At 62.5% G+C, this 56503-nt stretch carries 52 protein-coding genes (2 of these 52 running past the window's edge); 33 read left to right on the forward strand and 19 right to left on the reverse strand.

Annotated elements, in window-relative coordinates; genetic code table 11:
• The 6 genes from AC1D1J_RS10025 to tal all read right to left on the reverse strand — a co-directional run.
• A protein-coding gene (locus AC1D1J_RS10025; RefSeq protein ID WP_431095103.1) for a carbohydrate ABC transporter permease crosses the window boundary here: on the reverse strand, positions 1-29 show its beginning. 796 nt of this gene lie to the left of the window's left edge; 29 of the gene's 825 nt are visible here — the first part of the coding sequence; its start codon is at positions 27-29; the stop codon falls past the left edge of the window.
• 10 nt (positions 30-39) lie between these two features.
• A complete protein-coding gene (locus AC1D1J_RS10030; RefSeq protein ID WP_457282606.1) occupies positions 40-897 on the reverse strand; it encodes a carbohydrate ABC transporter permease in 858 nt (285 codons plus the stop codon).
• Between the two features lie 82 nt (positions 898-979).
• A complete protein-coding gene (locus tag AC1D1J_RS10035) occupies positions 980-2287 on the reverse strand; it encodes an ABC transporter substrate-binding protein (RefSeq protein ID WP_477694587.1) in 1308 nt (435 codons plus the stop codon).
• A 277-nt stretch (positions 2288-2564) separates the two neighbouring features.
• Positions 2565-3425: a DUF3047 domain-containing protein gene (locus AC1D1J_RS10040; RefSeq protein ID WP_477686120.1), complete on the reverse strand. Its 861-nt coding sequence runs from the start codon at positions 3423-3425 to the stop codon at positions 2565-2567.
• A 90-nt stretch (positions 3426-3515) separates the two neighbouring features.
• Positions 3516-5093 (reverse strand): glucose-6-phosphate isomerase, encoded by a 1578-nt coding sequence (gene pgi, locus AC1D1J_RS10045; protein ID WP_477686121.1) that lies wholly within the window; start codon positions 5091-5093, stop codon positions 3516-3518.
• A 19-nt stretch (positions 5094-5112) separates the two neighbouring features.
• Positions 5113-6060, reverse strand: coding sequence for a transaldolase (gene tal / locus AC1D1J_RS10050; protein WP_477686122.1), 948 nt, complete (start codon positions 6058-6060; stop codon positions 5113-5115).
• Between the two features lie 141 nt (positions 6061-6201).
• Here tal and zwf point away from each other — a divergent pair, with 141 nt between their 5' ends.
• On the forward strand, positions 6202-7674 hold the full coding sequence (gene zwf / locus AC1D1J_RS10055; protein WP_457282601.1) for a glucose-6-phosphate dehydrogenase: 1473 nt from the start codon (positions 6202-6204) through the stop codon (positions 7672-7674).
• 138 nt (positions 7675-7812) lie between these two features.
• Positions 7813-8658, forward strand: a complete 846-nt coding sequence (locus AC1D1J_RS10060; RefSeq protein WP_477686124.1) for a MurR/RpiR family transcriptional regulator — start codon at positions 7813-7815, stop codon at positions 8656-8658.
• A 135-nt stretch (positions 8659-8793) separates the two neighbouring features.
• Here AC1D1J_RS10060 and AC1D1J_RS10065 read toward each other — a convergent pair whose 3' ends face one another.
• From AC1D1J_RS10065 to AC1D1J_RS10080, 4 genes are all read right to left on the reverse strand, one after another.
• On the reverse strand, positions 8794-10131 hold the full coding sequence (locus AC1D1J_RS10065; protein WP_477686125.1) for a M20 aminoacylase family protein: 1338 nt from the start codon (positions 10129-10131) through the stop codon (positions 8794-8796).
• Positions 10132-10164: 33 nt separating this feature from the next.
• Positions 10165-10983 (reverse strand): DUF3047 domain-containing protein, encoded by an 819-nt coding sequence (locus tag AC1D1J_RS10070; protein WP_477686126.1) that lies wholly within the window; start codon positions 10981-10983, stop codon positions 10165-10167.
• 276 nt (positions 10984-11259) lie between these two features.
• The gene (locus tag AC1D1J_RS10075) at positions 11260-12393 is read right to left on the reverse strand and encodes a porin (RefSeq protein WP_477694588.1); all 1134 of its coding nucleotides are present in this window, start codon (positions 12391-12393) and stop codon (positions 11260-11262) included.
• A 356-nt stretch (positions 12394-12749) separates the two neighbouring features.
• Positions 12750-13814, reverse strand: coding sequence for a porin (locus AC1D1J_RS10080; RefSeq protein ID WP_477694589.1), 1065 nt, complete (start codon positions 13812-13814; stop codon positions 12750-12752).
• Between the two features lie 763 nt (positions 13815-14577).
• On the opposite strand from AC1D1J_RS10080, the gene AC1D1J_RS10085 reads away from it, so the two are divergent.
• The gene (locus AC1D1J_RS10085; protein ID WP_477686129.1) at positions 14578-15876 is read left to right on the forward strand and encodes a porin; all 1299 of its coding nucleotides are present in this window, start codon (positions 14578-14580) and stop codon (positions 15874-15876) included.
• Positions 15877-16024: 148 nt separating this feature from the next.
• Positions 16025-16654, forward strand: coding sequence for a 2-polyprenyl-3-methyl-6-methoxy-1,4-benzoquinone monooxygenase (coq7, locus tag AC1D1J_RS10090; protein WP_477669922.1), 630 nt, complete (start codon positions 16025-16027; stop codon positions 16652-16654).
• 96 nt (positions 16655-16750) lie between these two features.
• On the opposite strand, the gene AC1D1J_RS10095 is transcribed toward coq7, so the two are convergent.
• The gene (locus AC1D1J_RS10095) at positions 16751-17209 is read right to left on the reverse strand and encodes an OsmC family protein (protein WP_477686130.1); all 459 of its coding nucleotides are present in this window, start codon (positions 17207-17209) and stop codon (positions 16751-16753) included.
• Positions 17210-17461: 252 nt separating this feature from the next.
• On the opposite strand from AC1D1J_RS10095, the gene ilvA reads away from it, so the two are divergent.
• The 9 genes from ilvA (at position 17462) to AC1D1J_RS10140 (ending at position 26898) form a co-directional block, all read left to right on the forward strand.
• Entirely contained in the window at positions 17462-19096 is a 1635-nt protein-coding gene (gene ilvA / locus AC1D1J_RS10100) for a threonine ammonia-lyase, biosynthetic (RefSeq protein WP_477694590.1), read from the forward strand.
• Between the two features lie 38 nt (positions 19097-19134).
• Entirely contained in the window at positions 19135-19398 is a 264-nt protein-coding gene (locus AC1D1J_RS10105; protein WP_477694591.1) for a cysteine-rich CWC family protein, read from the forward strand.
• Positions 19355-20416 carry a nicotinate-nucleotide--dimethylbenzimidazole phosphoribosyltransferase gene (cobT, locus tag AC1D1J_RS10110; protein WP_477694592.1) on the forward strand — a complete coding sequence of 354 codons (1062 nt, stop codon included), beginning with the start codon at positions 19355-19357 and terminating at the stop codon, positions 20414-20416. Before AC1D1J_RS10105 ends, cobT begins: the two co-directional genes overlap by 44 nt.
• A gap of 16 nt (positions 20417-20432) precedes the next feature.
• Positions 20433-21287, forward strand: coding sequence for an adenosylcobinamide-GDP ribazoletransferase (locus AC1D1J_RS10115; protein WP_477694593.1), 855 nt, complete (start codon positions 20433-20435; stop codon positions 21285-21287).
• A 130-nt stretch (positions 21288-21417) separates the two neighbouring features.
• Entirely contained in the window at positions 21418-21966 is a 549-nt protein-coding gene (locus tag AC1D1J_RS10120) for a histidine phosphatase family protein (RefSeq protein WP_477694594.1), read from the forward strand.
• Between the two features lie 172 nt (positions 21967-22138).
• Complete coding sequence (locus AC1D1J_RS10125) at positions 22139-23107, forward strand: 5'-nucleotidase (RefSeq protein WP_477686136.1); 969 nt, start codon at positions 22139-22141, stop codon at positions 23105-23107.
• Between the two features lie 17 nt (positions 23108-23124).
• Positions 23125-24915, forward strand: a complete 1791-nt coding sequence (locus tag AC1D1J_RS10130) for an ABC transporter ATP-binding protein/permease (RefSeq protein WP_477694595.1) — start codon at positions 23125-23127, stop codon at positions 24913-24915.
• A complete protein-coding gene (locus tag AC1D1J_RS10135) occupies positions 24916-26535 on the forward strand; it encodes an MFS transporter (protein WP_477694596.1) in 1620 nt (539 codons plus the stop codon). It begins immediately after the preceding gene.
• A gap of 36 nt (positions 26536-26571) precedes the next feature.
• Positions 26572-26898 (forward strand): antibiotic biosynthesis monooxygenase family protein, encoded by a 327-nt coding sequence (locus AC1D1J_RS10140; RefSeq protein ID WP_477686139.1) that lies wholly within the window; start codon positions 26572-26574, stop codon positions 26896-26898.
• Here AC1D1J_RS10140 and queC read toward each other — a convergent pair.
• Together queC and AC1D1J_RS10150 are read right to left on the reverse strand one after the other, a co-directional pair.
• Complete coding sequence (queC, locus tag AC1D1J_RS10145; protein ID WP_477686140.1) at positions 26871-27602, reverse strand: 7-cyano-7-deazaguanine synthase QueC; 732 nt, start codon at positions 27600-27602, stop codon at positions 26871-26873. The genes AC1D1J_RS10140 and queC overlap by 28 nt on opposite strands.
• Before the next feature lie 15 nt (positions 27603-27617).
• Positions 27618-28796 (reverse strand): fumarylacetoacetate hydrolase family protein, encoded by a 1179-nt coding sequence (locus AC1D1J_RS10150; RefSeq protein WP_477694597.1) that lies wholly within the window; start codon positions 28794-28796, stop codon positions 27618-27620.
• Positions 28797-29029: 233 nt separating this feature from the next.
• On the opposite strand from AC1D1J_RS10150, the gene AC1D1J_RS10155 reads away from it, so the two are divergent.
• The 5 genes from AC1D1J_RS10155 (at position 29030) to AC1D1J_RS10175 (ending at position 33726) form a co-directional block, all read left to right on the forward strand.
• Complete coding sequence (locus AC1D1J_RS10155) at positions 29030-29797, forward strand: 2-keto-4-pentenoate hydratase (protein ID WP_477694598.1); 768 nt, start codon at positions 29030-29032, stop codon at positions 29795-29797.
• A gap of 109 nt (positions 29798-29906) precedes the next feature.
• On the forward strand, positions 29907-30713 hold the full coding sequence (locus AC1D1J_RS10160; RefSeq protein WP_477694599.1) for an isocitrate lyase/PEP mutase family protein: 807 nt from the start codon (positions 29907-29909) through the stop codon (positions 30711-30713).
• A gap of 179 nt (positions 30714-30892) precedes the next feature.
• The gene (locus AC1D1J_RS10165) at positions 30893-31348 is read left to right on the forward strand and encodes a carboxymuconolactone decarboxylase family protein (RefSeq protein ID WP_477694600.1); all 456 of its coding nucleotides are present in this window, start codon (positions 30893-30895) and stop codon (positions 31346-31348) included.
• A 24-nt stretch (positions 31349-31372) separates the two neighbouring features.
• A complete protein-coding gene (locus tag AC1D1J_RS10170; RefSeq protein ID WP_477694601.1) occupies positions 31373-32269 on the forward strand; it encodes a sigma-70 family RNA polymerase sigma factor in 897 nt (298 codons plus the stop codon).
• Positions 32266-33726, forward strand: coding sequence for an MFS transporter (locus tag AC1D1J_RS10175; protein ID WP_477694602.1), 1461 nt, complete (start codon positions 32266-32268; stop codon positions 33724-33726). The genes AC1D1J_RS10170 and AC1D1J_RS10175 overlap by 4 nt, the downstream gene beginning before the upstream one ends.
• Before the next feature lie 71 nt (positions 33727-33797).
• On the opposite strand, the gene AC1D1J_RS10180 is transcribed toward AC1D1J_RS10175, so the two are convergent.
• Together AC1D1J_RS10180 and AC1D1J_RS10185 are read right to left on the reverse strand one after the other, a co-directional pair.
• Positions 33798-34202 (reverse strand): DoxX family protein, encoded by a 405-nt coding sequence (locus AC1D1J_RS10180; RefSeq protein WP_477694603.1) that lies wholly within the window; start codon positions 34200-34202, stop codon positions 33798-33800.
• A 49-nt stretch (positions 34203-34251) separates the two neighbouring features.
• Entirely contained in the window at positions 34252-35202 is a 951-nt protein-coding gene (locus tag AC1D1J_RS10185; protein WP_477694604.1) for a LysR family transcriptional regulator, read from the reverse strand.
• A 220-nt stretch (positions 35203-35422) separates the two neighbouring features.
• On the opposite strand from AC1D1J_RS10185, the gene AC1D1J_RS10190 reads away from it, so the two are divergent.
• The 11 genes from AC1D1J_RS10190 to AC1D1J_RS10240 all read left to right on the forward strand — a co-directional run bounded on the left by AC1D1J_RS10190 (position 35423) and on the right by AC1D1J_RS10240 (position 48223).
• Complete coding sequence (locus AC1D1J_RS10190) at positions 35423-36322, forward strand: alpha/beta hydrolase (RefSeq protein WP_477694605.1); 900 nt, start codon at positions 35423-35425, stop codon at positions 36320-36322.
• Between the two features lie 32 nt (positions 36323-36354).
• Entirely contained in the window at positions 36355-37299 is a 945-nt protein-coding gene (locus tag AC1D1J_RS10195) for an ABC transporter permease (RefSeq protein WP_477694606.1), read from the forward strand.
• Positions 37296-38117: an ABC transporter permease gene (locus tag AC1D1J_RS10200; RefSeq protein WP_477694607.1), complete on the forward strand. Its 822-nt coding sequence runs from the start codon at positions 37296-37298 to the stop codon at positions 38115-38117. Before AC1D1J_RS10195 ends, AC1D1J_RS10200 begins: the two co-directional genes overlap by 4 nt.
• Positions 38114-39793 (forward strand): ABC transporter ATP-binding protein, encoded by a 1680-nt coding sequence (locus tag AC1D1J_RS10205; protein WP_477694608.1) that lies wholly within the window; start codon positions 38114-38116, stop codon positions 39791-39793. The genes AC1D1J_RS10200 and AC1D1J_RS10205 overlap by 4 nt, the downstream gene beginning before the upstream one ends.
• A 17-nt stretch (positions 39794-39810) precedes the next feature.
• On the forward strand, positions 39811-41367 hold the full coding sequence (locus AC1D1J_RS10210) for an ABC transporter substrate-binding protein (protein ID WP_477694609.1): 1557 nt from the start codon (positions 39811-39813) through the stop codon (positions 41365-41367).
• 116 nt (positions 41368-41483) lie between these two features.
• Entirely contained in the window at positions 41484-42614 is a 1131-nt protein-coding gene (locus AC1D1J_RS10215; protein WP_477694610.1) for a C45 family autoproteolytic acyltransferase/hydolase, read from the forward strand.
• 301 nt (positions 42615-42915) lie between these two features.
• On the forward strand, positions 42916-43566 hold the full coding sequence (gene paoA, locus AC1D1J_RS10220) for an aldehyde dehydrogenase iron-sulfur subunit PaoA (RefSeq protein ID WP_477686147.1): 651 nt from the start codon (positions 42916-42918) through the stop codon (positions 43564-43566).
• Positions 43563-44519, forward strand: a complete 957-nt coding sequence (locus AC1D1J_RS10225; RefSeq protein WP_477686148.1) for an FAD binding domain-containing protein — start codon at positions 43563-43565, stop codon at positions 44517-44519. Before paoA ends, AC1D1J_RS10225 begins: the two co-directional genes overlap by 4 nt.
• Complete coding sequence (paoC, locus tag AC1D1J_RS10230) at positions 44516-46726, forward strand: aldehyde oxidoreductase molybdenum-binding subunit PaoC (protein WP_477694611.1); 2211 nt, start codon at positions 44516-44518, stop codon at positions 46724-46726. Before AC1D1J_RS10225 ends, paoC begins: the two co-directional genes overlap by 4 nt.
• Before the next feature lie 271 nt (positions 46727-46997).
• Entirely contained in the window at positions 46998-47828 is an 831-nt protein-coding gene (locus tag AC1D1J_RS10235) for a hypothetical protein (RefSeq protein ID WP_477694612.1), read from the forward strand.
• Positions 47828-48223 (forward strand): hypothetical protein, encoded by a 396-nt coding sequence (locus tag AC1D1J_RS10240; protein WP_477694613.1) that lies wholly within the window; start codon positions 47828-47830, stop codon positions 48221-48223. The genes AC1D1J_RS10235 and AC1D1J_RS10240 overlap by 1 nt, the downstream gene beginning before the upstream one ends.
• 33 nt (positions 48224-48256) lie before the next feature.
• Here AC1D1J_RS10240 and AC1D1J_RS10245 read toward each other — a convergent pair whose 3' ends face one another.
• Complete coding sequence (locus AC1D1J_RS10245) at positions 48257-48721, reverse strand: Lrp/AsnC family transcriptional regulator (RefSeq protein WP_477694614.1); 465 nt, start codon at positions 48719-48721, stop codon at positions 48257-48259.
• A gap of 229 nt (positions 48722-48950) precedes the next feature.
• Between AC1D1J_RS10245 and AC1D1J_RS10250 the strand changes: the two genes are divergently transcribed.
• Together AC1D1J_RS10250 and AC1D1J_RS10255 are read left to right on the forward strand one after the other, a co-directional pair.
• A complete protein-coding gene (locus tag AC1D1J_RS10250) occupies positions 48951-50003 on the forward strand; it encodes a 1-aminocyclopropane-1-carboxylate deaminase (RefSeq protein WP_477694615.1) in 1053 nt (350 codons plus the stop codon).
• A gap of 2 nt (positions 50004-50005) precedes the next feature.
• Positions 50006-50251: a hypothetical protein gene (locus AC1D1J_RS10255; RefSeq protein WP_477686154.1), complete on the forward strand. Its 246-nt coding sequence runs from the start codon at positions 50006-50008 to the stop codon at positions 50249-50251.
• A gap of 219 nt (positions 50252-50470) precedes the next feature.
• Here the strand turns inward: AC1D1J_RS10255 and AC1D1J_RS10260 are convergent, their stop codons facing one another.
• The 3 genes from AC1D1J_RS10260 to AC1D1J_RS10270 form a co-directional block, all read right to left on the reverse strand.
• Positions 50471-51706 (reverse strand): ABC transporter substrate-binding protein, encoded by a 1236-nt coding sequence (locus tag AC1D1J_RS10260; RefSeq protein ID WP_477694616.1) that lies wholly within the window; start codon positions 51704-51706, stop codon positions 50471-50473.
• Positions 51707-51765: 59 nt separating this feature from the next.
• Positions 51766-53709: a hypothetical protein gene (locus tag AC1D1J_RS10265; RefSeq protein ID WP_477694617.1), complete on the reverse strand. Its 1944-nt coding sequence runs from the start codon at positions 53707-53709 to the stop codon at positions 51766-51768.
• Positions 53710-54084: 375 nt separating this feature from the next.
• Positions 54085-54864, reverse strand: coding sequence for an IclR family transcriptional regulator (locus AC1D1J_RS10270; protein WP_477686157.1), 780 nt, complete (start codon positions 54862-54864; stop codon positions 54085-54087).
• 213 nt (positions 54865-55077) lie between these two features.
• Between AC1D1J_RS10270 and AC1D1J_RS10275 the strand changes: the two genes are divergently transcribed.
• Entirely contained in the window at positions 55078-56088 is a 1011-nt protein-coding gene (locus tag AC1D1J_RS10275) for a TRAP transporter substrate-binding protein (protein ID WP_477694618.1), read from the forward strand.
• A 15-nt stretch (positions 56089-56103) separates the two neighbouring features.
• On the forward strand, positions 56104-56503 hold the 5' portion of the coding sequence (locus AC1D1J_RS10280; protein ID WP_477669963.1) for a type II 3-dehydroquinate dehydratase. 47 nt of this gene lie beyond the right edge of the window; 400 of the gene's 447 nt are visible here — the first part of the coding sequence; its start codon is at positions 56104-56106; its stop codon lies off the right edge, out of view.

A 56503-nucleotide genomic window follows, 5' to 3' on the forward strand; every position in this document is an offset into this window, starting at 1 on the left:
AGTTGCGGAAGGAAGTTGCTTGGTTGCACAATCGTTCCCTTAGTCGAGGTTCTTGCCGACGATGCGGATGAGGAACACCGCCACGATGTTGGCCACCACCACCGCGAACAACGCACCGGCCGATGCCACGCCCACGTCAAAGTTCATCAGCGACTGCTTGAAGATCATGTAAGTGAGATTGGTGCTCTCGTTGCCCGGGCCGCCATTGGTGGTGATGGCGATCTCGGCGAACACGCTGAGCAGAAAGATCATTTCGATCATGATCACCACCGCCATCGGCCGGCCGAGGTGCGGAATGATGAGGTAGAAAAACCGCTGGAACGAACTTGCACCGTCCATGCGCGCCGCTTCCATCTGCTCGCGGTCGAGCGACTGCAGCGAGGTAATGAAGATCAGGCAGGCGAAGGGCAGCCACTGCCAGGCCACCATGATGATCACCGACAACAGCGGCACATCGGTGAGCCAGTCGACCGGTTGCGCGCCGAAAAAACGCCAGAGGTCGGCAAGCACGCCGTAGATCGGGTTCATCATCATGTGCTTCCACAGCAGTGCGTTCACTGCGGGCATGACGAAGAACGGCGAGATAAGCAGCACGCGCACGATGCCCCGACCCGGAAAGGGCTCGTTCACCAGCAGCGCGAGCAGCACCCCGAAAACCACCGTGATGACGATCACGCTGCCGATGAGCAGCAGCGTGTTCCAGGTCGCAGGCCAGAAGTCCGGATCGGTGATGAAGTACTGGAAGTTCTCGATGCCGATGAACGGATGCTCGCCGGGTTGCATGAGGTTGTAGCTCACGAACGAGAAATACAGGGTCATCACGAGCGGCACGATCATCCATAGGAAGAGCGTGAGCACTGCGGGCGCCATGAGTGCGCGGGGCAGGAGGCGATTCATGTTGTGGGTCCCGGGGCGTCAGGTCAGAACTGCCGCGGATCCGGCTTCACCGGTCCGCGGGCGGTCCATGCTGTCTGAGGGTTTACTTGTAGTACCCGGCCTTCTTCATCTCGCGCTCAGCCGCCGTCTGTGATATCTTCAGGGCCTGGTCCACCGTGACCTTGCCCGACAGCGCTGCGCTCATCTGCTGGCCCACCGCCACGCCGATGGCCTGGAACTCGGGAATGGCCGCGTACTGCACGCCGACGTAGGGCGACTTGGGCAGCGTGCTGTCGCTGAGGTTGGCGCTGTCGATGGCTTTCTTCTCGGCGGCAGCAAACTTCGCAACCTTCTGGAACTCGGGATTTGCGTAGGTCGACTTGCGCGTGCCGGTGGGTACCGTCCCCCAGCCATGTTCTTTGGCGACCAGATTGATGTACTCCCTGGAGGTGGCCCACTTCACGAAGGTCTGGGCAGCTGCGCCCTTGGTCGAGCTGGCCGGAATGGCCAGGTTCCAGGTCCACAGCCAGTTGGCGCCCTTGGGCGTAACGGCCACAGGGGCCTGGGCAAAGGCCACCTTGTCGGCCACCTTCGACTGCTTCGGATCGCTGATGAATGAGGCAGCGATGGTTGCATCCACCCACATGCCGCACTTGCCTTCGTTGAAGAGGGCGAGGTTCTCATTGAAGCTGTTGGCCGAGGCGCCGGGTGGGCCGTAGGCTTTCATCAGGTCCACGTAAAAGCCAATCGCGTCCTTCCAGGGCTTGGTGTCGATCTGCGGCTTCCATTGCATGTCGAACCACTGGCCGCCGTTGGTATTGACCAGCGTGGTCAGGAAGGCCATGTTGTCGCCCCAGCCCGGCTTGCCGCGCAGGCACATGCCGTACACACCGGCTTTCGGGTCATGGATCTTGCCGGCCAGTTCCTTCACCTGTGTCCAGGTGGGTTGCTCGGGCATCTTGAAGCCGACCTTGTCGGCGAGGTCCTTGCGGTACATGAGCATCGAGCTCTCGCCATAGAACGGTGCGGCGTAGAGCTTGCCTTCATGCGACAGGCCGGCGCGGATGGCGGGCAACAGGTCGTCGACGTCATAGGCGGCATCGGTAGCAATGGGCTGCAGCCAGCCCTTCTTCGACCAGATCGGCGCTTCGTACAGGCCGATGGTCATCACGTCGAACTGCCCGCCCTTGGTGGCGATGTCAGTGGTGACGCGCTGGCGCAACGTGCCTTCTTCGAGCGTGACCCACTTGAGCTTGATGTCGGGATGGGCTTTCTCGAAAACCGGCGTGAGCTTCTGCATTTCGATCATGTGGCCGTTGTTCACCGTCGCCACCACGAGTTCGGTCACGGCATGGGCCATACCGGCGCCCAAGAGTGCAAGCACCAGGCCTGCCTGGATAAAACGCTTCATAAGGTGTCTCCTTCGTTATGTCAGTCGAAACGGCCGCTTTGCCGTTCACTGCATTTTGAAGAAAGGTCCTTGCGGGTTTGATACCAGATCAGAGCACTTCAATACTTTGTTGCATTGAAGGAGTGGTAATTTCCCTAAATCCCGCATCATTAGATGCAACAAATTGTCAAGGCCGACGTGACGCGCTCTGCCAAGTCAGGCCGCTAGCCTGCGTCGTTTGCATCAACGGACAAACAAATCAGATCGGGCGGCATCAACACGCCGACCGGTCGCGGCGCTATTTGCGCGCGACAGCTGAAGCCGGCACCAGCTTGAGTGGCCCGTAGAAGGCCTGCAGCTGACCCTCGTTCTTTTCGCCTTCGGTAAAGACCGCGAAGCTCAGCAAGGCGCCCGGATCTTCGCCAAAGGCCTGGCGGTAGTCGGCACGGATATCGCGCTCGTAGCTGCGCCATTCGTTGTAGCCGTGGTCGCCCGAGTCGACAACGATCTTGCGGATACGGTCGGTGCGGTCGTTGACGACGACTTCGCCCGGCCGGTTGACACGCGACCACGAATAAACCAGCGTCGCGAACGGCATTTCTTCGCCGGTCAGCAGCCGGCTCAACTCGGACAGCAGGGAATTTTTCATCGACAGCCGCGAGCGGTCGCCTTCGAACGCGAGCACCACCCGCACCGGCACGTCCTCGAGTTGCGGCAGTGCGAGATTGGCACCCGCACCGGCGTACGGCACGTTCCAGGAAAAGCGCACGAGCCCTAGCTGGTCGGGCTCGATGCGGTGGCGATGGCGCAGGATGCTGCCGGACGCCTCGACCTTTGCGAGCACCGCGTCGCGACCTTCATGACGCACATAGCTGTAGCTGGCCGGCTGCTTGCCCGGCACGCGGAAGATTTCCCACTTGAGGTCGTCCGGTTTGAGCTCATCGGCCTTGGGCGGCGCCGACATCTCGGCCCAGGCGGTGCCGGTCACTCCTTCCGCCGGGCCCAGCGTGCCGCCGCGGCTGACCGGCTCATCGACATCGGTGTCCTCGTCGGGCGCCGGGCGTGTCGCGCAGCCGGAGACCAGAGCCAGCGTGAGAAACGCTGCGGCGAACATCGAAAAACGGGGGAAAAGGCGGCGAAGCGGAAGGGAACAGGACATGATACGAAGCCATCGAAAAATCGGCGATGTGGCAAGTTGACCACGGAAGCGCGCGCTCCCGCAATGGAAAAACGCACACTTTTGCGGGATTCAGCCAGCAATCTTGCGCAGCAGGCCGGCGGTCGAGCCATCAAGGCCGGATACGTCCCCGCTGCGCAGGCGTGGCTCGATGTCTTTGGCCAGCACCTTGCCGAGCTCGACGCCCCACTGGTCAAAACTGTTGATGCCCCAGATCGCACCGCTGACAAACACACGGTGCTCCTGCAGGGCGATCAGCGCGCCCAGGCTGGCCGGTGTGAGCCGCTCAAGCAACAGGAAGGTACTGGGACGGTTGCCGGGAAAATGCCTGTGGCCACCCGCCTCTTCTTTTCCGGTCATCAGGGCTTGCGCCTGGGCCAGGACGTTGGCCAGCAATTTGGCGTGATGCCCCGGCAAATCATGCGGTGCGTGCGCGGCTGTTTTGACCGCCACAAACTCGACTGGCACCACCGACGTCCCCTGGTGCAGCATCTGGAAATAGGCGTGCTGGCCGTTGGTGCCGGGTTCGCCCCACAGCACCGGCGACGTTTCAAACGGCAAGGCCTTGCCATCCGCGTCCACGCGTTTGCCGTTGCTCTCCATCTCCAGCTGCTGCAGGTAAGCCGGCAGGCGGCGCAGGGCGCTGCTGTAGGGCGCGATGCTGCGGCTGGTGAAACCATGAAAGTTGCGGTACCAGACGTCGAGCAGGCCCAGGCGCACCGGCAGGTTGCGTTCCAGGGGTGCGGTGCGAAAGTGCTCGTCCATGGCGTGCGCGCCGGCCAGCAGCTCGCGAAAGCCGGCTGCACCAATGGCGATGGCCACCGGCAAGCCGATGGCCGACCACAGCGAATAACGCCCGCCCACCCAGTCCCAGAAACCAAAGGTGGTGCTGATGCCGAATTCGTTGGCTGCCGCGACGTTGGTCGTCAGTGCGGCGAAATGCCGGCTGATGTCGCGTCCGCCCTGTGCCTCAAACCAGCGCCGGGCCGAGTGCGCATTGGTCATGGTCTCGGTGGTGGTGAAGGTTTTGGACGCGATCAGGAACAGCGTGCTTTGCGGCTTGAGCCCCTTGAGCACGGTAGCCAGCTCGTCCCCATCCACATTGGAGACAAAGTGAACGCGTTTGCCGTTGGCGGCGAATTCGCCGAGCGCCAGCACCGCCATTTGGGGCCCCAGGTCGGAGCCGCCTATGCCGATGTTGACGACATCGGTGATGGCGGCATCCGCGCGCACCTGCTCGGCATAAGCCAGCATCGCGTCCAGCGTGGTGTGAACCTGGGCCAACTCGGTTGCTATATCTTTAATAGCTGCCGGCGCACGTCCATCCTGGTCTACAGCCGGATTTCTCAGCAAAAAATGCATCACAGCGCGCTTTTCGGTGCCGTTGATCAGCTCCCCGGCGAACATGGCGTCGCGGTGCTGCTCCAGCCCGCACTGACGCGCAAGCTCTAACAACAATGCCTGGCTGGCCGTGTCGATCAGGTTTTTGGAAAGGTCTGCAAAAACATGGGGAGCGTCCTGGCTGAAACGGGCAAAGCGATCCGGGTCGGCGGCAAATGCCGCCTTCAGATCGAAATCTTCGCCTGAAGCCGTATACAGCGCCTGCAGCGCAGGCCACGCGGGAGTCTGGTCGCAACGCGGTCGGTTCATGACGTGTCCTGCCTGAGAGTTATGCGGCCAGCATCAGCTGCTCAAGCTTCACGGCATCGGCTGCGAAAGCGCGGATGCCTTCAGCCAGCTTCTCGGTGGCCATGGCATCTTCGTTGAGCGCGTAGCGGAATCCGGCTTCGTCAAAGTTCACTGGGGGCAAGTCCAGCGCCGCTGCGGCTTTGGCATCGAGTGCGCGCGGCAACGCGGCATCGCTGGCGGCAAGCTGGGCCAGCAGTTCCGGGCTGATGGTCAGGAGGTCACAGCCGGCGAGCGCAGTGATCTGGCCCACGTTGCGAAAGCTCGCACCCATTACCTCGGTGGCAATGCCGAAGTGCTTGTAATGGTTGTAGATCTCGCGCACAGACTTCACGCCGGGGTCGTTGGCGCCGGACATGGCGGCTTCGTCCCAGGCGGCGCCGGCAGATTTTTTGTACCAGTCGTAGATACGGCCGACAAACGGCGAGATCAACTGAACCTTGGCCTGGCCGCAGGCGATGGCCTGGCAGAACGAAAACAGCAGCGTGAGGTTGGTGTGAATGCCGCGCTGTTCCAGCTTTTCGGCCGCCTGAATGCCTTCCCAGGTGGCGGCGACCTTGATCAGCACGCGGTCAATGTGAATGCCTTCGGCCTGGTAGAGCTCGATGATGCGTTCGCCGCGCGTATACGTTGCGTTGGCGTCAAAGCTCAGGCGGGCATCAACCTCCGTCGAGACCCGGCCCGGAATGATGGAAAGGATTTCGCAGCCAAAACGCACCAGCAGACGGTCCATGACCTCGTCAAGCGCCCGGCCCTTGAAGCGGCTCACGGTGTCTTCCAGCAGGGGCTGGTAGTCGGCCTTCTGCACCGCCTTGAGGATGAGGGAAGGATTGGTGGTGGCGTCCTGCGGCTTGAACTGCCCCAGTTGCTTGAAGTCACCGGTGTCAGCGACTACGGTGGTGAACTGTTTCAGGGCGTCAAGTTGGGTCATGGCTGGGTGGCTGGTCAAAACACGGAGTGGTCCGGATGAAACACCGTGCGGTGCCTGGATGCAGGCATTTCACGGGTTCGATGTCGAGTTACCATTATGCCCATAGAATATGAAACTTTATTACCAAGACAATTTTTTACCATGAGTTTTGACCTCATCCTGTTTGGCGGCACCGGCGACCTGGTGTGGCGCAAGATCATGCCGGCCCTGTTCCAGGCCTTCCGCCACGGCTCGTTGCCGGAGGGCGGGCGCATTGTGGGCGTGGCACGCGACGATTTGTCGGACGACCAGTACCGCGCGCTGATCAAGTCCCGGTTTGACAATGTCGAGCTGGCCAAGCGGCCGAGCGAAGAGGAGTTCTCGCGCTTCGCGGCGATGTTGGGCTACCTGCGCATGGACTTGTCCAACCCGGCCGACTATGCCGCACTGGCTGCGAAACTGCAGCAGCGGCCCGCCGACGTGGTGGTGATGTACGTGGCCACCGCGCCCAGCCTCTTCACCACGGTCTGCGAGCAGATCGCCGCCGCCGGCCTGAACGGCCCGCAGACGCGCGTGGTGCTCGAAAAGCCGCTGGGCCACGACCTGGCATCCAACCGCGCCATCAACAAGACGGTACGCAGTGTTTTGAGCGAGCAGCAGATCTTTCGCATCGACCACTACCTGGGCAAGCCCTCGGTGCAAAACCTGTTTGCGCTGCGTTTCGGCAACTCGCTGTTCGAACCGCTGTGGCGCCGCGAGACGATTGCCAACATCCAGATCACCATCGCCGAAGACCTGGGCGTGGAAAAGCGCGGTGCGTTTTACGACAGCACCGGCGCGCTGCGCGACATGGTGCAAAACCATGCGCTGCAGCTGCTGTGCGCCATCGGTATGGAGCCACCCATCAACTCACACGCCGACGCCATCCGCGACGAGAAACTCAAGGTACTGCGATCGCTGAAAGCCTGGACGCCTGAAACGCTGAGCCAGCATGTGGTGCGCGGCCAATACGCGGCCGGCAACATCGACGGCGAGGCCGTGCCCGGCTACCGCGACGAAAAAGGCGTGCCCCCTGACAGCAGGACCGAAACCTTTGTCGCCCTGCGCACCGAGATCGCCAACTGGCGGTGGGCCGGTGTGCCGTTTTACATCCGCACCGGCAAGCGCCTGGCCGGCCGGGACGCGCACATCGAGGTGAACTTTCGCCCCGCGCCGCACGCGATTTTCAAGTCGGCGCTGGCCGGCTCCAATGTGGCCAACCGGCTGGTGATCAACCTGCAACCCAAGGACGGCCTGGAGCTGCACCTGCTTGCGCAGGGTGCCGACCAGCGCACGGGGGGCCGCGGCACGCCTTCGCTGGCGCCGGTGCAACTGGACCTGGATTTCGACAAACGCTTTGGCTCCGAGCGCGTGGGCGCTTATGAACGGCTGCTGCTGGATGTGATCGACGGGCGCTTGAATCTTTTCGTGCGCAGCGACGAGCAGGAAGAAGCCTGGCGCTGGGTCGAACCCATCATGGACAGCTGGAGCAACCAGGCGAGTGCGCCACGGCCTTATGCCGCCGGCACCTGGGGCCCCAGTGCCGCGAGCGCGATGATTGCCAGAGACGGCTATTGCTGGTCCGAAGAATGTTAAGTATGTGGCCCCCACGGTCGTTCACTTCGTGTAGCTCCCTGCCCCCCGAGGGGGCCGCTGCGCCTGTGGCCCGGCAAAGCCGGTTCCACGGCCCCTGCTGGTTGGGGAAGATGCCAAGTACCACTGGAGGCATACCCCGTGCTTGATCGAATTAAGGCCTCGTTGCCTTCGCTGGCGCCTGCGGAGCAGCGCGTCGGCCGGTTGGTACTGGCCGACCCGCGGGCGTTTGCCAATTTGCCGATCACCGAGTTGGCCAGCCGTTCGCATGTGAGCAAGCCCACCGTGGTGCGGTTTTGCCGCAGCATGGGATATGACGGCCTGTCGGACTTCAAGCTCAAGCTGGCGGGCAGCGTGAGTGAGGGCGTACCTTTCATCCACCGCAGCGTGGACGCGGACGACAAGACCGGCGACGTGATGGTCAAGGTGATCGACAACACGGTGGCGGCATTTTTGAAATACCGCAACGATGCGAGTTCCGTAGCCATTGAGCGGGCCGCCGATGCGCTGCTGGCCACTTACAACACAGGCAAGCGGATTGAATTCTTCGGCGTGGGCAACTCTGGCATCGTGGCGCAGGATGCTCAGCACAAGTTCTTCCGCCTGGGCATCACCAGCATCGCCTACAGCGACGGCCACATGCAGGTGATGAGTGCCTCGCTGCTGGGGCCGGGCGACTGCGTGGTGGTGATTTCCAACTCTGGCCGCACGCGCGATTTGATGGACGCCTGCGACATCGCCCGCAAGAATGGCGCGACCACGATCGTCATCACCGTCACCGGTTCGCCGTTGGCCGCAGCCGGCAACATCCACCTGGCAGCCGACCACCCCGAGGGCTACGACCGCTACAGCCCCATGGTGTCGCGCCTGATGCACCTGATGATCATCGACATCCTGGCAACCTGTGTGGCACTGCGCATCGGCAGCAAGCTGCAGCCGTTGCTCAAGGAAATGAAGAACAACCTGCGTAACAAGCGTTATGCCTGAGACGGGCACAGACAGGTGAGGCGCAGACGTGGCCTGCATCGCCCCGCCTGTGATGACGGCCTCTTGGAATATCAAGAAGAATTCGCCCGCAGCTCATAAGGGACGAGCGCAAGCAGCTATTAAATTAATAGCAAGTCAGCGCAGCGGCAGCGAGCGTTCGACAATTCCCGCGAACAGCGCCGAGCCCAGCGGCAGCACGCTGTCATTGAAGTCATAGCAGCTGTTATGCAAAAAGCGGCTGCCCACGCCGCCCATGGTTCCGCCTTTGCCATCGGGCAACTGCTCGCCCTGGCCCAGGCGCAAGTAGGCACCCGGCTTGACCCTGAGCATGAAGGAGAAGTCTTCCGAGCCCATGCTGGGCTCAAGGTTGCGCACAACGTTCTCTGCACCCACCAGTTGTTCGGCGACGCTGGTGGCCAGCTCGTATTCGACCGGTGAGTTGATGGTGGCCGGGTAGATTCGTTCGTACTTGACGGTGGCCGTGGCGCCAAAGCCCTGCGCCACTGCGGCGCACAACTCCTTGAGGCGCCGCTCGACCAGGTCCTGCACTTCCGGTTTGAAGGTGCGTACCGTGCCGACCAGTGTGGCATTGCCGGGCACCACGCTCATGGCGCCCAGATCCCCTGCCTGGACGGCACAAATGCTGATCACGGCGTTGTCCATGGCCTTGACGTTGCGCGAGACGATGCCTTGCACCGCTGTGATGATGTGAGCGGCCACCAGCACCGGATCGACCGTGAGATAGGCGTGTGCCCCATGGCCGCCCTTGCCGGTAATCTCAATGGTGATGCGGTCGGCCGCGGCCATCATGGGGCCGGGATTGATCCCGATGGTGCCAGGCTGCATCGCGGGCCAGTTGTGCATGGCGTAAATGGCCTGCACAGGAAAACGCTCGAACAAGCCGTCCTTGATCATCGCATCAGCACCGCCACGCCCCTCCTCCGCGGGCTGGAAAACCAGCACGGCATCGCCGGCAAAATTACGCGTCTCTGCGAGGTAACGGGCAGCACCCACCAGCATGGTGGTGTGCCCGTCATGTCCACATCCATGCATCAACCCGGCCTTGGCGGACTTCCAGCCAAATTCGTTGTGTTCTGTCATGGGTAGCGCGTCCATGTCAGCGCGCAATCCGATCATGGGCTTAAAACCAGGTTGACCGGAAGCCTTGACTGGCTGCTGACCTCTGATGACAGCCACAACACCTGTTTTACCGACACCGGTGTGCACCTCGTCTACGCCACACAACTTGAGCGCGTGCACTACCCGGCTGGAGGTGTAAACCTCTTCAAACCCGAGTTCCGGGTGCGCGTGCAGGTCGCGCCGAAAGGCGGTCAGTTCGGGGTGGTACTGCGCTATTTGCGCAAAGGCCCGGCCGGAGGCGCGAAGCGGAGAGGGGCGATCGGGGTTTGCAGTATCTCCCGCTGCGGCAGGCTGAATGGATGAAGCACTTGGAAGATTGGCCGGAGCGCGCATGTCAGTGGAGTCCCGAGTTCAGCAGGTTAAATACTAGTCCCGAAGGGATAGCGGTGCAAATCCAGGGGTTTGTGAAATCTGCAGCAAGTCCGGCGCCATTGCGGGCGTGGCCACGATGCTTGCAGTTTTGCTTTTGAGGCTGACGGGGCCGTACCATGCCTTGGTAATTTGGCGTGTGTTGTCGCTGTCAGTCATGATGGCGACACCGACCAAAGCGCCGGGGGGCTCGCCGAAGGCCTTTTGGTAGTCGGCACGAATGTCACGCTGGTAGTCGAGCCAGCGATCAAGGCGGCCGGGACCGGATTCGATCACCACTTTGCGGATCCGGTCGGTCCGTGTATTGATGATCACGCTTTCTGGCGCGCTGTGAGAGCCCCAGACATACATGAGCGTCGCGTAAGGCAGCGGCTCGCCTGTCAGTGCCAATGCGAGCTCTGAAAGCATGGCGTTCCTGGCAGAAAACTTCGACCTGTCACCTTCAAAGGCCAGGACCACACGCACGGGCGAATCATCGCTGTCGCGTTGCGTCATGTCCGCACCCGCAATCATCTTCGGCACCTTCCAGGAGAAGCCCAGGGTTCCAAGTTCCGCTGGCTCTATGCGCAGGTTTTGCCGCAGCATGCTGGCGGCACTATCGGACTCACCAAGAACGGCATTGCGCCCGTCCAGGCGAACGGCACGGTAACGTGTCGACTTCTTGCCCGGGAAAGTGCAGTGCTGCCATTTAATGACATCTGCATCAGTGCTTGTAGACGACGCAGAAGTCCAGTCGACATTCGTGCTGGCTATAGGGGCGGAAGTCCCGAACCCCGCGCAGCCAGCGGCAAGAAACAGGTAGCCGACGGCCAGCAAGCGCAACGTGCGAACAAGGAAACGGCGATGTGTCAGTGGCATTGAACGTGGGGGAACAGCAATGGACCTGGTATCAGTTGCGTCTTGTCTAAATGCCAAGACCTTGGTATTTAACGCGGCAGATGCGAAAAAGTTTCACAAATTCGAACGACTAATTTCAACGACTCACAACATCAAGCGGCGGTCTCGTAAATTTCTTCACGAAAAAAGCCGCCCCGGGTTGCCCCGAGACGGCTTTCAGATTCTCATCAAAAACTGGCTTAAGCCAGCTTCAGATTAGAACGTGTGGCGAACACCAGCAGCGAACAAGGTTTTCTTGTCGGTACGGGTAGAGTCGTTGTTTGGCTCACCTTTGTGGCTGATGTAACCGGTGTACAGCGTGGTGCGCTTGGACAGGTCATAGGTACCCAGCAGGCTGTAGCCAGTGCCCTTGCGGCTCGTGTTGTTGAAGTCGCTCTTGGCACGGACATAACCAGCAGCGATGGAAGCGGCGCCAAACGGAACGCTCACGCCGATTTGGTATTCCTTGTCTTTGGCATCAAAACCGAGGGTGTTCAGGCCCTTGGCGGTGTTGTAGCTACCGACGAGCTTCGCAACGCCGAAGTCATACGTAGCGCCCAGCAGGTTGTACTTGCGGGTGGTCTGCAGACCAGCGGTACCTACGTTGTTAGACGCGGAACTGATAACGGTGCTGCCGAGGCCAGACGCACCGGAGAACAATGTGGCGGTGCCGTTAGACTTTTCAGCCTGGTAGGCGTAACCAACCAACAGAGGGCCATTGGCGTACTTGATGTGGGCGCTGGTGCTGCTGGAAGCAGAAACCGTTGCCGACTTGTCTTCGCCAAAACCGTACATCACCGAACCGCTGAAACCACCGAAAACGGGGGAGTCATAACGGATGGAGTTGTTGGCACGGTTGCTGTAGTCTTGCAGGCCTACACCCCAGATGGTTCCGGTGGTAGCAAACGTGTTGGAGTCATACGTGTTGTTGGTAGCGCCGCGCAGCGAGTCATAAGCGGTGTACTGACGACCCAGACGAACTTCACCGAAGCTGCCTTTCAGGCCCACGGTAGCAACACGGCCAAACAGGATGGAGGCGGTAGAAGAAGAGCTGCCGCCGTTGTTGGCCAAAGCACCGGTGTCAATACCGAAGCCGCTTTCGAGGGTGAACACAGCTGCCAGACCGCCACCGAGGTCTTCGCTACCGCGCATGCCCCAACGCGAGCTGCTCAAGCCGCTACCGTCGATCTTGCTGTTGCTGATGCTGGTGTTGGTGGTGGACGATTGAACTTTAACGTTCTCTTGACCAATCATTGCATCGACAACGCCGTACAGGGTCACAGAGGATTGGGCATGTGCAACGCCAGCGGTTGCAGCGAGTGCAGCCAGGGCGATAAGAGTCTTTTTCATTGAGAGTTTCTCCAAGGTTAAACATAGGGCTCCGGCACGGGGACCATTTCAGACTTTCGCCTTCATGGCACCACCAGAGACCCGGGCCAACCCCCGTTTCGGGAAGTTGGGTCTATTGCACCAGACTGAGCCCCAATTCGCAAAGGAATGCCCGAAAAAACAGTCAAGCCGTTGCGCTCAAACCACAAACAGACAGGGGCAAGTGGAAAAGAAGCAACGCCCGCGAAAACCCGGGAATTCTGCTAACCAAAACTTGCCTTTTTGCCTGATTTCAGCTGCCTAAATGAAAAAAGCCGTTTCAATGAAACGGCTTTTTGAGAGAACCCGGGCAAGCCCGGGTTTAGATCCAATCTGGATTAGAACGTGTGACGAACGCCAACACCGTAGGTGCTGGTCTTGCGATCAGCCGCGCCGGAGCTGGTTTCCTTGCCGCTCTGAACACCAGCGTACAGGTTCGTGCGCTTGGACAGTGCATACAGGCCAGCCAGGCCGTAGCCCGTACGCTTCAGGTCAGGAAGACCACCCAGACGGGTGCTCTTGGAACGGGCAAAACCACCAGACAGCGTGAAGGTGCTGTTGACGGGGAAGTCCAGACCGATTTGGTACTCTTTAGCCTTGTCCTGTGCCAGAAGGGTCACTGGGCTGGTGCCATTCTTCGCGTTACCGTAAGCTGCGAGCAGCTTGACCACGCCGAAGTCGTACGAACCATTCAACTGGGTGTACTTGATGGCAGTGGTGTTAGCGGTAGCCTTTTCAGACTGGTAAGACAGCGCCGCACCGATAGGGCCGTTTGCATAAGCAACGTTGAAGCTGGTAACTTTGCCGGCGCCGACAGTGGCGGTTTTGTTTTCGCCGAAGCTGTACATTGCAGCAGCAGTGAACCCAGCCAGGTCAGGGGTCTTGTAATAGATCGCGTTACCAGGACGGTCGAGGTAGTTTGTGCTGCTGATCCACACGCTGGTGGCAGGTGCAAACAGGAGCGAGTCGAAGCCAGCAGCGCCGGAGCCCTTGACGTCGTCATAAGGGGTCCACATTTTGCCGAGCTTCAGTTCACCGAAGCCACCAGACAGGCCAACCCAGGACTGACGGCCAAAGATCGCGTTGGAGGTCGTGCCGCTATAGGGGTTGGTGTAGTTGTTCGAAGCACCGGTGCTGGGGTCAAAGCCGGCTTCCAGCAGGAAGTTGGCTTTCAGGCCGCCACCGAGGTCCTCAGAACCCTTCAGGCCGAAACGGCTGGTCTGCAGACCACCACCGCTACCGGAAGCAGGATGCGAAACGTTCACGCCGGTCTGGCTGATATTGTTGTCCTTCACGCTACCAACCCAAGCGTCCACAAGGCCGTAAACGGTCACGGTAGACTGGGCAGAAGCCATGCCGGAAACGGCCAGCACAGCCAAAGCAACTAGGCTTTTCTTCATCATTAGAAAATCTCCAAAAAGGTGGAAAACAAAACACTGCTACGAAACAAACATTTATAAGGGCTCAGTGACTACCCTTAGACCGATTTAACCAAAAAGTCACAAATCACACCAAGCCTTATCTCTACTATTAGCAACGTTCATACCCGAGTTGTTGGCCCCTAACAACGCATTGCATTTTGCGCACACTGGAGGTGCGCATGCGAACGAATGGGCCAGGCTGAGCGTACGAGGGAAATTTTCAGGCGGCCGAGGCAGGTCGCCCCAAAGCAGGGCATCCGGCCCTGGATGCCCCGCGTTGGTGAAAAACGCAAATCCCCAGTTTTTTTGTCTCCGGGAAGCGTTATGGCTCAAAAAGTCGAGCAAGAAGGGCGGCAAATTGGTGTAGCTCGACATGAACCGTTGTAGCCGCGAGTCATTCTCCTGCTGCCAACCCGCTATACGCTCCGGATTAGACGTCAAACCCTAGTCACCGATTGCCCATGACTGCGTCGTTCTCCAGCCTCACTTAAAACGATCTCCAGCATCGGAATTTGAGAGGGAAAACACAATTATTTGACAAACTCCCAAGGTTTACCGTCGGCATCAACCAGCGCAGAAAAACTTCGGGTTTTCCCCTGTCGCAAAAGTGATACCCCCCGTATTGCCTCTCTTTACGTGCCGCGGCATCCCCACTAATCTTTGCTCCATCGAGTCAAGCCGGTATGCGTGTATTTACGGCAATGACTGCGAAGGTTTTCCCTCAATTACAACTCTTGGAGACTCCATGAAAAAACTGACCCTCGTTGCAACTGCGATCATGGGACTGCTGTCCACTTCCGCTGCCATGGCACAAAGCACTGTGACCGTCTACGGCATTGTTGACGCTGGCTACAACCGTGTAAGCGGTCTGCGTCAAGGCACCGTGAACACCATCGCCAGCGGCATCATGGAAGGCTCGCGTTTCGGCCTGCGTGGCACCGAAGACATCGGCGGTGGTTACAAAGCCATCTTCACGCTGGAAAACCGCTTTGAAGCAGATACCGGTGCACTGGGCAACAGGACGAATTCGGGCACACAGTTGCCCGATCGCATGGTCAACGCCAATTTGCTGGTACCCACCTTTTCCGCCGCACAGCAAGCTGGCTTACAGACAAACTTTTTCACACCCATTGCCGCCAGTATCGGCGGCACCCTCGGCGTCAACACGACCAATAACCTGTTTGACCGCCAGGCTTTTGTCGGCCTGATCACTCCGGTTGGCGCTATTACGCTGGGCCGTCAGTACACCCCAGGCTATCTGGTTGGCGCCACCTTCGACGCCTCGCAAACCCAGTCCAGTCTGGCTGCGGGTCAGGTTGCGAGCTTCCCACCTGCCTTTGATATTCGCCTGAGCAACACCGTTCAGTACGCCATCCAGACCAGTGGTGTGACCGCCTCGCTGATGTATGGCGCCGGTGAGGCATCCACTGCCACGGTCGGTAATTCAGCCAGCCGTTTCCTGGGCGGAATGGTGATGTACAAGGCTACCGGCTGGTCTGTCGGCTTCGGTCACAACACGAAGAACAATAGCAGTGGACAGAAATCTCTGACCAACAATGTTTTGGGCGCGACTGTTGACGTCGGCCCAGGCACCATTTATGGTCAGTACGCCACGATCAAGGATGAAAACCCCGACGCTTTGGCGCTGATCGCCCCGAACTTGACCACCCCAGCAGCGACCGCCGGTCTGACGGCTTTGGGCACCAATGCAGCGACGATTCTTGCAGCTTACTCCAACGCGCTGCGCCAGGACGCCAACCTCATGCACATCGGCTACCGCATGACCACCGGCCCGCACACCATCGTGGTTGCCTACAACCGCCTGGATGACAAGCGTCCCAACAATGCTGACACCTCATCGTATGGTGCAACCTATACCTACGCGCTGTCCAAACGCACCAACCTGAACGCCGTGCTGACACGCTTCAGCAACAAGGGTTTAGGCCAGGCGGCCCCTGGTGGCAATGGCTTCCTCGGCGGCGTGACGTCTACAGCGGGCACCAACTCCACCAACCTCGCCCTGGGCATCCGCCACACGTTCTAAAGATCAAGGTTGCGTCCGGATCCCGATCCGGCCTCCTTTTAAAAAGCCCCCGCATGGGGGCTTTTTTGTGGCCGTTTCCATTCCACCGGACGAGGGATAACATGGAACCATCCCGCCTCAAGAAATCGTCCCAAAGAACCGAAGCACCATGACCACCGCACTCGATACCGCGCTCAATGCCGCCGACGGCGCCCTGCGTACGCTTTTTGCCGCCCCGCGCGCCAGCCGTACCTGTCCCACCGTACCCGGTGAGAAAACCGAACTTGCCGCGCAGGACAAGGTGCGTTCAGGCGCGCTGATGCGCGTCAACCATGTGGGTGAGGTCTGTGCGCAGGCCCTGTACGCCGCACAGGCCCTGGGTACCCGCGACCCGGCCCTGCGAGAGCACTTCCTGCAGGCCAGCCGTGAAGAGGGTGACCATCTCGCCTGGACAAAAACCCGGCTCGACGAACTCGGCGCCCGGCCTTCCCTGCTCAATCCGCTCTGGTACGCCGGCGCCTTCGGCCTGGGCCTGGTCGCGAGCCGGCTCGGTGATCGCCTGAGCCTGGGTTTTGTCGTGGAGACGGAGCGCCAGGTTGAAGCGCACCTGGCAAGCCACCTGGAGCGCCTGCCAGCAGGCGACCACGAGTCGCGCGCCATCGTGGCCCAAATGAAAGACGACGAAGCGCTGCATGCACGCGATGCCGAACAGGCCGGCGCCCTGCAGTTACCCGAGCCCGTCAAGGCCCTGATGCGATCTGCAGCACGCGTCATGACGACAACGGCGCACTACATCTGAAAGATTCCGCTGAAGCGCAAGCCGATGCAAATCCATTCGCTATATATTTGATAGCTGCTTGCGCCCGGCCATAAAGGGCTGGAAGCCAAAATCATCTCAAATTTCGATGACCTCAAAGCTGGTCGTGATCTCTGCCGTTTTCGCCAGCATGATGGTGGCCGAGCAATATTTGTCGTGGCTCATGGCGACCGCGCGTTCCACTGCGCTGGTGGCCAGGCCACGGCCTGTCACGACAAAATGCATGTGGATTTTGGTGAACACCTTGGGGTCGACAGGCGCTCTTTCAGCACTCAATTTGACCGAGCAGCCGCGAACATCCTGGCGGCCACGCTTGAGGATCAGCACCACGTCATAGGCCGTGCAGCCACCGGTGCCGGCCAGCAAGGTTTCCATGGGCCGGGGGGCCAGGTTGGCGCCGCCGTTTTCCGGTTTGTCGGCATCGGGCGCGCCGTCCATCACCAGGGTGTGGCCGCTACCGGTCTCAGCCAGAAAGCTCATTCCGGAGCGCGATCCTGTGACCGCCGTCGGGCCCGTCCAACTCACCGTGCATTCCATGAATCTCTCTCCTCATGCATAAAATTTATGATTAAACCGTGAAAAATGTCGAATTTACGCCACAAGATATTGTGCAGCGCAACATCGGCCCGCTATACTGAAATCATCGCATCAAGATCAGTTGTCCGGCAACTCAAGGTCTTTTTGCACCGGTTGTCTCCTCCACCTCCTCTAAGGGTGGATTTACAGGCCCAGACTGCAAAGTCTGGGCCTTTTTTCTTGCCCACTATGATGTCAGGCTGCGAGAAAAACATGCCAACCCACACCAAACAAGCCACCCGCTCCACTCCCAAAGCCGCCAAAACCCGGGGGAAACCTTCCGGCAAAACGTTGAAGCTGGCACTGAAACCGGCCGACTACCTGAAAAAGATCCTGACAGCCCGGGTTTATGACGTGGCAGTGGAGTCCGCTCTGGAGCCCGCCAAAAACCTGAGCCTGCGCCTGAAAAACACCGTGCTGCTCAAACGCGAAGACCAGCAGGCGGTGTTCAGCTTCAAGCTGCGGGGCGCCTACAACAAGATGGCTCACCTGAGCTCCGAACAGCTCAAAAAAGGCGTGATTTGCGCCTCGGCCGGCAACCATGCTCAAGGCGTCGCACTCAGCGCACAAAAGCTTGGCACACGCGCCGTGATTGTGATGCCCACCACCACACCGCAACTCAAGGTGGACGCCGTCAGGGCTTGGGGCGGCACTGTCGTGCTGCACGGAGAAAGCTACTCCGACGCCTACGCCCACGCCGTGGTGCTCGAGAAAAAGCAGGGCCTGACTTTCGTGCATCCGTTTGACGACCCGGACGTCATCGCCGGTCAGGGCACGATCGCCATGGAAATCCTCATGCAGCTACAAAGCCTCGGCTCCAGCCGGCTCGACGCCGTGTTTGTTGCCATCGGCGGCGGCGGGCTTATTTCCGGCGTAGCCAACTACATCAAGGCGGTGCGGCCCGAGATCAAGGTCATCGGCGTACAAATGAACGACTCCGACGCGATGCTGCAGTCAGTCAACGCCAAAAAGCGCGTGACCTTGAGCGACGTCGGCCTCTTCGCTGACGGCACGGCCGTCAAGCTCGTGGGTGAAGAAACCTTCCGTATCAGCCGCGAACTGGTCGATGAATTCATCACCGTCGACACCGACGCCGTCTGCGCCGCCATCAAGGATGTGTTCGTCGACACCCGCAGCATCGTCGAACCATCCGGCGCGATGGCCGTGGCCGCCATCAAGCAGTACGCGGCCACCCACAAGACCAAGGGCGAAACCTACGCCGCGATTTTGTGCGGTGCCAACATGAATTTCGACCGCCTGCGTTTCGTCGCCGAGCGCGCCGAAGTCGGCGAGGAGCGCGAAGCGCTGTTCGCCGTGACGATTCCCGAAGAGCGCGGCAGCTTCCGGCGCTTTTGCGAAGTGATTGGCGAGCTGCCCGGCGGGCCGCGCAGCGTAACGGAATTCAACTACCGCATCAACGACGACGCCAAAGCCCATGTCTTCGTGGGCCTGACCACCTCGGCCAAGGGGGAAAGCAGCAAGATCGCCGCGAATTTCTCGCGCCACGGCTTCAAGACACTGGACCTCACGCACGACGAGCTCGCCAAGGAACATATCCGCCACATGGTGGGCGGTCACAGTGCGCTGTCCAAAGACGAGCGCCTGCTGCGCTTCATCTTCCCCGAGCGGCCGGGCGCGCTGATGAAGTTCCTCTCCAGCATGCGGCCGGGCTGGAACATCAGCCTCTTCCACTACCGCAACCAGGGTGCCGACTATGGCCGCATCCTGGTCGGCCTGCAGGTCCCCAAGGCCGACAACAAGGCTTTTAAGGATTTTCTGGACACGCTGGGCTACCCTCACGTCGAGGAAACCGCCAACCCTGTTTACCGGCTGTTCTTGCAGAGCTGACCGCAAAACTGACCGCAGAGCCGACAAGCCCATCCGCCATGAGCCCACAGGCCGCACCCCCGCCAACACCCGCCCAGGCCGACACCTCGGTGTGCCCCCGCTGCGGCGCCGGCCTGCGCTGCGGCATGGCGGCAGGAGACGCTGAATGCTGGTGCGTGCAACTGCCGCACATCATGCCCGTGCCCTCTGAACGAACTCCCCAACCGGAAGGCAGTGCGCTGTCTTGCTTCTGCCCCACCTGCCTCAAACAAATCACCGATGAACGCACCCGACTTGCCGCCTCTTCTCCTGCCCGCGATTGAGCCGACTGCCGACCTCCCGCTGGAGGCCAGGCTGCGGCACAAGATCGACCACAAAACCAAGCCGCTGGGCGCGCTCGGTCTGCTCGAAAGCGTGGCGCTGCAGCTGGGCCTGATCCAGCAGAGTGAGAACGTCACGCTGCTGTCCCCGCAAATGGTGGTCTTCGCGGCCGACCATGGCATTGCCGCCGAAGGCGTTTCGGCCTTTCCGCAGGCTGTCACGGTGCAGATGGTGGGCAACATGCTGGCCGGCGGCGCCGCCATCAACGTCTTCGCGCGCCAGCACGGCTTTGCCCTGCACGTGGTGGATGCCGGTGTGGCCGCGGACCTGCCCGCGCACCCGCAGCTGCTGCAGCGCAAGATCGCCCACGGCACCCAAAACATCTGCAGCGGGCCAGCGATGTCGCACCCGCAAACCCGCGCTGCGCTCAAGGCGGGCATGGACATCCTGCAGGCGCTGCCCGGCAATGTAGTGGCGTTTGGCGAAATGGGCATTGCCAACACCTCGCCTGCAGCCTTGCTGCTGGCACGCCTTGCCGGCATCAGCATCGACGACGCCACGGGGCGCGGCACCGGCCTTGACGACCAGCAGCTGCAACGCAAGCGCGCCGTGCTGGCGCGCGCGCTGGCACACCACGCCGACGCAACGCAGCCTCTGGATGCACTGGCCGCCCTGGGCGGCTTTGAAATCGCCATGATGGCCGGCGCCATGCTGCAGGCCGCGAGCGAGCGCCGCGTGATACTGGTCGACGGCTTCATCGCCGGCGCTGCTGCGCTGGTGGCCCGCGAGCTCGTGCCCGCGGTGCAGGACTACATGGTGTTTTGCCACCGTTCCGATGAGCACGGTCATCGCCTTCTGCTGGCGCACCTGAAAGCCCAACCGCTGCTCGAGCTCAAGCTGCGCCTCGGCGAAGGCACAGGCGCGCTGCTGGCCTGGCCTCTGGTGCAATCGGCGGCCGGCTTCCTCAATGAAATGGCGAGCTTTGACTCCGCCGGTGTGAGCGGGCGAGAAGACGCATAACCATCATGGGCCTCGCATGACATCCATCACCCTGTTTGTCCGCGAGTTCCTGCTCGCCGTCCAGTTCTTCACGCGCATCCCCATCACGGGCCGGCTCGCTGCCTGGGTGGGTTACAGCCCCGAGTTGCTGCGTGCCAGTGCCGGACACTTCCCCGGCGTCGGCATTCTGGTGGGCCTGTTTGCCGCGGCCGTGTACGCGCTGTTTCAGGCCGTTCTGCCCGACACCACGTTCTCGCCGCTGGTGGCCGCGGCGTTCTCCACTGCCGCCACCGTGCTGCTGACGGGCGGCTTCCACGAAGACGGTCTTGCCGATGTCGCCGACGGCCTGGGCGGCAGCCACGACAAGGGCCGCGCGCTTGAAATCATGAAAGACTCGCGCGTGGGTGCCTTTGGCGCCATGGCGCTGGTGCTGGCCATGCTGTGCAAGGTTGCGCTGCTGGCCATCCTCGGCTCGGTCGAAGGTGCACCCGCCGGCTGGGGCGACTGGGAGGAAGCCCCCTTTGGCAGCTGGTATGCCTGCGCCGCGCTGTGCACGGGCCACATCATGTCGCGCGGCCTGCCGCTGCTGCTCATTTACCTGCTGCCGCACGTGGGCGACACCGCCCTGTCCAAATCAAAGCCTCTGGCCGACCAGATCTCCCCCGGCAGCCTGCTGGTGGGTTTTTCCTGGTGCCTCGCCGCGCTGGCACTGGCCACCTTCGTGCTTGACGTCATGAACCTCATCGTGGCCTGCAGCTTCGCCGTACTGGCGTTGCTATGGATGGGCCGCTTCTTCAAGCGCAGGCTGCAAGGATTCACCGGCGACTGCCTGGGTGCCACCCAGCAGGTTTGCGAAATCGCCTTTTACCTGGGCCTGGCCCTGAGCTTATGAAACGAGCCCCCACGCTTGTCACTTCGTGTACTGCGCTGCCCCCCGAGGGGGCCGCTGCGCCTGCGGCCCGGCAAAGCCGGTTCCGCGGCCCTGGCTGGTATTTGCAGCGCATCCCCAGGCCGGTCTTTGAATGAAACTCTGGCTGGTCCGCCACGCAAAGCCCCTGATTGACGCTGGCGTTTGCTACGGCCGGCAGGATGTGGCGGCCGACGCTGACGCGACCGCCAAATGCGCCCGAATGCTGGCAGAGATGCTCCCTCTTGCGACCAGGGTCATCAGTTCCCCGCTACAAAGATGTGAGCGCCTTGCGCTCGTCCTGAGCGGCTTGCGGGCCGATTTGACTTATAAAACCGACCCACGATTGCAGGAGATGGACTTCGGCAGCTGGGAAGGCCGCAGCTGGCAGGACGTTGGACCGGCCGAGCTGCAGGCCTGGACTGACGGCTTTGCGCACCACTGCGTAGGCGGAAACGGGGAAAGCACCCTGCAAGTCATGGCGCGTGTGGCCTCGGCCTTTGACGAGTTGCAGGGCGAAGCTGATACCTTGTGGGTCACGCATGCAGGCGTGATCCGCGCCGCGGAACTGATTGCACGTGGCCAGCGTCAGATCACAAGGGCAGACGAGTGGCCGATCAACGCACCCAGCTATGGACAATGGTGCAAACTGGAGCTTGTATGAACACCCCCGTCGGATGCTCGCTGCGCGTAGCACCTTCCCCCCTTGCAGGGGGCGATGCCTGTGGCCTGGCAAAGCCAGTTCCACGGCATCTGCTTGCATCGCGCCGTAGCTCGGCGATCAACGCCGGGAAGCCATCCCGAAAAACACACTGACAACAACAAGGCATCAAACAATGGCAGCAACTCTGGATGGTCAGCTCGTGGTGGCGATCTCGTCACGCGCGCTGTTTGACTTTGAAGAAGAAAACCAGGTTTTTGAAACCGGCATGACCGCCGAGCCTTTGCCCGGCGCCAAAAAAGACGCGGCCTACATGAAGCTGCAGCTCGAGCGGCTGGACGTGCCGGCCAAGCCCGGCGTGGCGTTTTCGCTGGTCAAAAAACTTCTGGCCTTCAACGAGGTACCCGAAAGCGCCGGGGAAGCGGCCAGCCCGACAGCACCCACCCAGCGCGTTGAAGTCGTGATCCTCTCGCGCAATGACCCCGTCTCCGGCATGCGGGTCTTCCGTTCGGCCCAGCACTACGGCCTCAAGATAGAACGCGGCACCTTCAACCGCGGTGAGGCGCCCTGGCGCTACCTCAAGCCCCTGCACGCCAATCTTTTCCTGTCTGCCCATCTGAGCGATGTACGTGACGCCCTGCTGGCAGGCGTGCCGGCCGCGCAGGTATATCCGCATTCGGTGCGCGCCAGCGATGCACACCCCAACGAAGTGCGCATCGCCTTCGACGGTGACGCGGTGCTGTTTTCGGACGAGGCCGAACGCGTCTTCCAGGCGCAGGGCCTGTCCGCCTTCCAGCAGCACGAACGCGACAAGGCCACGCAACCGCTGCTGGCCGGCCCGTTCAAACCCCTGCTCGAAGCGCTGCACCGTTTGCAGCAGGTCGGCACCTCGCACATGCGCATACGCACCGCCCTGGTCACCGCCCGCAGCGCGCCCGCGCATGAACGCGCCATCCGCACGCTGATGGACTGGAACATTGAGGTCGATGAAGCCATGTTCCTGGGGGGTCTCGCCAAGGGCGAATTCCTGCGCGAATTCGAGCCCGACTTTTTCTTCGACGACCAGACCGGTCATGTGCACTCCGCCTCGCAGCATGTTCCCTCGGGCCACGTGGCCAGTGGTGTTTCCAACCAGCTTTCCTGAGCCGCGAAAGGGCTTTCATGAATCCATCCGGCCTTTCCGCCAAATTCAGCGCTTTCAAAACCTTCGTCCGGCGCGTAGGAGCGCTGGCCGCCCCCTACTTCAGGTCTGAGGACAAATGGAAGGCGCGCGGCCTTTTTCTGGCTATCGTGCTGCTCAACCTGGGCACTGTTTACATGGCAGTGCAGTTCAACGACTGGTACCGGGTCTTCTACGACGCACTGGAAAAAAAGGACCAGGCCGTTTTCTGGCAGCAGATGGGCCGATTCAGCTATCTGGCCTTTGGCGCGATCATCATCGCCGTCTACAAGTTCTACCTGACCCAGCTCCTGCAAATGCGCTGGCGCTCCTGGATGACACGCGACTACCTGCGCCGCTGGCTGTCGCATCGTGCCTTCTACAAAATGGAACTGGCCCGCTATTCGGCCACGGCCAACATCCACGAAAGCCCGGACAACCCCGACCAACGGATCCAGGAAGACGTGCAATCGTTCACCACAGCCACGATTTCACTGAGCATGGGCTTGCTGAACGCAACGGTGACGTTGATCAGTTTTATCGGCATTCTCTGGGCACTTTCGGGCCCGTTTGGTTTCACCCTGGGCGGCAACAGCTACACGATCCCGGGTTTTATGGTCTGGGCTGCGGTGGCCTACTGCGTGGTCGGCAGCGTGTTGACACACTACATCGGCCGCCCGCTGATCAAACTCAACTTCATGCAGCAGCGCTATGAAGCCAATTTCCGCCATCACATGGTGCGTGTGCGCGAATACAGCGAATCCATTGCACTGGACAACGGCGAGAACGTTGAACGCAGCCAGCTTGACGGGCGTTTCAGCACGGTGCTTGCCAACTACCTGAACCTGATACGCGCCAACAAAAAACTCATCTGGTTCCAGAGCTTCTTCGGCCAGGCCGCAGTGATCTTTCCTTTCATCGTCGCGGCGCCGCGTTTTTTCAGTGGAGCCATCCAGCTCGGTCAATTAATTCAGATATCGCAAGCGTTCGGCAAGGTCCAGGATTCGCTCAGCTGGTTTGTGGACAACTACGACAGCCTCGCCAGCTGGCGCGCGACAACAGATCGCCTGACAAGCTTCGAAGACAGCATGATTGCGCAGGCAAAAGACAACGCCGGCCTGGCCACGAGCATGTCCACATCGCTCACATCGGGCGACCTCAATCTGGCCCTGCCGACCGGAACTGTCCTCCTGTCTGGCGTCGAGCTGCATGCCAACGCTGGCGACCACATTCTGCTCAAGGGCCCTTCCGGCAGCGGAAAGTCCACCCTTTTTCGCGCTTTGGCAGGCATTTGGCCCTTTGCCACTGGCCGTATCGCCCGACCTGAAAACGCCATGTTCATCCCGCAGCGCCCGTATTTCCCGAACGGCTCCCTGCGCGATGCCCTGGCCTACCCAGAGCCCGCGGCGAATTACAGCGACGACACACTGAAGCAAGCCCTCAATGAAGCCCTGCTGCCCGACCTGGCCGCTCGACTGGACGAAGAAGACGCCTGGAGCCAGAAGCTTTCTGGCGGTGAGCAACAGCGGCTCTCCATTGCCCGGGTATTACTGAAGAAACCCAAATGGATTTTTGCGGACGAAGCCACCAGCGCACTCGATGAGGCGGCTGAAAAAACGCTGTATGAACGTTTGCTGGCGCTCGTCAAAGCGTCGGGCGGTGCAATCGTCTCGATCGCCCACCGCCCCAACGTGGCGGCCTTTCACAACAAGACCTGGGCTTTCGAAAAGCTGCCCGAAGGCTCACCCGCGCTGTTCACGCTGAACCAGCGTGCCGCACAGGAAGCGCCCTGAATGCCCGAGGAAGCTGCAAGAACCCCCGAGCCGGTAACGGCTGAATCCCTCTCCGCCTGGGCGCCCATCAAGCGCCCCGTGTTCCGCATGCTGTGGAGCACCTGGCTGGTCGCCAACATCTGCATGTGGATGAACGACGTGGCGGCCGCATGGATGATGACCTCCATGACCACCTCGCCCCTCTGGGTGGCACTGGTGCAATCGGCCTCGACGCTGCCGGTGTTTTTGCTGGGCCTGCCCAGCGGCGCGCTGGCCGACATCCTGGACCGGCGCCGCTACTTCATCATGACGCAGTTCTGGGTCGCGGTAGTGGCCACGCTGCTGTGCGTCGCCGTGGTCTCGGATGTCATGACGCCACCCCTGTTGCTGGCGCTGACCTTTGCCAACGGCGTGGGCCTGGCCATGCGCTGGCCGGTGTTTGCCGCCATCGTGCCCGAGCTGGTGCCGCGCGTGCAGTTGCCCGCCGCGCTGGCGCTCAACGGTGTTTCGATGAACGCATCGCGCATCGTCGGCCCACTCGTTGCCGGCGCTTTGATTGCCGGCGCCGGCACCGAATACGTGTTCGTGCTCAACGCCGTGCTGTCGGTCATTTCAGGCTTTGTCATCATGCGCTGGCGGCGCGACCACGCGCCCAGCCCGCTGGGGCGCGAGCGCCTGGTCAGCGCCATGCGCGTCGGCCTGCAGTTTGTGAGCCAGTCGGCGCGCCTGCGCGCGGTGCTGCTGCGCGTGGCGATTTTCTTTTTTCACTCCACCGCCCTGCTGGCTTTGCTGCCGCTGGTGGCGCGCGGCCTGCACGGCGGTGACGCCGGCGCCTTCACGCTGCTGCTGGCCTCCATGGGCACAGGCGCCATCATCGCGGCGCTGAACCTGGCGCGGCTGCGCCAGATGATGCCGCGCGACGTGCTCGTGATGCGCTCCACGCTGCTGCAGACGGCATCCACCGCCGCCATGGCTTTCGCGCCCAATGTGTATGTGGCCGTGCCGGCCATGCTGCTCAACGGCATGGCCTGGATCACCTGCGCCAATTCGCTCAGCGTGTCGGCCCAGCTGTCATTGCCCGACTGGGTGCGTGCGCGCGGCATGTCGATGTACCAGATGGCCATCATGGGCGCCAGCGCAGCGGGAGCGGCGCTCTGGGGCCACGTGGCAGGCCTCACCAGCGTGTCCACCGGCCTGCTGATGGCTGCCGCCAGCGGCTCGATCGTGATGATGGTGGCGCAGTACCTGGTGTCCGACCTCAGCATTGAAGAAGACCTGACCCCGTCGCGCCAGTTCAAGGCGCCGGTGGCCGAAGAGCCGCCTGGTGCAGGCCGCGTGGTGGTGAGGATTCACTACCAGATAGACCTGGCGTGCGCCGACGATTTCCGCGCGCTGATGCAGGAAAGCCGACGCAGCCGCCTGCGCCAGGGCGCACTTGAATGGGAACTGCTGCGCGACGTCAACAAGCCCGGCCATTACATCGAGCAGATCATTGACGAGTCATGGACCGAGCACCTGCGCCGCTTTGACCGCGTGACGGCCAGCGACGTGGCGCTGCGCGAACGCAAACTCGGATTTCACCTGGGTGAAGAACCCCCGCTTGTCACTCGCAGCATCGTCGAGCCACCCGGCCGAGGCTAGCGGCACTTTTTTAGCCCTCAACCACGGAGTATTTTTGTGATTGCAGCCACACCCCCAGCCCCTTATTACGCCGTGATCTTCACGTCATTACGAACCGAAGGCGACAAGGGCTACGGCGACATGGCCGACCGCATGGTGGCGCTGGCCGCGCAGCAACCGGGCTTTCTGGGCGTCGAATCAGCCCGCGAAGGCCTGGGCATCACGGTGAGCTATTGGCAGGACCTGGCGTCGATCAAGGCATGGAAGATGAACGCCGAGCACCTGGTGGCGCAACAAACGGGTCGCAGCGACTGGTACACGCATTACAAGACCCGAATTGCAAAGGTCGAGCGAGACTACGGATTCGACAACCCGCCTGCATAGCCCGCATAGCCCCGCGCCCGCAGCTCGCACGCCGGGCACGTCCCACAGCCATAACCCCACGCATGCCGGTGCACACGGTCACCCAGGTAGCAGGTATGCGTATGCTCCACGATCAGGTTCACCAGCGCTTCACCGCCGTTGGGCTCACCGGATTTTTCACCGATGTCATGCGCCAGCCGCCAGGTGTCGGCCTTGTCAATCCACATCAGCGGCGTCTCGATCAGGAAGCGTTTGTCCATGCCCAGCGACAACGCCAGCTGCATGGCCTTGATGGTGTCGTCGCGGCAATCGGGGTAGCCTGAAAAATCGGTTTCGCAAACGCCGGTGACCAGCACCTGCAGATCTCGCCGGTAGGCGAGCGCGGCCGCCAGCGTGAGAAACAGCAGGTTGCGCCCCGGCACAAAGGTGTTGGGCAGGCCCGAGCTTTCCATCTTGAAGGCGACGTCGCGCGTCAAAGAGGTGTCGCTGACCTGCCCCAGCACCGCCAGGTCCAGCAGGTGGTCTTCACCGATCTTGTGGGCCCACTGTGGAAACTGCTGTTTGATTTCGCGCAGCACATTGAGCCGCGCCTCCAGCTCCACCTTGTGGCGCTGGCCGTAGTCAAAGGCCACCGTCTCGACACGTTCGTATTTCGACAGCGCCTGCGCCAGGCAGGTGGTGGAATCCTGCCCGCCGGAAAACAGCACCAATGCAGAGGTATGCATCCGCCCTCTCCTTTTTTACAGCAGCTTGCGCTTGGCCAGGCTTTTCATCAGCGCCGAAATGCCGAACGTCCACGGCGCAGCCTTGTCGGAAGTCGTGACCCGGTTCACCAGGCTGCCCAGCTGCGGCGTGGCCACAGTCACCACATCACCCACCACGTGGGTAAAGCCCTGGCCCGGGCCGTGCCGGTCTTGCGTGGGGGCAAACATGGTGCCCAGGAAGAGCATGAAACCGTCGGGGTACTGGTGGTTGGGGCCAATGGCTTGCGCCACCAGGTCCAGCGGGTCGCGGCTGATCTTTTTCAACGAGCTGCCGCCCTTCATCACAAAGCCTTCGGGTCCCGTCACGGTGATGCTCAGGTCGCTGCTGCGCACATGGTCGATGGTGAAGCGCTCGTCGAGCAGGCGGATAAAGGGGCCGATCGCGCACGAGGCGTTGTTGTCTTTCGCCTTGCCCAGCAGCAGCGCGCTGCGGCCTTCAAAGTCGCGCAGGTTCACGTCGTTGCCCAACGCCGCGCCCACCGTCTCGCCGCGCGAGTTCACGGCCAGCACGACTTCAGGCTCGGGATTGTTCCAGTCGCTGCCTGGGTGTATGCCCACTTCGGCGCCCGTGCCGACCGCGCTCATCGGCTGGCTCTTGGTAAAGATTTCCGCGTCAGGGCCGATGCCCACTTCCAGGTACTGCGACCACATGCCCTGGGCGATCAGCACATCTTTGAGTTGGGCCGCTTCGGGCGAGCCGGGCTTGATGCTGCCCAGGTTTTCGCCGATCACGGCAATCACCGCCTTGCGCGCTCCATCGGCCTTGCTGGCGTCGCCGCCCGCCTGTTCTTCAATCACCCGCTCGAGCATCGACTCCACAAACGTCACGCCCGAGGCTTTCAGCGCCTGCAGGTCGCATGGCGCCAGCAGCCAGGGCAGCCTGGTGTCATGCGCATCCTCAGCGGAATTGGCCAGCACTTCGGCCGTGCCCGCCAGCCGCGGCAGCTTCGCCGCAGCGGCCCGCACAACCTTGGCGACACCCGGCAATTCCAGCAGCTGGCTGGCGGTCGGCGCAACGCTGGAAAGGTCGTACACGCCGTCGGGTGTGACCAAAGCCAGCACCGGGCCAGTGCCTTCTATCCAGACACGCCCCACCAGCAAGGCATCAGCGGCGTCAACAGGCAGGGTAGAAGCAGGGCTCAGGGAGTTTTTCATGATGTTGGAAGGGAAGAACAGGAAGGGCAGCACACAAAAGCGTATGAAGCTGTCAATAGTACAAGGAAGTACGAGAAGCCCAGGCACCCCGCTGAGGGTTGAGGAAAAGCGCACGCACACGTCTCGGCCCCAAGCGTGCGCCGCTACACTGAAACGCTCCCGCTTGCGGGACACTGCCTTCATGCCACCCGGGAGGCTGCCAAACCTTCACACTCCTGATTTTTAAGCGAAATATGCCTCTAACCTTTGACCAACGAGCGCAAGCAGCTATCGAATTAATAGCAAGGCGAACCACGGGAAAGGCGGGCCCACGCTTGCCCGACAGCTGCCGCCCTGTCGACCTGGAAGACGGCTGGCAGGTGCAGCAGGAGGTCACCCGCCGGCTGGGCCAGCCCGTGGCCGGCTGGAAGGCTTCACCGCCCAGCCCCGGCAAGCTGGTGGCCGCACCCATTTACCAGCCCGCCCTCTGCCGCGCAGCGATCTGCGCCGTGCCCTTTCCGGCGGGCGCTGATGCCGTAGTGGTTGAACCGGAACTGGCTTTTGTGCTGGCCAAAGACCTGCCCCCGCGCGGGCAACCCTACACCGAGGCCGAGGTGGATGCGGCGATTGGCTCCGTCCATGCCGCGCTGGAAATCTGCGCCAGCCGCTACACCGATCACGGCAGCCTGCCTTTTCCCGAACTGCTGGCCGACGGCATCGTCAACAACGGCCTGTGGTTGGGGCCAGAACTGGGCGGGCCCGATGTCTCGGCATTTGAATTGACCTGGCAAGTCGCCGGAGAACCTGCGCAAACCGCCGAAGCCGGGCACCCGAACGGCGACCCGCGCACACCGCTGTACTGGCTGGCCAATTTCCTGAGCGAACGCGGCGTCGGCCTGCTGGCGGGCCAGGCGGTGATCACGGGCTCCTATGCCGGCGTGCTGACGCTGCCCGTTGGAAAACGCACACAGTTTGACTACGCAGGCCTGGCCCGGTTTGAGGTGGAATTTCGCAACCCGTAACCTGAAGTAAATAGGGCAGGAAAGGTCCGGAAACGGCCTGCCGCTTCAGCCCGGCTTGCTAAGCTGTGCGCCTCGATTCTCCAATCACGCCAACAACGACGGAGCCGCCATGCAAGTCCTTCACCACCAACAATTCGCCCAACTCCACCAGGCGCCCCACGGCGTTTTGCTGTTGCCCAATGCCTGGGATGCTGCCAGCGCCAAAATCTTTGAGGCTTCCGGTGCCAAAGCCGTCGCCACCAGCAGCGCGTCGCTCGCCTGGGCCTGCGGCTATGCCGACGGCGGCGCCTTGCCGCCCGACGAGTTGCTCGACGCCGTCGCCCGCATCACCCGTGTCTTGAGCCTGCCGCTGACCGTCGACATGGAAGACGGCTACAGCGAGAGCCCCGCCGAGGTGGGCCGCCTGGCCGCCGAGCTGGTCGCCGTGGGTGCGGCGGGCATCAACCTCGAAGACGGCGGTGGCGCCCCAGCCCTGCTGGCCGACAAGATCAAGGCCATACGCAGCACACTCAAAGGCGCACCGCTGTTTATCAATGCCCGTACCGATGTTTACCTGCGCAAGCTGAAAGTCGAAGGCACGCCAGCCCAGGCCAGCATCACCCGCCTGAAGCTGTACCAGGAGGCCGGGGCAAACGGCGCGTTTGTGCCCGGTCTCACGGCCTTGCCGGAGGTGAAGGAAATCTGCGCGGCCGTCACGATGCCGCTGAACCTGATGGCCATGCCCGGGTTGCCGGCCATTGCCGACCTGCAGGCCGCCGGCGTGCGGCGCCTCAGCGTAGGGCCGGCGCCTTTCCAGGTGGCTTACGAACACGCCCGGACCAGCGTCGAAGCCTTGCTGAAACAGGACCTGTCACAGCTGCTCGGCCCCAAGCTGGACTATTCGGCGATGAACGCCATGCTGAGCAGCAAACGCTGAAGCGCACAGGCTCTTGCCCTGCAATCGCCTGTATTCCTTTGGGAATCAGGCGATTTTTCATTTATTTCATCTTTTTTGTCTTTTTTGTCTTTTTTGGAAGAGGCGCGTCACAAACAGCAAAGCTCAATCGTCAATACGGTGTGACACCCAACTTTTGAACTCTTTTTAAAGGAAACACCATGACTACCGCTACCGCTAACACCGCCGCCAACACTGCCCCCGTCCGCATCGACCTCGCGATTCCCGAAGTCTTCCCCGCCTTGCTCAAGGTCAGTCAAACCATTGGCGCCCAGGGCCTGGACAAAAAACTGCACCACCTGATTCACCTGCGCGCCTCGCAGATCAACGGCTGCGCCTTCTGCGTCAAGATGCATCTGCGCGAAGCCCGTGAAGACGGCGAAACCCAGGACAGGCTGGATCGCCTCGTCGTCTGGGCGCACGTCAATGATTTCAGCGAAGCCGAGAAAGCCGCACTGGCCTGGACGGAAGCGCTGACCACGCTCGACCACAAGACCGACTACGCGAGCCTGCGCGGCCGCCTGCGTCAATCGTTCAGCGACAAGGAGATTGGCGCGCTGACCGCTACCATCGGCATGATCAACCTCTGGAACCGCATCCAGGTCTCGGCACACTGAGCAAAGCAAGGCAAGGCGCGCGCAATGCAAAACATCGACCCCACCGCCGTGTTTGAAGAAAGGCGCAGGCATTTGTTTGGCCTCGCCTACCGCATCCTCGGTTCACGGGCCGATGCCGAAGACGCCGTGCAGGACGTCTTCATCAAATGGCTGGCGGCCGACCACGCGAGCATCGCGACACCGGCCGCCTGGCTCACCGCCATCTGCACGCGCCACTGCATCGACATGCTGCGCGACGCGCAGCGCAGCCGGGTCGACTATGTCGGCACCTGGTTGCCTGAACCCATCCATACCCAGACCGAAGACACACCCGAAACACACGCCCTGCTGGCCTCGTCGCTGAGCATGGCTTTCTTGCTGCTGCTCGAACGCCTCACGCCCAAAGAGCGCGCTGCCTACCTGCTGCATGAGATTTTTGAGACCCCCTATGCCGAAGTGGCCGAGATGCTGGACATGGAGGAAGCCGCCTGCCGCAAGCTGGTCTCGCGCGCCAGCACCAGCATCGCCCAGGGCAAGGTACGGCACGTGACGCCACCCAGGGTGCAGGACGACCTGCTCACCGCTTTTCGCGAAGCCATCACCGCCGGCAGCACCGAATCACTCGCCAGCCTGCTTTCGGACGACATCGCCCTGAGCACCGACAGCGGCGGCAAGGTCAGCTCGGTTGAAGGCATCTTCCAGGGCAAGGGCAGCGTGCTCACCCTGCTGACGACGCAACTGGCCCGCTACTGGGCCCACTACGAATGGGTGCCCTGCGAGATCAACGGCGGCCGCGCCATCCAGCTGCGGACGAGCACCGGCGAAATCGCCGCCGCCATCACCTTCGCCTACAACGACGAAGGCAAGGCCAACAACATCTTCATCATGCGCAACCCTGACAAGCTTGACGGACTGGCCTTCGGACCCGAGGCGCTGGAATGAACAACACCTCAAGCAACACATCAGGCACCGCTCCCACAGGCTGGATGGCCCTGCTGACCGGCGTCAACGCCATCCGCACCCTGGCGCTGGTCGGCGGCGTGGCCTTGCATGCCATCAACCTCTACATCGGCACCACCATCCTGCCCTCCGTCGTGCGCGACATTGGCGGGCTGGAGTTCTACGCCTGGAACACCGCCCTCTTTGTGGTGGCCTCCATCATCAGCGCCGCCATGGCGACGCAGGTGCTGGGCAAGCTCGGGCCGCGCTTTGCGTATGTGCTCGGCGCTGCGATCTTTGCCGTGGGCTCGCTGGCCTGCGCGCTGGCGCCTTCGATGCCCGTCATGCTGGCCGGGCGTGTGGTGCAGGGCTTTGGCGGCGGCCTGCTGCTGGCCCTGCCCTACGCCATGATCCGCCTGCTGTATGACGAGGCCTTGTGGTCCCGGGCCATCGGCCTGCTGTCGGGTATGTGGGGCGTGGCCACGCTGGTGGGGCCCGCCATAGGGGGCGTGTTTGCCCAGATGAACGCCTGGCGCTGGGCGTTTGGCGCGCTTATTCCCGCAGCGGCACTGTTCACTATGCTCGCCGTCTGCGTGATTCCCCGGCACAACACGGCCAGCAACCCACCGACATCCGTACCGTGGATGCAGTTGTTCCTGCTGGCCGGCGCGGTCTTCGCCGTGTCCGCCGGCAGCGTCAGCACCGGGGTGGCGTGGAATGCGGCCGGCGTGGGCACGGCCATTGCGCTCAGCGCCTTGCTGGTCATCGTCGACAAGCGCGCCGCCAACCGCCTGTTGCCGCAGGATGCGTTTCGCCCGGGGGCGCTGGGCGCCCTTTACCTCGCGATGGGGCTGCTGGGCATGACGGTCACCAGCACGGAGATTTTTTCGCCGCTTTTCTTCCAGGTCCTGCATGCCCAGACACCGCTGGTCTCAGGCTACCTCGCCGCCATCATGTCGGCAGGCTGGACGCTGGGCTCACTCATCAGCTCCAGCGCGACCGGCACCCGGGCAAGTCTGGCCATCCGCGTTGCACCAGTGCTGGCACTGGCTGGCCTGGTTGGCATGGCAGTGCTGATGCCCGCACCCAGCAACGGCGGCTGGCAAGTGCTGGCACCCATCTGCGCCGCCATGGTGGCCGTGGGCTTTGCCGTCGGCATCGCCTGGCCGCACCTGAGCACGCGTGTGCTGCAGATTGCGCCGCCCGGCGAAGAAGACCTGGCAGCCTCTTCCATCATGACGGTGGAGCTGTTTGCCACCGCCATGGGCGCGGCCCTGGCCGGCATGGTCGCCAACCTCGGGGGCCTGGCCAACCCCGGTGGTGTACCCGGAACGGCGGGCGCAGCGCAATGGCTCTTCGCCATGTTCGCCCTGGCACCCGCGCTGTGCCTGCTGACTTCACGGCAAACGGCGAAGTCAGACCCACCCGCCCTCAGACAGACAGCCGACAGCGCCGCATAAGGTGCGATGCGTGAAAAAGCCGGCGCACCCGCAAAGGATGCACCGGCTTGACGCTGAGGTTGATGTCTTGCTTACTTCCGCGAACGCAGCGCGTCAACGCTCCATGCACCACCGCCGGCAGCAGCAAAGAACAAAAAGACAAAACAGAACAGCACAGCCGACTCGCCACCGTTCAGCATAGGCGCCGCCACAAAGCCTTTAGACGCATGGCCGATGAAATAGGCAAACGCCAGCAAGCCTGACAGCACAAACGCCACGGGCCGCGTGAACAAGCCGACCAGCAGCAGCGCGCCGCCAACAAGTTCAAGAATCCCGGCAAAGCCGATCAGCGACAACACCTGCAGCCCGTCGAAATAGGCCACGTGGGGAAAGCCCAGCAGCTTGGCCGTGCCGTGCTGAATAAGCAAATAAGCAGAAACAATGCGAAGCACCGACAAGGCGCGTGAAGTCAGCTGGTCGTTTTGGGCAAAAGCCATGAGGTTCCCTCCGTTAAAAAGGTGTCTGACAGGCCCGTAGCGAAAAAGTTCAGCGCCGCTGCGCAAGTTTCTGCCGGGGCCTGGGGCCACCCGATGCGGAGCTGGCGACGCTCGCCGAACTTTTCTCGGCCAGCAGTTGAACCAGATGCTGCCGGATCACCGAGGTGATGTGCTCGCGCTTGCCCTGCTCCAGCATGCCGATAAGCCGTGTCGGTGGCCGGCCCGGCAGCGGCAGCACTCGCAAAAGCGCATCGTTGGCCCAGTCGGCGTTCTTGACATGCGGCACGATGGTGACACCGACGTTCTGTCGCACCAGGTCGATGATGGCCGAGAGCGAGCTGAGCTCCAGAAAGTCCTGCGGCACCAGGCCCAGCTTGCGCAAGGTCTGCTCTATGCGGATCCCGCTTTGCGTGCGCCGGTCAAAGCGCAGGAAGGGTTGCTCACGCAGCAGCTTTTTGAAGTCGCTGCCCGGCGACGCTACCTGGGAACTCGCGACCACCGTCAGCGGCTCGGTGTACAGCGGCGTCCAGCGCATGCCCTTTCGCTCCTGCGGCGAGTCGTCGACGAAGACCGCCGCATCGAGCTCACCGCTCCTGACACTGCGCGCCAGGCCGCTGGACTCCTGCATGACCAGCCGCACATTGAGACGCGGATAGAGCGGTTTCATCCTGACGACGGTGTTTGAGAGCAGCCCCATCGCCGTGACGATGGAGCCCACCGTCACGGTGCCGGCGATCTCTCCCTCGCCGTCCAGGCCTTCGCGCATCTGGTCGTAGTACCCGACAATTTTTTCCGCATGCGCAACCAGCGCGCGGCCTGCGTCCGAAAGCACCACGCCGCGCCCCGAACGCTCGAACAGCACGGTCTTGAGCTCGGTCTCCAGCGCGCGCATCTGCAGCCCGACTGCAGCCTGTGTCAGCGCGACGCGATCGGACGCCGCGGCGAACGAGCCGCCCTGCGCGACAACCAGGAAGGTCTTCAAAAACCGGATCGTGCTCATGCGCGCACCGCCCCAATACAAAAGAATAACTTTATCATCTCAAAACATAATATAGATATATTTTTCAAACCGGATGGAGAACAATCCGGCTTAACAGGGTTGTGTGACGGACACATGTCTCCCGCCGCAACGGCGCATCTCCCTCGAAACGCGCGGCTTTTCCGGGCTTCTGCAGCAGCAGCCCGGCCGCTTGTCTGGCTTGTTTTTGGGGCGATGATTTATGTCTGATGCACTCTTGTCGAATACCGGCACGGCTTCACCACTCTCATTTGGGGAGAAACGGGCGGCAGCCATTTACGACCTGGGCCACAGCACGATTTTTGCGTCGCGCACTGACCCGCGCTTTTCCTATTGCACCTATGCCCCGCCGCACCTGGGCGAATCGAAACAGCCCATACAGCTGGTGGTCGTGGTGCATGGCACCGGCCGCGCCTTCACCGAATACCGCGACGCCTTCGCCGCATTCGCCAAGTGGAATGACTGCATCGTGTTGTGCCCGCTGTTCCCGGCCGGCCCGCAGGGCGACGGCAACCGCGACGGTTTCAAGCACCTGCGCGAAGCCGACATCCGCTACGACCAGATCCTGCTCAGCATGGTCGACGAAGTAGCCGTCAAGTTCGGTTGCGATTTTTCAAAGTTCGCGCTCTTCGGTTACTCCGGCGGCGGCCAGTTCGTCAACCGCTTCGGCCTGCTGCATCCCGAGCGCCTCTGGGCGCTTTCCATAGGCGCGCCAGGCTCGGTGACTCTCATCGACAACCAGCAAGACTGGTGGGTCGGTGTGCGCGACTTCGAAAAGCGTTTCGGCAAACCGCTGAACCTTGCGGCCCTCAAAGCCCTGCCGGTGCACATGGTGGCCGGCAAGGCCGACATGGAGACCTGGGAGATCACCCACCGCGAAGGCGGCAAGTTCTACATGGCCGGCGCCAACGACGCAGGGCGCACCCGCCCCGAGCGGCTGGAGACCTTGCGCCAGTCCTTTGTGCAGGCCGGCGTCAACGTCACGCTGGACCTGATCGACAACGTTCCCCACGACGGCCTGGCCTGCGTCGACACGGTGCAGGACTTCCTCGCGACCGTGCTGCGCGACATCCGGAAAAAAACGCCAGGCCGGTCTCAGTGATGTCACGCCAACCTCAAACCTGAAGACTGACCATGCTGCGTTTTGCGCTGTCCCGTCTTTTCATGGCCATACCGACGCTGCTGATCGTTGCGGTGGCGGTCTTTGTGCTGATCCGGCTCATCCCCGGCGACCCGGCGCAGCTGCTGCTGGGCGACCTCGCCGACCCGGTGCGCCTGGCCGACTTGCGCGCCCAGCTCGGGCTCGACAAAAGCTGGCCGGTACAGTTCGGCATCTGGGGCCGCCACGTCCTGGGCGGTGACCTCGGTGTTTCCATCAACACCGGCGAACCCGTGCTGCAACTGGTGCTGAGCCGCTTCCTGGTCAGCGCGCAGATTGTGCTGATTGCCGTGCTGTTCGCCACCCTGGTCGCAGTGCCCGCCGGCATGATCGCCGCGTGGAAGCAAAACCGCCTGCCTGACCTGATGCTGGTCGGCACCGCCACCCTGCTGGTGTCCATCCCCACCTTCTGGCTCGGCCTGTTGCTGCTGCTCTTCTTTGGCCTGAAGCTCGAATGGCTGCCCGTGGTCGGCTATGTCTCGATCATGAACGACTGGAAGTCGGGCCTGCTGTACCTGCTGATGCCCATCCTCACGCTGTTCCTGCATGAGATCGGCGTGCTGATCCGCATGGCCAGGGCCAGCACGCTGGAAGTGCTGCGGCTGGACTACATCACGCATGCGCGCGCCAAGGGTCTGTCAGAGCGTGCTGTGCTGGTGCACCACGCCTTTCGCAACTCCTTCGGCCCGACCTGGACTTTGATCGGCCTCGTACTGGGCAACCTGCTGGGCGGCGTGGCTGTTGTGGAGACCGTGTTCACGATTCCAGGCCTGGGCCGCCTGCTGGTTGACGCGATCTTCGCGCGCGACTACCCGGTGATCCAGGGTTGCCTGCTGCTGGTTGCCGTGATCTATGTCATCACCAACCTGGTCATCGACCTCTGCTATCCGATCTTCGACCCCAGGGTGCTGGCCGAATGAAGAAATTCCTTACCCCTCAGGCCCTGATCGGCCTCTTCATCGTGGGCCTCATCCTCGCGGCGGCCGTGCTGGCCTTCTTCTGGACGCCGCACGAGCCGCTCAAGATCAATTTTCTGGCGCGCCTCAAACCGCCCAGCGCCACCTATTGGCTGGGCACCGACGAGTTCGGCCGCGACGAACTCTCGCGCCTGATGGCCGGGGCCTCCAACAGCGTCTGGATCAGTTTTCTCACGGTGCTGCTTTCTATCACCGCAGGCACCGCCATCGGCGTGCTGACGGGCTTTGTGCGCGGCTGGACCGACCGCATCATCATGGCCTTCATCAATGCCCTGCTGGCCTTCCCCGGCCTGCTGCTGGCGCTGGCACTGCTGGCGGTCTTTGGCGCCAACAAGTACGGCATCATCCTGGCGCTGGGCCTGGCCTACACGCCTTCGGTCACCCGCATCGTGCGCGGCACGGTGATGTCACTGCGCGAAAAGGAGTTCATCGAGTCCTCGCGTGTGCTGGGCAACTCGGAGCTCTACACCATGTACCGCCACGTGCTGCCCAACTGCGTGGCGCCGCTCACGGTGTTGGCCACCTCGATGTTCGGCTGGGTCATCCTGGCGGAGAGTTCGCTCTCCTTCCTGGGCCTGGGTGTGCCGCCGCCCGCGCCCACCTGGGGCAATATGCTGGCCGCGGCCCGGCCCTTCATGGCGCAGGCGACTTACCTTTCCATCTTCCCGGGCCTGTGCATTGCGCTCACGCTGCTGGGCATCAACTTCCTGGGCGACGCGGTGCGTGACCTGCTGGATCCGCGCATGAGGGGCATCGAATGAACCACCTAGTGGATGTCTCAGGCCTCAGCCTTTCCATAGGCAAGGGCGGCCGCGAAATCGTGCGCAATGTGTCCTTCACCGTCGCACCCGGCGAAATCGTCGGCATCGTCGGCGAATCCGGCAGCGGTAAAACCCAGGCGGCCCGGGCCATCATGGGCCTCACACCGCCGCCGTTGGTGCGCAGCGCGGGCCGCATTCTGTTTGAAGGCGAAGACATGGCGGCGGCCGGCGACGCGCGTTTGCGCCAGCTGCGCGGCGCGCGCATCGGCATGGTGTTCCAGGAGCCCATGACCTCGCTCAACCCGTCGATGACGATTGGCCGGCAGCTCGACGAAGGCCTGGCCCTGCACCGGCTCGAACTCTCGCCCACTGCGCGACGCGACAAGGCCCTGGCCATGCTGGCGCGCGTCGGTATCACCGATCCACAAGCCGCGCTGGCCGCCTGGCCGCATGAATTTTCGGGCGGTATGCGCCAGCGCATGATGCTGGCCTCGGTCATGCTGCTGGAGCCCGCACTGCTGATCGCCGACGAGCCGACCACTGCCCTGGATGCACTGGTGCAGCGCGACGTGCTGGAACTCATGGTCGGCTTGACACGCGAACACAACACCGCCGTGCTGCTGATCAGCCACGACCTGCCCATGGTCGCGCGCTACACCCAGCGCATGATCGTCATGCAGCAGGGCGAGGTCGTTGAGGCTGGCGACACCGCCGCCTTGCTGGCAGGCCCCAGGCAGGACTACACACGCAAGCTGCTCGAAGCCATCCCGCGCCGGCAACCAGCCCGCACGATTGCCGACGACCAACCCGTCATCGAAGTGCGCAACCTGGTGTTCGACTATCCCGGCAAGCGCCGCCTCTTTGCCAGGTCTGCCGCCAAGCGCGTGCTGCATGGCATCGACCTGGTGGTGCGTCCACGAGAAATCGTCGCGGTGGTGGGTGGCTCTGGCTCGGGCAAGACCACGCTGGGCCGCGCGATTGCAGGTCTGATCAAACCCACTGAAGGCGACATCCGTTTTCGCGGGCGTTCGATCGCGCGCAGCGATGCGGGCTGGCTGGACTACCGGCTCAATTGTCAGATGGTTTTCCAGGACCCGTATTCATCACTCAACCCGCGCATGAGCATTGGCCAGCTGGTCGGTGAAGGGCTGCGACTGGTTCCTGGCCTCTCTTCAGCCGAGCGGCAAACGCGCGTAGCGAAGATGCTTGATGAGGTTGGTTTGGAGCCCCGGCATGCGCAACGTTACGCGCACGAACTCTCGGGCGGCCAGCGCCAACGCGTGGCGATTGCCCGCGCGCTGATACGTGAGCCGGCCTTTGTGATTGCCGACGAGCCGGTGTCGGCACTCGACGTGACCGTGCGTGCCCAGGTGCTGGCGCTGCTGGCCGAGCTGCAGGAGCGTCACGGTTTTGCCTGCCTCTTCATCAGCCACGACCTCGGTGTGGTCGAACAGGTGGCCGACCGCGTGATCGTGATGCAGGCCGGCCAGATCATCGAGCAGGGCAGCCGCGACGAAGTGTTTGATAACCCGCAGCACGCCTACACACGCAAGCTGCTCTCGGCGATTCCTGCGCTCACGCCCACCGGCCAGGGCGGCATGCAGCTCAAGTGGCGGTTTGACGAACCCGATGCGCCGGCAGGCGCCCTGAACCCCTTACACCCTCTTCCGGTCTGATTTTTAAGGAGCTTTTCATGCTTTCCCTTCGATTGAAACTTCTGGCCACCGCCGTGCTGACGGCCTGTTCCGCGGCCCAGGCCCAGACCCCACAAATCGTGGTCGCGCAGCCGGCAGACATCCGCTCGACCAACCCCGGTGTCAACCGCGACAACACCACCGACGGCGTGGTGCTCAACATCGTCGAAGGCCTGGTGGCCTACCACGAGAACGGCACCGTCGGCCCGCTGCTGGCGCGCTCCATCGTCACCAGCCCCGACGGCCTGACCTACATCTTCAAGCTGCGCACCAACGTGAAGTTCCACAATGGCGAGCCCATGACCTCGGCCGACGTGCTGTGGAGCTGGAAGCGCTACATGGACCCCAAGACCGACTGGCGCTGCCTCAGCGAATTTGACGGCCGCTCCGGCGTCAAGGTGACCTCGGTCACCGCGCCTGACGCACAAACCGTGGTCATGCAGCTGGACAAACCCTCTGCCGTCTTTTTGGACAACCTGGCCCGCACCGACTGCGGCATGACGGCCATCCTGAACAAAAAGTCCGTCAAGGAAGACGGCAGCTGGGACAAGCCCATCGGCACCGGCCCCTTCAAGTTTGAAGAATGGAAGCGCGGCGAGTACGTGACGCTCAGCGCATTTGCCGACTACCAGTCGCCCCCCGGTACCAAGCCCGACGGCTACCTCGGCCTAAAAAAACCGCTGGTCGGGCAGGTCAAGTTTTTGACGGTACCCGACATGTCGACCTCCAAAGCCGGCCTGCAGTCCGGCGCCATCGATGCCGGCCAGATCACCTCGTCCGACGTGCAGGAGCTCAAGGCGAATAAAAACCTCAGTGTAGTCGCCGCTGTGGATGCGGGCAAAAACACGCTGCTGATGCAGACCAATGACCCGCTTCTTAAAGACGAGCGCATCCGCCAGGCCATCGCGCTGTCGCTCGACATGAACCAGCTCGTCGCGGCCGCGTCCGAAGGCCTGGCCCGCGTCAACAACTCGGCCATCCAGGACAGCTCGGCCTTCTACACCGCAGCGCAGAAAAAAGGCTACCGCCACGACCCGGCCAAGGCCAAACAGCTGCTGAAGGAAGCCGGCTACAAAGGCCAGCCCATCGTGATCCAGGCCAACAAGCGTGCGCATGTGCCGAGCTTCTCGGTCGCGGTGATGAGCCAGGCCATGATGCAGGCCGTGGGCATCAACGCGCAGATCGAAGTGCTCGAATGGGCGACCCAGCTGGACCGCTACAACAGCGGCAACTACCAGATGAGCTCCTTCACTTATTCCTCGCGCCTGGACCCGGCGCAGAGCTACGAGCAGTTCTCGGGCCCCAAGGCCAAGCAGCCGCGCAAGGTGTGGGACGACCCGGCTGCGCAAAAGCTGATCGACCAGAGCTTCACCGAAGCCGACCCGAAAAAGCGCCAAGCCTTGTTTGACCAGCTGCACGCGTTGATGATCGCCAAGACGCCGCTGATCATCCTCTACAACGTGACCGACTCCTGGGCCGTGCGCAAGCGCGTGTCCGGCTTCACGGTGTGGGAAGGCAAGCCACTGCTCTGGAACACCAAGTTGGCTGCCAAGTAAGTCTTTTCAGCGTCCCTCTTGGTCGCCTCGCGCGCAGGCCCGCGCGCAAGGCATGGACAGGTGCGCCTTGCGGCGGCTGTCATCCCTCTTCACGCAACTTTTTACGGCAGCCCAGCATGGCAAACATCGAGCAATTCCCCTTTATCTCCGTCTCCGGCACTCCACATGAACGCGGCCTGCAGTACGGGCAGCAGGCCGCCGACCGGGTACGCGGCAGCGCGCGCCTGTACGGTCAGACCCTGGTCAACCTGGGCTACAGCGAACAGGCACGCACGCGCTTGATCGACTTCTTCGCCAAGGAAATCGGCAACTTCGCACCCCACTACATCGACGAGATGCGCGGCATTGCCGAGGGCGCAGGCGTGGACTTCCAGGACATCGTGATGATCAACGCCCGCACCGAGGTGCTGGCCAAGGCCCGCGCCGAGAAGGTCACGCAGGCCGACCAGGAGCCGGGCGACGGCTGCACCGGCGCCCTCATCCTGCCCGAGCGTTCGGCCAACGGCAACCTGCTGCATGGCCAGAACTGGGACTGGCGCGCCGAATGCGTCGAGACCTCCGTCGTACTGCGCGTGCGCAACGACAACGGCCCCGACTTTTTGACCTTTGTCGAGGCCGGCGGGCTCGCCCGCAGCGGCTTCAACAGCGCGGGCGTGTCGATCACCGCCAACTACCTCGAATCAGACCGCGACTTTAAGCAGCTGGGCGTGCCGCTGTCCCTCATCCGCCGCAAAGTGCTGGAGCAGGAGATTTTCTCGCTGGCCATGAAGGCCGTGGCCGCAACACCCAAGTCCTGCTCCAACAACATCATGCTGGGCATGTCGCAGGGCTTCGGTATCGATTTTGAATGCACCACCAACGAATCGTTTCCGATTTATCCCGGCGCCGACAACCTGATCGTGCACGCCAACCACTGGATGAGCCCGGTAGCGCTCAGCAAGCTGGTGGACATGGGCATTTCCCAATCACCCGACAGCCACTACCGCGACTGGCGCGTGCGCAAGCTGCTGAACCAGCAAGACAAGCTGGGCCGCCAGGAATTGAAGAACGCGTTTTTTGACAACTTTGGCCTGCCCTACTCCGTCTGCCGCCCACCCCGCATCGGCAGCCACGACAACCTGTCTGCCACAGTCGCCATGGTCATCATGGAACCCGCAGTGGGTGAAATGGAAGTGGCGCCCTTGCCGGCCCTGAACAAGGTGTTCACCTGCTACAGCCTGACGGAAGAGCCCAGGATTTCTGCCTGAGCGCATCGCGCAGCCCCTTTGCAGGATTGCTGCTGCCAACGGATCGAGGCACCGCGCCGCCGGGGTCAAGGCTTTGGTTCGCTTGACAACCTGTCGGCAAAGTAAGGCAAAAGAAATAGGAGGAGGCGCCAGGCGTGCTTCCTGACCTCGACGCGGCGGCGGTAGTGATGGCAGTGGTGGTAGTGGCGGCAACTGACTCCCCACCAAGCCTGTTTCCTACAGTGCAATCGGCCCTGCTCCGGGATGCTGGCGGTTTACTTCGCCACTCCCCATTCCATTTTTAAGGACAAAGGCAGAAGCCATGGAAAGCCCCACCGATGCACTCACCATCTCCCGGCGAGGTATCCTGATCGCTAGCGCCGCTTCAGCGGCTGTGACCACTATGCCATCAGACGCCACCGCAGCCCCCTCTTCACCGCTCGCCGCACCCGGCTCCGTCCCTCAGGGGCGCGTAACCATCGAGGTCAACGGCACGGCACACACCCTGAACCTGGACACGCGCACCACGCTGCTTGATGCCTTGCGCGAGCATCTGCACCTCACCGGCACCAAAAAGGGCTGCGACCACGGCCAATGCGGCGCCTGCACCGTGCTGCTCGACGGGCAGCGCATCAATTCCTGCCTGACGCTGGCCGTGATGCATGAGGGCAGCAAGGTGACCACCATCGAAGGGCTGGGAACCTTGCAACGCATGCATCCGCTGCAGACAGCCTTCGTCAAGCATGACGGCTACCAGTGCGGTTACTGCACACCGGGCCAGATCTGCTCTGCCGTCGGCGCACTCGACGAGCTCCGCCGGGGCGTCCCCAGCCACGTCAGCGCGGACATCACGGCGCGGCCGCTGCTCTCGCCTGACGAGCTTCGGGAGCGCATGAGCGGCAACATCTGCCGCTGCGGCGCCTACTCCAACATCGTTGAAGCCATCACTGAAGTGGCGGGGGTGCAGGCATGAAACCCTTCACTTACGAACGCGCCAGCTCGCCGGCACAAGCCGCCGCGGCGGTGGCCCGCAACCCGGCGGCAAAATTCATCGCAGGCGGCACCAACCTGCTGGATTTGATGAAGCTACAGATCGAAGCGCCTGCGCATCTTGTCGACGTGAACGGGCTGGCGCTGGACAAGATTGAAGCGACGCCCGAGGGCGGCCTGCGTGTAGGCGCGATGGTTCGCAACACCGCGCTCGCCTCAGACGAGCGCGTGCGGCGCGACTACGGCGTTCTGTCGCGGGCCCTGCTTGCGGGCGCATCCGGACAGTTGCGCAACAAGGCGACCACCGCCGGCAACCTGCTGCAGCGCACGCGCTGCCCCTACTTTTACGACACCGACCAGCCCTGCAACAAGCGCCAGCCGGGCAGCGGCTGCAGTGCCATCGGGGGCGTGAACCGCCAGCACGGCATCATCGGCACCAGCCAGGCCTGCATCGCCACCCACCCGAGTGATATGGCTGTTGCCATGCGGGTGCTCGACGCATCGGTAGAAACCGTGCGGGCCGACGGGCGTGCACGCGTCATTCCGATTGCCGACTTTCACCGGCTGCCAGGCGAAACGCCGCACATCGAAACCACACTGGAGCCCGGTGAGCTGATCACCGCTGTGACGCTGCCGCGCCCGGCCGGCGGCGTGCACATCTACCGCAAGGTGCGTGACCGTGCCTCCTACGCCTTCGCGCTCGTTTCCGTGGCTGCCATCGTGCAGCGTGATGGCTCCGGCAAGGTGGCCCTGGGCGGCGTGGCGCACAAGCCCTGGCGCGTTGAAGCCGCAGAGGCCGCCATGCCGCAAGGTGCGCGGGCTCTTGCGGCCGGCGTGCTGGCCGGCGCAACGCCGACACATGACAACGCCTTCAAATTGCCACTGGCAGAGCGAACCATCGCCGCCGTGCTGGCCCAGGCGAGGAGCGCATCGTGAAATTCGACACCCCCGCCACCACCAACCCCATTGACCAGCTCAAGGTCATCGGCAAGCCCACCGACCGCATAGACGGCCCGCTCAAAACCACCGGCACCGCGCCCTACGCCTACGAGCGCCACGACGCCGCACCGGACGCGGCTTACGGCTACGTCGTAGGCGCCGGCATCGCCAAGGGCCGCATCGCGTCGATGGATTTGCGCGCGGCCCGCACCGCGCCGGGTGTGCTGGCCATCGTCACGGCAGAGAATACCGGCAAGCTCATCAAGGGCAGCTTCAACACGGCCAAACTGCTGGGCGGGCCGGAGATTGAGCACTACCACCAGGCCGTGGCGCTGGTGGTGGCCAACACGTTTGAGCAGGCACGCGCCGCCGCGCAACTCGTGCGCATCGTCTATGAGAGCACGCCGGGCAAGTTCAACCTGGCGTCTGAAAAAGACGGCGCGCCGCTGGCCAAGGCGTCTGATTTTTCGGGAGAGCCTGAAACGAAGATGGGCGATTTCGCGGGCGCCTTTGCCGCGGCGCCTGTGCAGCTGGACGCCACCTACACCACACCCGACCAGTCCCACGCGATGATGGAGCCGCACGCCACCATCGCAGCGTGGACGGGCGACAAGCTCACAGTATGGACAGCCAACCAGATGATCGACTGGGGCGTGGGCGATCTGGCCAAGACGCTGGGTATCCCCAAAGCCAACGTCAGGCTGGTGTCGCCCTTTATCGGCGGGGGCTTCGGCGGCAAGCTTTTCCTGCGTGCCGATGTGTTGCTGGCCGCGCTGGGCGCGCGCGCGGCGGGGCGGCCGGTCAAGGTCGCGCTGCAGCGGCCACTGATGATGAACAACACCACCCACCGGCCGGCCACCATCCAGCGCATACGCCTGGGCGCGGGGCGCGACGGCAAGCTCACTTCCATCGGCCATGAGGGCTGGTCAGGCGACCTGCCCGGCGGCGGGCCCGAGACCGCGGTGAACCAGACGCGCCTGCTCTACGCCGGCGCCAACCGCATGACCGCCACACGGCTGGCCGTGCTGGACCTGCCCGAGGGCAATGCGATGCGCGCACCGGGCGAGGCGCCCGGCCTGATGGCGCTCGAGATTGCGATGGATGAAATGGCCGAAAAGCTGGGCATCGACCCGGTGGAGTTCCGCGTCCTCAACGACACGCAGGTAGACCCTGAAAAACCCGACCGTGCTTACTCCCAGCGCCAGTTGATTCAATGCCTGAGAACCGGCGCGCAAACCTTCGGCTGGAGCCGGCGCGTAGCCAAACCGGGCCAGCTGCGTGAAGGGCGCTGGCTGGTGGGCCTGGGTGTCGCCTCGGCTTTTCGCAACAACCTGACGATGACGTCTGGTGCGCGCGTGCGGCTGGACAACACCGGCCTCGTCACGGTGGAAACCGACATGACCGATATCGGCACCGGCACCTACACCGTCATTGCGCAGACCGCCGCTGAAGTCATGGGCGTGCCGCTGCAAAAGGTGTTTGTGCGGCTGGGTGACTCCGCCTTTCCCGTGTCGGCCGGCTCCGGCGGGCAGTGGGGCGCGAACAGCTCCACGTCGGGCGTGTACGCCGCCTGCATGAAGCTGCGCGAAGCCGTCGCCCAAAAACTGGGAATGACCCAGGGAGACATCACGTTTGCCGACGGCATGGTCAGCGCGGGTGGCCGCACCGTTCCACTGGCTGAAGCTGCCGGCGCCCAGGGCCTCGTCGCTGAAGACACCATCGAGTTCGGCGATCTGGGCAAGAAAGTCCAGCAGTCGACCTTCGGCGCGCACTTTGTGGAAGTGGCCGTTGACATCTACACCGGCGAGATTCGCGTGCGGCGCATGCTGGCCGTCTGCGCCGCGGGCCGCATCCTTAACCCCAAGAGCGCGCGCAGCCAGGTGATAGGCGCGATGACCATGGGCGTGGGCGCGGCGCTGATGGAAGAACTCGCCGTCGACAAGCGTCACGGCTTTTTCGTGAACCACGACCTGGCGGGCTACGAGGTGCCGGTGCACGCCGACATTCCGCACCAGGACGTGATCTTCCTGGAAGAGACCGACCCGACCTCATCGCCGATGAAGGCCAAGGGCGTGGGTGAACTCGGTATCTGCGGCGTGGGCGCGGCAGTGGCCAATGCGGTCTACAACGCCACCGGCGCGCGGGTGCGCCACTACCCGATCACACTGGACAAAGTGCTGGACAGCCTGCCGGCGCTGGTGTGAGCGCTGGCGCTTCATTACGCCGCCGGTGGGTGTGGAAAACACCTTAAAAACGCCTGTTTCAAGCATAAAAAGTGCCTGAAATCCAATCAGGACGGGCGCAAGCTGCTCCTGATTTGATAGCACCTCTGTTCAACCCTGAACCCCCTTGCGCAGGCCCACCGGCGAGCGGAACGGCGGCCCGCCGCACCGGTGGAACAAGTCCTACACAGCTGCGTGTTCGCGCGCACTAGGATCGGTTTTACCTGTGAATCCGTTCCGTACCGACGGTGCCATGTCAACCCGCTCTTTTCGCCTCGCCACACGGCTGATCCTGGCATCAGCCCTGGCCGCTGCGTGCCTGGGCACCGCTGCGCAGGACAAGGCCGCAGGCACGCTGCCGCAGGTCACCATCGCCGCCAAGGCGAACCGCGACCCCGTCGAAAAGTCCTACCGCAAGATGGTCCGCGGCATGGACCATTTCGAGAAGCAGCGCGCCGCCATGGCGCCCAATGCGTCGCTGCGCTTCAAACTCTTGCCGCGCAAGCGCGAAACGGAGATGAACCGCATCGAGATGGAGGTCATCGGGACGACGGTGGCGTTTGGCGTGGCAGTGGCGCCGGACCATACCTTTACGCTGGAGCGCAACCCCAAGGCGTTTGACGAGAACGCGCAGGTGATCCCGAACCGGAAGGCGCAGACCATGACGTGGCGCACGGAGATACGCACGCCGGGCCTGCCGCCCAACACGCGTCGGCTGGGGGACTTGCGGCTGGAATGCCGGGTGGGCATGGAGGCAGGGCTGGTGTCGAACACCACCAACGTGATCGGCCGGCTGGCGCGGGTGATTCTGGATACGCCGGCTTATTGCGACAGGAAGGCGCCGCTTTATCTTTTCTTTGCAGATCGGCCTTTGTTCAGCGTAGCCATGGTCAATGGCCCGCGGCGGGAGATTCTTTCCATCGACAAGCTGTACGCCGCCGCCAGCGACGACCCCAACCTGAACGGCGACCTGCCGTATTGCGATTGCGAGGTGCTGGTGGACCGGACTTACGTGCTGCCGCTGGGTGACCGGAGCTGGCCGGACGACACGCTGGTGGAGTTTGAGTACATGGACGGGCCGTGATGAAAACCTTGCCCCATCAAACGTTGCGGCATGCCGGTGCGATGCTGCTTGCCTGCCTGTGGCTTGCCGGCTGCGCGGGCCCAGGGGGATTGTTCGGCTCGCAAGAGGCGCCCCCGCCTTTTCGCGACCCGGCCATGACGATGGAAAGCGCGCAGGGCGCCATCGTGGCCGGCCAGTCCACCAAAGCCGAGGTGGCGGCCGCGCTGGGTGACGCCGCCACGTCGGTGAAGTTCGACAGCGGATTCGAGGTGTGGGTCTACCGGAAAAAGACATCGCAAGCCACGGTGACCAACCCGGAGCTGGTGATTCTGTTCACGCCTGCCGGCATTGTTAAAAAGACGCGGATTCGCCCGGCGTATTCGGCTGACTCGGCTTATGAAGAGCGCAAGGATTGACGGCGTCACTTATCCCCGAACCAGTCCGCCACTTCAGACCGGAATGACGTTCGTCTCAAACACCTCCTTGAGGCACACAAAGGTGCGCACCTGCCGCACGCCGGGCAGGGCCACGAGCTGGGCGGTGTGCATCTCGTTGAACGAGTCGATGCTTTTGATGCGCAGCTTCACAAAATAATCAAACTCACCGGTCACCAGTTGCACCTCAAGGCACCCCGTCAAACCGGCGGCGGCTTTTTCAAACGCGGCGAATGAGTCGGTGGTGGAGCGGTCGAGCACGACACCGATGATGACCAGGCCGTTGTAGCCCAGCGCACGCGGGTTGACCAGCGCCACGGTCTTGCGAATCAGCCCCAGTTCCTTGAGCCTGGCCACCCGCCTGGAACAGGCTGGTGCGCTGAGGTTGGTTTTTTCGGCCAGCTGCATGTTGGGCAATGAGGCGTCCTGCTGCAGCAGCTTCAGGAGTTTGCGGTCTACCCGGTCGAGTTCTTTTTCCATTGGGAGATTGTACAAATCTTGCACTAGATGGCAATTTAACAAAATAAATTTTGCATTTATCCAATTCAAAGATTTCTGAGTCGCTTTATTCGCTGAAGTATGCAATTCATTCCACAGCCCCGGCGATACGATTTGACCCAGGACTGCACCCAATCCCTTTACCCACATGCCCTCCTTCTTTGCGGCCATTTCAGTCTACGCACCAGGGCTTCAACCGAGAAAAACTTCCATGCCTCTCCCACTCCAATCTGCGCTTCAATATCCGCTCCAGCTCCAGAAATTTGCAAAACACCCGCTGACCTTCGGGCCCAGCCCGATACAGCCGCTCAAGCGCCTGAGCGCCCACCTGGGCGGCAAGGTCGAGCTGTTTGCCAAGCGCGAAGACTGCAACAGCGGCCTGGCGTTTGGCGGCAACAAGACGCGCAAGATGGAATACCTGATCCCCGAGGCGCTGGAGCAGGGCTGCGACACGCTGGTGTCGATCGGCGGCATCCAGTCGAACCAGACGCGCCAGGTCGCGGCGGTGGCGGCGCACCTGGGCATGAAGTGCGTGCTGGTGCAGGAGAACTGGGTCAACTACTCCGACGCGGTGTATGACCGCGTGGGCAATATCGAGATGTCGCGCATCATGGGCGCCGACGTGCGCCTGGACGCGGCGGGTTTTGACATCGGCATCCGCCCGAGCTGGGAGCAGGCGATGGAAGACGTGCGCAAGAAGGGCGGCAAGCCCTTCCCGATTCCGGCGGGCTGTTCAGAGCACCCGTATGGCGGCCTGGGTTTTGTTGGCTTTGCCGAAGAAGTGCGCGCGCAGGAGGCCGAGCTGGGCTTCAAGTTTGATTACATCGTGGTGTGCTCCGTCACCGGCAGCACGCAGGCCGGCATGGTGGTGGGCTTTGCGGCAGACGGCCGTGCCGACCGCGTGATCGGCATCGATGCGTCGGCCAAGCCGGCCCAAACCCACGCGCAGATTGTGCGCATTGCGCAGAACACCGCCAAGCTGGTGGAGCTGGGCCGCCCCATCACCGAAAAAGACGTCGTGCTCGACACCCGCTACGGCGGCCCCGAATACGGCCTGCCGTCCGAAGGCACGCTGGAGGCGATACGCTTGTGCGCCCGCCAGGAGGGCATGCTGACCGACCCGGTGTACGAAGGCAAATCGATGCAGGGCATGATCGACATGGTGCGGCGCGGCGAGTTTCCGGCCGGCTCCCGCGTGCTGTATGCGCACCTGGGCGGCGTGCCGGCGCTCAATGCCTACAGCTTCCTTTTCCGCAACGGCTGAACATGGAACGGCCTGCAGCACTGACCGTGGCGCTGGCAACGCGGCTGGTGGAAGCCTTGCGCGCGGTGCCCCTTGACGCTGAAGCACCCGAGAGCGCCGGCATGCCCCTGCTGCGCGCGGCACTGAATGACCGAGCCGTGCACACCGTGGTGCTGGCCATCAGCAAAAACGGGCCGGTTGCCAGCCTGGTGCAGGTGATACGGCAGCCGGACACACTGCATCAATGGGTGGAGCTGGCCTGCATCTGAGCGTGAGTATCGGAGTTTTGCTATCAATTAAATAGCTGCCAGCGCCCGACGTTATTGGGTTACTGGCCTTTTTTATGCCTGAAAAGTGGGCTCCGGGGCCTTCGCACACCCAAAATCGCCTCGAAAAGCCCGTTTTTTATGCATGAAAAGCAGTTGCAGCTCAATGAATACGGGCGCAAGCAGCTATATTTTTAATAGCAGACTGCAGCCAGCAAACCGCTAGATTCGGTCCTTCCAGCGCGCCATCTCCCATGACGGCAGGCCGCGAAGGTCGCCGACCTTCGCGCTCTGGAACTCCGTGATGGCAGGTTTGGCGCCCAGCCGCTCGTAAGCCTGCTTGGCCAGCGGCGCGGTTTGCACAAACACGCTTTTGACCTGTGCCCAGCTCAACGGCTGCGGGATGATTTTTGCGCCGGCAATCATTTTGGAGGTGGCAAACAAGGCCAGCGCGTCGCCTTCGGTGGACCACGCCCAGCCGCGGCGGAACACGACTTCGTCGCGAACCACCCTGGCGCCATCCGCCGGCGACAGCCCCCAGTAGGACTTGACCAGTTGCGAGACGGCCTCGGGGTCGGCCTGGCTGAGCGCGCTCACGGCTTCCTGCTGCGCCAGCAGAAAGGCCAGCACCAGGTTGGGGTGTTTTTCCACGATGTTGTTGTGCACGATGCGGAAGGACCGGTGCAGGTAATAGCCGTCGGGGTAAAAGGGTGAGTTCTTCACCGAGGGCAGCAAAATTCCGGCGCCCTTGCCGGCGGGGCCGTCGTACTGGGCTTCGGTATAGCCGTAGGAGTTCATCACAGCCACCGTGCCCGTGGTCTGCGCTTTCAGGAAGGCCGGGTACACGGCGAGCGTGGCGTCCACGCCGCTGGGCACCTGCGCCGCTTCGGGCAAGGTGGGCAGGTGCACCATGCGGATGCCGTGCGCGGCCGGGTCGGGGTTGCCCAGCTCGTAGCGCAGGATTTGCGTGAACGCGTTGTACGGGTCTGCGCCCACCAGCGTGCCGACCGTCTTGCCCTTGAGGTCCTGCACGTTGCGGATGGGCGAGTCCTTGCGCGTGCACAGCAAAAAGCGCAGCCGCCCTTCCGCCACCGACACCAGGCTGAACGGAAGCTTCGCGACAATGGCGCGCAGCGTCGGCGTGTTGCCCCACATGGCCATGTCGAGCTGGCCGGCGGCCAGAGCCTCGACCTGCGGGGCCGCAGCGGGGTAGGCGCGGTAATCCATCGTGAGGTCGTAGCCGAACCCTGCGGCGTGTTTTTCGACCAGCTTTTTGTTGATCATGTGCTGCGTGATCGGCGAGTTGCCCGCTGCCCATGGAACCCAGCCATAGGACATGGTGAACGGCTTGCCGGCCTGCGCGCGGGCAAGCTGCGCAACGCCCACCGTCGCTGCGCCGGCCAGGCCGGCGCCCTGGCGCAGCCAGTGCCTGCGCGTCAACATTGATCTGCCGGCCATAAAGACCCCTCTTTCACATGAAGAACAGCCACGCGGACCCGACGGCGCAAACCTGCAGCTCATGCGGCCGGCAGGCTCACCCCCTCAGGTTTCGCATGGTGTTCGTGGTCTATTCTTTCCAGGAGCTCATACACCTCGCACAGCTCATCCTTCGGGCCCAGCGGCACTGTGGCCACCAGCCTGAAACGGAAAAACCGCGCGGCCGCAAGCGCCACCGCGCGGCTGGCGGCGATGTTCACGCCCAGCGCATTGGCCTGCCGTGCCAGCGCCCGGGCCCGGTCCAGCGGTGCGCCCACTGCGGTAAAGGTCAGGTGGTCCCAGGTGCCGAAGTTGCCGACTGTGGCATTGCCAAAATCCAGGCCGAAGCGCGGTGGCTTCACCGGCACGTCCAGGCCTTCGGCCAGCGCCCGCATGGAGTCCACCGCGCGCAGGGCCGCCTCGCAGGCGTAGCCCGCCGGGTTGGACACATTGAGCGGTGTGTTCCACAGCGCGACGGCGGTGCAGCTTTCATAGCGGTCCATCATGCCCTTGCCCTGCGCCACTTCCACCGCCAGGATCTGCAGGTAATGGTCGGCATGCGGCGACCAGGTCATGGCCGTGGCGTGGTCGTCGTCCAGCGCGGCGCACAGCACGGCCAGCTCGCGTTGCTCGACGCCGGCCTGCGGCGTCAGGCGGTTGGCAATGAAATGCTGCACCAGCGGCCGCGGCACGTAACGCGAAAATCCCTGCAACGCGATGCGTGCCAGCGCCAGCGATTCCTGCAGGCGGCGCACCTCGGCGATGTCGCTGTCCTGGGGAATGTCGCTGTCGAATTCAAATTGCCGGATGTGCCTGGCCGAGCGCACCAGGTTTTTCAGGGGCCTGGCCAGCCGGTTGGCCATCCAGAACAGCATGGGCATCAGCAGCACCAGCCCGGCCACGCCCACCCCCAGCAGCATCCACCGCATACGCCGCACCTGCGCCAGCAGCAGGTTCTGGTCAGACACGAGGGCCACATAGGCCTTGCGGCTGAATACGCCTTCGATCGGCACCACCACTGCGGCAAAACGCTGGCCGTCGGCGCCGTCGACCGAATGAATCGGCGTATCTTTCAGAGAGGCCTGCGTCATCAGCGGCGGCAACGCGGCATACAGGGGGTCATTCAGCGCGGCAAGGCTCACGGGCCGGCCGGACGCCAGCAAACGGCGAAGGCGGTCCGCATCGGACCAGCCCCAGACGCGGCCCTGCTCATCAAAGAGGATCAGCTCGGCATGGCTTTCCTGGCTGCGCGCACGCAGAAAATCCGAGAGGCCCGCGACCGTGAACGTTACCGCCGCGACGCCACCCTTCGGCCCGCTGAGCGGCCGCGACAACGCCATACCGAACTCCGCCGGAAGCTGCAGCATAAAAGGATCGGTGGCCTGGAAGGTGCCCAGGTTCAACTCGCTCACCCCCTCGTACCAGGGTCTGCTGCGGGGGTCGTAGCGGTTGCCCCAGGGACGCCGTTCGCTGGCGATGGCTGTCATCTGCTGGTCGTAAAAAACCCATTCCTCCACCCGCTTTTCGTGCTCGTCGACCCGGATGATCTGCTCCGCATAGCGGGCTTCCGGCAGTGATTTGGCCCAGGCCCGGTCGCGTTCGGTGCGCAGCACCATGCTCTGCAGGTAACTGCCGTCCGGGTAACCGAACACCAGCGAGGCGATCTGGGGATAGCGGTTTTGCATCGACATCTGCATGCGCTGCACTGAAATGTCGTTCTCGCCTTCGAGGCCGGCGTGCGGGTCATTGGTGGTGGCTTCCAGCCAGGCGCGGGCCGGTTCCTGAAAGCGCAGCAGCTGCTCCTGCGTGCGGCGGCCCAGTTGCTCCAGCTCGCGCTGCGCGCCGTCGAGCACGATGCGGCTTGCGGCCAGCTCGGCCAGTACCATGAGCGCCACAACAAGCACCGTGCCCAGCGCGGCGTAGGTCCAGAACAGGTGGGAGCGAATCGACCTGGCGTGAAAAGTCAGCAACTTCAACTTTTTCAAGCGTGTCCCCCTGCTGTGCTTGTTTGACCGCAAGATACGCTGCAGTAATACCTTTGACAAGGCGGTTGCTACTGCCCTGCGAGGTATCTTTTCGCCTTCCACATTTTGTGACGTTTGTCAGGATTTTCCGTGTGACGACCGACAGAGGGAGCGTCATCAGAAATGCAAATTTTTGGGCGCCCGTATGGACACAGATGGTGACATCGGCGCGGCCTGTTTGCGACATGTACTGCTGGAGTACATACCCCGGGCTATAACGGAAGCGCTACATGCAAGCGGCCGCCTTGCCGATTTGTCGATTGCCGCTTTTGCTTTGTATTGCACTGTATCGAGAGGCCTGTGCGCTCAGCTGCCCTCAGTGGGGGCGCGGAAAGCCTACGCCCGCTTCTTGAACAGCGCCGAAGCCCCGCTGGCTGCCCGGATCTCATCGGCCGTTGCCCGCAATGCCTCGGACAACTCCTCCATCCTGCCTTCCGTCAATCGCACCAGCGGCCCCGCAATCGTGACCACACCGATAGCGCCCGAGGGCGACAGCACGGGCGCGGCCATGGCGGACATGGAGGGCGCGAACACTTCGCTGATGGTGCTGAAGCCGCGCTTGCGTGCCGCGTGCACAAAGCCGAGCAGCGCCTTCACGGTCGTGGGGGCCTTGGGCCCGAAATCTTTGGGTGGGCCAAAGCCCTGTTTGGCCACAAGGCGCAATGCTTCTTCATCGCTCATGGTGGAAAGCCAGGCATGCCCCGCCGCGCTGCAAGACAGGCGAACCGACAGGCCCATGTCGGGGTCGTAGCGCAGGCCACGGCGCGCACCCTGCGCTTTGGCGACGAAGGTCAGGTCGTCGCCGTCGACGACGGCCAGGCGCACCAGTTCGCCGGATTCTTCGGCCAGATGGTCGAGCAGGGGCTGGGCGACATCGACGATGCCTGAGGCGCTCAAAAACCCCAGGCCCAGCGAGACCAGTTTGATGGTGAGAACGTATTCACCCTGCTCGCGCACCTGGCGCACATAACCGCAGCGGCACAGCTCTGCCAGCAGGCGGTGGGTAGCGCTGAGCGGCATGTCCAGGCTGGCTGCAATCATGGACACGGTTTGGCCTTCGGGGTGCGCGGCCAGTTGCTCCAGGGTGTTGAAGCTTCTTTCGAGAAGGGTGCTCATGCGGTTGATTCTCTGGTTTGCCGTTTGCCGATCTGCCGACATTTAGCCATGGCTTTGAAACCGGTTTGCAGGCCAAATGATAATGGTTTTCCATTATGGAAAGACTTTCCACTTTATCGCATGATTCGCCGGTCTGGGGTGTGATCTGGCCGAACAGCCTTGCCCCCGCCCCTTTGCCCTCCCCCTCTTTCTCCGCAATAAAAGGACATCCAAATGCAGTTCAATCGCAGGTCACTGACCCTGGCAGCCGCGCTGCTGGCGCTTTCATCCGCGCCGGCGTTGGCCCAGGACATCCAGGAGCGCACCATCAAGTTCGGCCACCTCAACAATGCCGACCACCCGGTAAGTTTTGGCGTCAAGCGTTTCAGTGAACTGCTGGCAGCCAAGAGCGGCGGCAAGATGAAGGTGCAGGAATTTCCGGCTTCGACGCTGGGCAATGAGTTGCAGCAACAGTCGGCCCTGCAAGGCGGTGTGCAGGAGATGTCGGCACCGGCCACCACCTCTCTGGCGGGCATCGTCAAGGAATTCGGGCTGGTCGATTTTCCTTTTTCGGTCGCAAACTTTGCCCAGGCCGACGCGCTTCTTGACGGCCCGCTGGGCCAGGCGCTCATCGCAAAACTTCCGGAGAAGGGACTGATCGCACTGGGTTATTGGGACCTGGGCTTTCGCAATGTCACCAACAGCAAACGCCCCATCACCAGGCCGGAAGACCTGGACGGCCTGAAGATCCGTGTGATTCCCAACCCGGTGTTCCTGGAGACCTTCAAGGCCTTCAAGGCCAACCCGGTGCCCATGCCGTTCGCCGAGCTCTACGGCGCCCTGGAATCCAAAGCCGTCGACGGCCAGGAAAATCCTTTTTCCGTGATCCAGTCCAACAAGTTCTACGAAATCCAGAAGTACGTCAGCGCCACCAACCATGTGTATGCAGCCAATATCGTGCTGGTGAGCAAACGCTTTTGGGACAAGCTCTCACCGGTCGAGAAAAAGATCATGAACGATGCGGCCGCCGAAACGCGCGACTACCAGCGCCAGGTCAGCCGCGCCGCGGCGCAAAAAGCCGTGGGCGAGCTGCAGGCCAGGGGCATGCAATACAACGAGCTGAGCCCGGCTGAGCAGGGCCGCATGCGGCAAGTGGCCAAACCAGTCGTTGAACGGTTCATGAGCGCTTACGACCCGGCTCTCGTGAAGCTCTACACCACCGAACTCGCGCGCATCCGCAAGTAAGCCAGGCAGCCCATCATGAAAATTCTTGTCCTGCACGGGCCCAACCTCAACCTTTTCGGGCGCCGTGAACCGCATATTTACGGCACGACCACCCTGGCGGAAATCAACGCCAGCCTGCAATCGCTGGCCGCCGAGCTTGGGGTTGAACTGGAGATATTCCAGTCCAACCACGAAGGTGCGCTGATCGATAAATTTCACGAGAACATCGACAGCGCGCAGGGCGCCCTGCTGAACCCTGCAGGCCTGACCCAGCACGGCGTACCGCTGCATGACGCGATCAAGGCCATGCCCTTCCCGGTGCTGGAGATTCATATGAGCAACATCGCCGCGCGCGAAGCGTGGCGCAGCCACTCCATCATTTCGCCCGCGGTAAAGGCGACCATCCAGGGCCTTGGCTGGCGGTCTTATACCGCCG

The sequence above is a fragment of the Polaromonas sp. P1_F8 genome (genome assembly GCF_056405635.1).

What these genes read in the sequence shown, in the direction of transcription:
- AC1D1J_RS10180 (WP_477694603.1), bottom strand. Translation starts at nt 34,202, where the DNA reads ATGGCTTTTGCCCAAAACGACCAGCTGACTTCACGCGCCTTGTCGGTG.
- queC (WP_477686140.1), bottom strand. Translation starts at nt 27,602, where the DNA reads ATGCATACCTCTGCATTGGTGCTGTTTTCCGGCGGGCAGGATTCCACC.
- AC1D1J_RS10260 (WP_477694616.1), bottom strand. Translation starts at nt 51,706, where the DNA reads ATGGCCGGCAGATCAATGTTGACGCGCAGGCACTGGCTGCGCCAGGGC.
- AC1D1J_RS10175 (WP_477694602.1), top strand. Translation starts at nt 32,266, where the DNA reads ATGAACAACACCTCAAGCAACACATCAGGCACCGCTCCCACAGGCTGG.
- AC1D1J_RS10195 (WP_477694606.1), top strand. Translation starts at nt 36,355, where the DNA reads ATGCTGCGTTTTGCGCTGTCCCGTCTTTTCATGGCCATACCGACGCTG.
- AC1D1J_RS10135 (WP_477694596.1), top strand. Translation starts at nt 24,916, where the DNA reads ATGCCCGAGGAAGCTGCAAGAACCCCCGAGCCGGTAACGGCTGAATCC.
- AC1D1J_RS10120 (WP_477694594.1), top strand. Translation starts at nt 21,418, where the DNA reads ATGAAACTCTGGCTGGTCCGCCACGCAAAGCCCCTGATTGACGCTGGC.
- AC1D1J_RS10065 (WP_477686125.1), bottom strand. Translation starts at nt 10,131, where the DNA reads ATGCGCGCTCCGGCCAATCTTCCAAGTGCTTCATCCATTCAGCCTGCC.
- AC1D1J_RS10205 (WP_477694608.1), top strand. Translation starts at nt 38,114, where the DNA reads ATGAACCACCTAGTGGATGTCTCAGGCCTCAGCCTTTCCATAGGCAAG.
- AC1D1J_RS10095 (WP_477686130.1), bottom strand. Translation starts at nt 17,209, where the DNA reads ATGGAATGCACGGTGAGTTGGACGGGCCCGACGGCGGTCACAGGATCG.
- AC1D1J_RS10125 (WP_477686136.1), top strand. Translation starts at nt 22,139, where the DNA reads ATGGCAGCAACTCTGGATGGTCAGCTCGTGGTGGCGATCTCGTCACGC.
- AC1D1J_RS10080 (WP_477694589.1), bottom strand. Translation starts at nt 13,814, where the DNA reads ATGATGAAGAAAAGCCTAGTTGCTTTGGCTGTGCTGGCCGTTTCCGGC.
- AC1D1J_RS10235 (WP_477694612.1), top strand. Translation starts at nt 46,998, where the DNA reads ATGTCAACCCGCTCTTTTCGCCTCGCCACACGGCTGATCCTGGCATCA.
- cobT (WP_477694592.1), top strand. Translation starts at nt 19,355, where the DNA reads ATGAACGCACCCGACTTGCCGCCTCTTCTCCTGCCCGCGATTGAGCCG.
- AC1D1J_RS10075 (WP_477694588.1), bottom strand. Translation starts at nt 12,393, where the DNA reads ATGAAAAAGACTCTTATCGCCCTGGCTGCACTCGCTGCAACCGCTGGC.
- paoA (WP_477686147.1), top strand. Translation starts at nt 42,916, where the DNA reads ATGGAAAGCCCCACCGATGCACTCACCATCTCCCGGCGAGGTATCCTG.
- AC1D1J_RS10170 (WP_477694601.1), top strand. Translation starts at nt 31,373, where the DNA reads ATGCAAAACATCGACCCCACCGCCGTGTTTGAAGAAAGGCGCAGGCAT.
- coq7 (WP_477669922.1), top strand. Translation starts at nt 16,025, where the DNA reads ATGACCACCGCACTCGATACCGCGCTCAATGCCGCCGACGGCGCCCTG.
- AC1D1J_RS10250 (WP_477694615.1), top strand. Translation starts at nt 48,951, where the DNA reads ATGCCTCTCCCACTCCAATCTGCGCTTCAATATCCGCTCCAGCTCCAG.
- AC1D1J_RS10155 (WP_477694598.1), top strand. Translation starts at nt 29,030, where the DNA reads ATGCCTCTAACCTTTGACCAACGAGCGCAAGCAGCTATCGAATTAATA.
- AC1D1J_RS10035 (WP_477694587.1), bottom strand. Translation starts at nt 2,287, where the DNA reads ATGAAGCGTTTTATCCAGGCAGGCCTGGTGCTTGCACTCTTGGGCGCC.
- AC1D1J_RS10160 (WP_477694599.1), top strand. Translation starts at nt 29,907, where the DNA reads ATGCAAGTCCTTCACCACCAACAATTCGCCCAACTCCACCAGGCGCCC.
- AC1D1J_RS10275 (WP_477694618.1), top strand. Translation starts at nt 55,078, where the DNA reads ATGCAGTTCAATCGCAGGTCACTGACCCTGGCAGCCGCGCTGCTGGCG.
- AC1D1J_RS10215 (WP_477694610.1), top strand. Translation starts at nt 41,484, where the DNA reads ATGGCAAACATCGAGCAATTCCCCTTTATCTCCGTCTCCGGCACTCCA.
- AC1D1J_RS10150 (WP_477694597.1), bottom strand. Translation starts at nt 28,796, where the DNA reads ATGAAAAACTCCCTGAGCCCTGCTTCTACCCTGCCTGTTGACGCCGCT.
- AC1D1J_RS10165 (WP_477694600.1), top strand. Translation starts at nt 30,893, where the DNA reads ATGACTACCGCTACCGCTAACACCGCCGCCAACACTGCCCCCGTCCGC.
- AC1D1J_RS10270 (WP_477686157.1), bottom strand. Translation starts at nt 54,864, where the DNA reads ATGAGCACCCTTCTCGAAAGAAGCTTCAACACCCTGGAGCAACTGGCC.
- AC1D1J_RS10185 (WP_477694604.1), bottom strand. Translation starts at nt 35,202, where the DNA reads ATGAGCACGATCCGGTTTTTGAAGACCTTCCTGGTTGTCGCGCAGGGC.
- AC1D1J_RS10240 (WP_477694613.1), top strand. Translation starts at nt 47,828, where the DNA reads ATGAAAACCTTGCCCCATCAAACGTTGCGGCATGCCGGTGCGATGCTG.
- AC1D1J_RS10210 (WP_477694609.1), top strand. Translation starts at nt 39,811, where the DNA reads ATGCTTTCCCTTCGATTGAAACTTCTGGCCACCGCCGTGCTGACGGCC.
- AC1D1J_RS10200 (WP_477694607.1), top strand. Translation starts at nt 37,296, where the DNA reads ATGAAGAAATTCCTTACCCCTCAGGCCCTGATCGGCCTCTTCATCGTG.
- pgi (WP_477686121.1), bottom strand. Translation starts at nt 5,093, where the DNA reads ATGAACCGACCGCGTTGCGACCAGACTCCCGCGTGGCCTGCGCTGCAG.
- AC1D1J_RS10255 (WP_477686154.1), top strand. Translation starts at nt 50,006, where the DNA reads ATGGAACGGCCTGCAGCACTGACCGTGGCGCTGGCAACGCGGCTGGTG.
- AC1D1J_RS10040 (WP_477686120.1), bottom strand. Translation starts at nt 3,425, where the DNA reads ATGTCCTGTTCCCTTCCGCTTCGCCGCCTTTTCCCCCGTTTTTCGATG.
- AC1D1J_RS10115 (WP_477694593.1), top strand. Translation starts at nt 20,433, where the DNA reads ATGACATCCATCACCCTGTTTGTCCGCGAGTTCCTGCTCGCCGTCCAG.
- AC1D1J_RS10030 (WP_457282606.1), bottom strand. Translation starts at nt 897, where the DNA reads ATGAATCGCCTCCTGCCCCGCGCACTCATGGCGCCCGCAGTGCTCACG.
- AC1D1J_RS10190 (WP_477694605.1), top strand. Translation starts at nt 35,423, where the DNA reads ATGTCTGATGCACTCTTGTCGAATACCGGCACGGCTTCACCACTCTCA.
- tal (WP_477686122.1), bottom strand. Translation starts at nt 6,060, where the DNA reads ATGACCCAACTTGACGCCCTGAAACAGTTCACCACCGTAGTCGCTGAC.
- AC1D1J_RS10245 (WP_477694614.1), bottom strand. Translation starts at nt 48,721, where the DNA reads ATGGAAAAAGAACTCGACCGGGTAGACCGCAAACTCCTGAAGCTGCTG.
- zwf (WP_457282601.1), top strand. Translation starts at nt 6,202, where the DNA reads ATGAGTTTTGACCTCATCCTGTTTGGCGGCACCGGCGACCTGGTGTGG.
- AC1D1J_RS10105 (WP_477694591.1), top strand. Translation starts at nt 19,135, where the DNA reads ATGAGCCCACAGGCCGCACCCCCGCCAACACCCGCCCAGGCCGACACC.
- AC1D1J_RS10130 (WP_477694595.1), top strand. Translation starts at nt 23,125, where the DNA reads ATGAATCCATCCGGCCTTTCCGCCAAATTCAGCGCTTTCAAAACCTTC.
- AC1D1J_RS10085 (WP_477686129.1), top strand. Translation starts at nt 14,578, where the DNA reads ATGAAAAAACTGACCCTCGTTGCAACTGCGATCATGGGACTGCTGTCC.
- ilvA (WP_477694590.1), top strand. Translation starts at nt 17,462, where the DNA reads ATGCCAACCCACACCAAACAAGCCACCCGCTCCACTCCCAAAGCCGCC.
- AC1D1J_RS10225 (WP_477686148.1), top strand. Translation starts at nt 43,563, where the DNA reads ATGAAACCCTTCACTTACGAACGCGCCAGCTCGCCGGCACAAGCCGCC.